This window comes from Nocardiopsis sp. NPDC050513 (genome assembly GCF_044457925.1).
Lineage (GTDB): Bacteria > Actinomycetota > Actinomycetes > Streptosporangiales > Streptosporangiaceae > Nocardiopsis.
The window spans coordinates 56696-114366 of the sequence record NZ_JBITHK010000012.1; the positions used below are offsets into that span (position 1 = coordinate 56696).

Annotated in this window: 47 protein-coding genes (2 of these 47 running past the window's edge); 29 read left to right on the forward strand and 18 right to left on the reverse strand. The window is 72.8% G+C overall.

All coding sequences use genetic code 11. The features are described 5' to 3' along the window. The 4 genes from valS to ACIBFB_RS20680 form a co-directional block, all read left to right on the forward strand. Positions 1 to 287, forward strand: partial view of a valine--tRNA ligase gene (valS, locus tag ACIBFB_RS20665; RefSeq protein WP_397232468.1) — the end only. The gene continues 2290 nt to the left of window position 1, outside the view; only the last 287 of its 2577 coding nucleotides appear in the window; the start codon falls outside the window, past its left edge; the stop codon is at positions 285 to 287. 149 nt (positions 288 to 436) lie between these two features. Further along, the gene (gene dut, locus ACIBFB_RS20670) at positions 437 to 913 is read left to right on the forward strand and encodes a dUTP diphosphatase (RefSeq protein ID WP_397232470.1); all 477 of its coding nucleotides are present in this window, start codon (positions 437 to 439) and stop codon (positions 911 to 913) included. Positions 914 to 971: 58 nt separating this feature from the next. After that, positions 972 to 1820: a DUF3710 domain-containing protein gene (locus ACIBFB_RS20675; protein ID WP_397232472.1), complete on the forward strand. Its 849-nt coding sequence runs from the start codon at positions 972 to 974 to the stop codon at positions 1818 to 1820. Between the two features lie 47 nt (positions 1821 to 1867). Next, complete coding sequence (locus ACIBFB_RS20680) at positions 1868 to 2608, forward strand: PIG-L deacetylase family protein (protein ID WP_397232474.1); 741 nt, start codon at positions 1868 to 1870, stop codon at positions 2606 to 2608. A 58-nt stretch (positions 2609 to 2666) separates the two neighbouring features. Here the strand turns inward: ACIBFB_RS20680 and ACIBFB_RS20685 are convergent, their stop codons facing one another. Continuing rightward, positions 2667 to 3764 (reverse strand): serpin family protein, encoded by a 1098-nt coding sequence (locus tag ACIBFB_RS20685; protein ID WP_397232476.1) that lies wholly within the window; start codon positions 3762 to 3764, stop codon positions 2667 to 2669. A gap of 250 nt (positions 3765 to 4014) precedes the next feature. Between ACIBFB_RS20685 and ACIBFB_RS20690 the strand changes: the two genes are divergently transcribed. Continuing rightward, positions 4015 to 4788 carry a DUF3159 domain-containing protein gene (locus ACIBFB_RS20690; RefSeq protein ID WP_397232478.1) on the forward strand — a complete coding sequence of 258 codons (774 nt, stop codon included), beginning with the start codon at positions 4015 to 4017 and terminating at the stop codon, positions 4786 to 4788. On the opposite strand, the gene ACIBFB_RS20695 is transcribed toward ACIBFB_RS20690, so the two are convergent. Next, entirely contained in the window at positions 4785 to 5477 is a 693-nt protein-coding gene (locus ACIBFB_RS20695) for a potassium channel family protein (RefSeq protein WP_397232480.1), read from the reverse strand. The two genes, ACIBFB_RS20690 and ACIBFB_RS20695, sit on opposite strands and share 4 nt — an antisense overlap. A 1-nt stretch (position 5478) precedes the next feature. Continuing rightward, the gene (locus tag ACIBFB_RS20700; RefSeq protein ID WP_397232482.1) at positions 5479 to 6153 is read right to left on the reverse strand and encodes a potassium channel family protein; all 675 of its coding nucleotides are present in this window, start codon (positions 6151 to 6153) and stop codon (positions 5479 to 5481) included. A gap of 224 nt (positions 6154 to 6377) precedes the next feature. Between ACIBFB_RS20700 and ACIBFB_RS20705 the strand changes: the two genes are divergently transcribed. Then, complete coding sequence (locus ACIBFB_RS20705; protein WP_397232484.1) at positions 6378 to 7661, forward strand: class I SAM-dependent RNA methyltransferase; 1284 nt, start codon at positions 6378 to 6380, stop codon at positions 7659 to 7661. A 42-nt stretch (positions 7662 to 7703) separates the two neighbouring features. On the opposite strand, the gene ACIBFB_RS20710 is transcribed toward ACIBFB_RS20705, so the two are convergent. Continuing rightward, positions 7704 to 8612: a DMT family transporter gene (locus ACIBFB_RS20710; RefSeq protein ID WP_397232486.1), complete on the reverse strand. Its 909-nt coding sequence runs from the start codon at positions 8610 to 8612 to the stop codon at positions 7704 to 7706. A 350-nt stretch (positions 8613 to 8962) separates the two neighbouring features. On the opposite strand from ACIBFB_RS20710, the gene ACIBFB_RS20715 reads away from it, so the two are divergent. Beyond that, entirely contained in the window at positions 8963 to 10387 is a 1425-nt protein-coding gene (locus ACIBFB_RS20715; RefSeq protein WP_397232488.1) for an MFS transporter, read from the forward strand. Here ACIBFB_RS20715 and ACIBFB_RS20720 read toward each other — a convergent pair. The 4 genes from ACIBFB_RS20720 to ACIBFB_RS20735 are packed head-to-tail and all read right to left on the reverse strand — an operon-like array spanning position 10333 to position 14112. Continuing rightward, positions 10333 to 11844: a hypothetical protein gene (locus ACIBFB_RS20720; protein WP_397232489.1), complete on the reverse strand. Its 1512-nt coding sequence runs from the start codon at positions 11842 to 11844 to the stop codon at positions 10333 to 10335. The genes ACIBFB_RS20715 and ACIBFB_RS20720 overlap by 55 nt on opposite strands. After that, entirely contained in the window at positions 11841 to 12725 is an 885-nt protein-coding gene (locus tag ACIBFB_RS20725; RefSeq protein WP_397232491.1) for an ATP-binding cassette domain-containing protein, read from the reverse strand. Before ACIBFB_RS20725 ends, ACIBFB_RS20720 begins: the two co-directional genes overlap by 4 nt. Continuing rightward, on the reverse strand, positions 12722 to 13528 hold the full coding sequence (locus ACIBFB_RS20730) for a zf-HC2 domain-containing protein (protein ID WP_397232493.1): 807 nt from the start codon (positions 13526 to 13528) through the stop codon (positions 12722 to 12724). The genes ACIBFB_RS20725 and ACIBFB_RS20730 overlap by 4 nt, the downstream gene beginning before the upstream one ends. Continuing rightward, entirely contained in the window at positions 13525 to 14112 is a 588-nt protein-coding gene (locus ACIBFB_RS20735; protein ID WP_397232495.1) for an RNA polymerase sigma factor, read from the reverse strand. The genes ACIBFB_RS20730 and ACIBFB_RS20735 overlap by 4 nt, the downstream gene beginning before the upstream one ends. Before the next feature lie 216 nt (positions 14113 to 14328). Here ACIBFB_RS20735 and ACIBFB_RS20740 point away from each other — a divergent pair, with 216 nt between their 5' ends. The 4 genes from ACIBFB_RS20740 to ACIBFB_RS20755 all read left to right on the forward strand — a co-directional run bounded on the left by ACIBFB_RS20740 (position 14329) and on the right by ACIBFB_RS20755 (position 21690). Next, positions 14329 to 15264 carry an LLM class F420-dependent oxidoreductase gene (locus ACIBFB_RS20740; RefSeq protein ID WP_397232497.1) on the forward strand — a complete coding sequence of 312 codons (936 nt, stop codon included), beginning with the start codon at positions 14329 to 14331 and terminating at the stop codon, positions 15262 to 15264. Positions 15265 to 15639: 375 nt separating this feature from the next. Beyond that, positions 15640 to 18354, forward strand: coding sequence for an aconitate hydratase AcnA (gene acnA, locus ACIBFB_RS20745; protein WP_397232499.1), 2715 nt, complete (start codon positions 15640 to 15642; stop codon positions 18352 to 18354). 327 nt (positions 18355 to 18681) lie between these two features. After that, complete coding sequence (locus ACIBFB_RS20750) at positions 18682 to 20907, forward strand: serine/threonine protein kinase (protein ID WP_397232501.1); 2226 nt, start codon at positions 18682 to 18684, stop codon at positions 20905 to 20907. A gap of 105 nt (positions 20908 to 21012) precedes the next feature. Further along, on the forward strand, positions 21013 to 21690 hold the full coding sequence (locus ACIBFB_RS20755) for a potassium channel family protein (RefSeq protein ID WP_397232503.1): 678 nt from the start codon (positions 21013 to 21015) through the stop codon (positions 21688 to 21690). A gap of 16 nt (positions 21691 to 21706) precedes the next feature. Here the strand turns inward: ACIBFB_RS20755 and ACIBFB_RS20760 are convergent, their stop codons facing one another. Beyond that, a complete protein-coding gene (locus ACIBFB_RS20760; RefSeq protein WP_397232505.1) occupies positions 21707 to 22381 on the reverse strand; it encodes a TetR/AcrR family transcriptional regulator in 675 nt (224 codons plus the stop codon). A 140-nt stretch (positions 22382 to 22521) separates the two neighbouring features. Here ACIBFB_RS20760 and ACIBFB_RS20765 point away from each other — a divergent pair, with 140 nt between their 5' ends. Then, positions 22522 to 23394 carry an alpha/beta hydrolase gene (locus ACIBFB_RS20765; protein WP_397232507.1) on the forward strand — a complete coding sequence of 291 codons (873 nt, stop codon included), beginning with the start codon at positions 22522 to 22524 and terminating at the stop codon, positions 23392 to 23394. Between the two features lie 19 nt (positions 23395 to 23413). Here ACIBFB_RS20765 and ACIBFB_RS20770 read toward each other — a convergent pair whose 3' ends face one another. Beyond that, positions 23414 to 24037: a uridine kinase gene (locus ACIBFB_RS20770; protein ID WP_397232509.1), complete on the reverse strand. Its 624-nt coding sequence runs from the start codon at positions 24035 to 24037 to the stop codon at positions 23414 to 23416. A gap of 110 nt (positions 24038 to 24147) precedes the next feature. Between ACIBFB_RS20770 and ACIBFB_RS20775 the strand changes: the two genes are divergently transcribed. The 8 genes from ACIBFB_RS20775 to ACIBFB_RS20810 all read left to right on the forward strand — a co-directional run bounded on the left by ACIBFB_RS20775 (position 24148) and on the right by ACIBFB_RS20810 (position 34959). Next, positions 24148 to 25323, forward strand: coding sequence for an ROK family protein (locus tag ACIBFB_RS20775; protein ID WP_397232511.1), 1176 nt, complete (start codon positions 24148 to 24150; stop codon positions 25321 to 25323). A gap of 318 nt (positions 25324 to 25641) precedes the next feature. Then, on the forward strand, positions 25642 to 26787 hold the full coding sequence (locus ACIBFB_RS20780) for a sugar ABC transporter substrate-binding protein (protein ID WP_397232513.1): 1146 nt from the start codon (positions 25642 to 25644) through the stop codon (positions 26785 to 26787). Between the two features lie 85 nt (positions 26788 to 26872). Continuing rightward, positions 26873 to 27670 carry an ATP-binding cassette domain-containing protein gene (locus ACIBFB_RS20785; RefSeq protein ID WP_397232515.1) on the forward strand — a complete coding sequence of 266 codons (798 nt, stop codon included), beginning with the start codon at positions 26873 to 26875 and terminating at the stop codon, positions 27668 to 27670. Next, complete coding sequence (locus tag ACIBFB_RS20790) at positions 27670 to 28950, forward strand: sugar ABC transporter permease (RefSeq protein WP_397232517.1); 1281 nt, start codon at positions 27670 to 27672, stop codon at positions 28948 to 28950. Before ACIBFB_RS20785 ends, ACIBFB_RS20790 begins: the two co-directional genes overlap by 1 nt. A 232-nt stretch (positions 28951 to 29182) precedes the next feature. Then, a complete protein-coding gene (locus ACIBFB_RS20795; protein ID WP_397232519.1) occupies positions 29183 to 30418 on the forward strand; it encodes a styrene monooxygenase/indole monooxygenase family protein in 1236 nt (411 codons plus the stop codon). A gap of 59 nt (positions 30419 to 30477) precedes the next feature. Then, on the forward strand, positions 30478 to 31248 hold the full coding sequence (locus tag ACIBFB_RS20800) for a sulfite exporter TauE/SafE family protein (protein ID WP_397232521.1): 771 nt from the start codon (positions 30478 to 30480) through the stop codon (positions 31246 to 31248). Between the two features lie 281 nt (positions 31249 to 31529). Continuing rightward, on the forward strand, positions 31530 to 33446 hold the full coding sequence (gene dxs, locus ACIBFB_RS20805) for a 1-deoxy-D-xylulose-5-phosphate synthase (protein ID WP_397232523.1): 1917 nt from the start codon (positions 31530 to 31532) through the stop codon (positions 33444 to 33446). 115 nt (positions 33447 to 33561) lie between these two features. Continuing rightward, complete coding sequence (locus ACIBFB_RS20810; protein ID WP_397232525.1) at positions 33562 to 34959, forward strand: FAD-dependent oxidoreductase; 1398 nt, start codon at positions 33562 to 33564, stop codon at positions 34957 to 34959. A 54-nt stretch (positions 34960 to 35013) separates the two neighbouring features. Here ACIBFB_RS20810 and ACIBFB_RS20815 read toward each other — a convergent pair whose 3' ends face one another. Together ACIBFB_RS20815 and ACIBFB_RS20820 are read right to left on the reverse strand one after the other, a co-directional pair. Next, positions 35014 to 35859, reverse strand: a complete 846-nt coding sequence (locus ACIBFB_RS20815) for a neutral zinc metallopeptidase (RefSeq protein ID WP_397232527.1) — start codon at positions 35857 to 35859, stop codon at positions 35014 to 35016. A 751-nt stretch (positions 35860 to 36610) separates the two neighbouring features. After that, positions 36611 to 37402, reverse strand: coding sequence for a TetR/AcrR family transcriptional regulator (locus ACIBFB_RS20820; protein WP_397232530.1), 792 nt, complete (start codon positions 37400 to 37402; stop codon positions 36611 to 36613). 151 nt (positions 37403 to 37553) lie between these two features. Between ACIBFB_RS20820 and ACIBFB_RS20825 the strand changes: the two genes are divergently transcribed. Continuing rightward, positions 37554 to 39785 carry an MMPL family transporter gene (locus ACIBFB_RS20825; RefSeq protein WP_397232532.1) on the forward strand — a complete coding sequence of 744 codons (2232 nt, stop codon included), beginning with the start codon at positions 37554 to 37556 and terminating at the stop codon, positions 39783 to 39785. A 27-nt stretch (positions 39786 to 39812) separates the two neighbouring features. Here the strand turns inward: ACIBFB_RS20825 and ACIBFB_RS20830 are convergent, their stop codons facing one another. Next, complete coding sequence (locus ACIBFB_RS20830) at positions 39813 to 40712, reverse strand: transposase (RefSeq protein ID WP_397232535.1); 900 nt, start codon at positions 40710 to 40712, stop codon at positions 39813 to 39815. Between the two features lie 62 nt (positions 40713 to 40774). Next, entirely contained in the window at positions 40775 to 41593 is an 819-nt protein-coding gene (locus ACIBFB_RS20835) for a BTAD domain-containing putative transcriptional regulator (RefSeq protein ID WP_397232537.1), read from the reverse strand. 532 nt (positions 41594 to 42125) lie between these two features. On the opposite strand from ACIBFB_RS20835, the gene ACIBFB_RS20840 reads away from it, so the two are divergent. The 7 genes from ACIBFB_RS20840 (at position 42126) to ACIBFB_RS20870 (ending at position 52491) form a co-directional block, all read left to right on the forward strand. Next, on the forward strand, positions 42126 to 43154 hold the full coding sequence (locus ACIBFB_RS20840) for a ScbA/BarX family gamma-butyrolactone biosynthesis protein (RefSeq protein ID WP_397232539.1): 1029 nt from the start codon (positions 42126 to 42128) through the stop codon (positions 43152 to 43154). Beyond that, on the forward strand, positions 43151 to 43822 hold the full coding sequence (locus tag ACIBFB_RS20845) for an HAD family hydrolase (RefSeq protein ID WP_397232541.1): 672 nt from the start codon (positions 43151 to 43153) through the stop codon (positions 43820 to 43822). Before ACIBFB_RS20840 ends, ACIBFB_RS20845 begins: the two co-directional genes overlap by 4 nt. Beyond that, on the forward strand, positions 43819 to 45459 hold the full coding sequence (locus ACIBFB_RS20850; protein WP_397232543.1) for an FAD-dependent monooxygenase: 1641 nt from the start codon (positions 43819 to 43821) through the stop codon (positions 45457 to 45459). The genes ACIBFB_RS20845 and ACIBFB_RS20850 overlap by 4 nt, the downstream gene beginning before the upstream one ends. Positions 45460 to 45599: 140 nt before the next feature. Then, a complete protein-coding gene (locus ACIBFB_RS20855; RefSeq protein WP_397232545.1) occupies positions 45600 to 47915 on the forward strand; it encodes an MMPL family transporter in 2316 nt (771 codons plus the stop codon). Next, complete coding sequence (locus ACIBFB_RS20860) at positions 47902 to 49071, forward strand: hypothetical protein (protein WP_397232547.1); 1170 nt, start codon at positions 47902 to 47904, stop codon at positions 49069 to 49071. The genes ACIBFB_RS20855 and ACIBFB_RS20860 overlap by 14 nt, the downstream gene beginning before the upstream one ends. Further along, positions 49068 to 50249, forward strand: coding sequence for an alpha/beta hydrolase (locus tag ACIBFB_RS20865; RefSeq protein WP_397232549.1), 1182 nt, complete (start codon positions 49068 to 49070; stop codon positions 50247 to 50249). Before ACIBFB_RS20860 ends, ACIBFB_RS20865 begins: the two co-directional genes overlap by 4 nt. 127 nt (positions 50250 to 50376) lie before the next feature. Continuing rightward, positions 50377 to 52491, forward strand: a complete 2115-nt coding sequence (locus ACIBFB_RS20870; RefSeq protein ID WP_397232551.1) for an MMPL family transporter — start codon at positions 50377 to 50379, stop codon at positions 52489 to 52491. Positions 52492 to 52529: 38 nt separating this feature from the next. Here ACIBFB_RS20870 and ACIBFB_RS20875 read toward each other — a convergent pair whose 3' ends face one another. After that, a complete protein-coding gene (locus tag ACIBFB_RS20875; RefSeq protein ID WP_397232553.1) occupies positions 52530 to 52991 on the reverse strand; it encodes a MarR family winged helix-turn-helix transcriptional regulator in 462 nt (153 codons plus the stop codon). 72 nt (positions 52992 to 53063) lie between these two features. Between ACIBFB_RS20875 and ACIBFB_RS20880 the strand changes: the two genes are divergently transcribed. Then, positions 53064 to 54155 (forward strand): NAD-dependent epimerase/dehydratase family protein, encoded by a 1092-nt coding sequence (locus ACIBFB_RS20880; protein ID WP_397232555.1) that lies wholly within the window; start codon positions 53064 to 53066, stop codon positions 54153 to 54155. Between the two features lie 49 nt (positions 54156 to 54204). Here the strand turns inward: ACIBFB_RS20880 and ACIBFB_RS20885 are convergent, their stop codons facing one another. The 3 genes from ACIBFB_RS20885 to ACIBFB_RS20895 all read right to left on the reverse strand — a co-directional run. Next, positions 54205 to 55065, reverse strand: coding sequence for a hypothetical protein (locus ACIBFB_RS20885; protein WP_397232557.1), 861 nt, complete (start codon positions 55063 to 55065; stop codon positions 54205 to 54207). Between the two features lie 150 nt (positions 55066 to 55215). Next, complete coding sequence (locus ACIBFB_RS20890) at positions 55216 to 57309, reverse strand: 3-hydroxyacyl-CoA dehydrogenase NAD-binding domain-containing protein (RefSeq protein WP_397232558.1); 2094 nt, start codon at positions 57307 to 57309, stop codon at positions 55216 to 55218. After that, positions 57306 to 57671: the 3' portion of a thiolase family protein gene (locus tag ACIBFB_RS20895; protein WP_397232560.1), read on the reverse strand. It continues 834 nt past the right edge of the window; the window shows 366 of its 1200 coding nt (coding positions 835-1200); its start codon lies off the right edge, out of view; it ends in the stop codon at positions 57306 to 57308. Before ACIBFB_RS20895 ends, ACIBFB_RS20890 begins: the two co-directional genes overlap by 4 nt.

Genomic DNA, 57671 nt, shown 5'->3' on the forward strand with positions numbered 1-57671 from the left:
GGCCGGAGGCGGCCGAGTACCGCGCCGCCGCCGTCGAGGGCGACCCGGCCGTGCTGGCCGCCACCGCCGAGGTGCTGCGCGCCGTGCGCAAGGCCAAGTCCGAGGCGAAGCTGTCCATGCGCGCCGAGGTCGAACGCGTCCGGGTCTCGGGCAAGCAGGTCGAGGCCGCCCGGGCCGCCGGCGGCGACATCGCCGCCGCCGGCCGCGCCGCCGGGATCGACTTCGAGGCCACCGACGATGCCGAGCTGACCGTCGAGGTGACGCTGCCCGAGTCCACCGAGGACTGAGCACCGGGCCGGAACGGCCGACGGGGGCGGGGCCCGAGCGCCCCGCCCCCGTCCGCGCGCCCCGAGTCCGGCCGCGGCCGGAGCCCGTCCCGCGCTCCGGGGCGTCGGTCACCGGCCGCACCTCCCGAAGGGCGATAGGCTCAGCGGTTGTGAGTACCTCATCCCTGGAAGGCGGACGGATCCCGATCACGGTCCGCCGCCTGGACCCCGGCCTCCCCCTGCCCGCGTACGCGCACCCCGGCGACGCGGGAGCCGACCTGTACACCGCCGTCGACGTCGACCTCGCGCCCGGCCAACGGGCCACGGTCCCCACCGGGCTGGCGATCGCCCTGCCCGACGGGTTCGCCGCGTTCGTCCACCCGCGTTCGGGCCTGGCGGCGCGCTGCGGCGTGACCATCGTCAACGCGCCGGGCACCGTCGACGCGGGGTACCGCGGCGAGATCAGGGTGACACTCATCAACACCGACCGGGACACCCCCGTACGCCTGTCCCGCGGGGACCGGGTCGCGCAGCTGGTCGTCCAGCGCGTGGAGCGGGCCGAGTTCGTCGAGGCGGACTCCCTGCCCGAGTCGGTGCGCGGAGCGGGCGGGTTCGGTTCGACCGGGGGCCACGCCGCGCTGCGGTGAGGTCGCCCCGAAACCCCGGTGCCACCCGGGGAGCAACGGAAGCGGAGAGGTGAAGGGCGTGTTTGGACGCCGCCGTAGGAAGCGGGACGACAAGACCGGCAGAGCCGCGGAGACCGGGTCCGCCGCTCGGCGGAACGGTGCCGCGGGAGAGGTCTCCTTCGACAACGAGATCGAGCCCGAACGGCCGACCGAGCAGGTGGCCAAGGAGGCCGACCGGTACCGGGCCACCGGCCCGTGGGACTCCGCCGAGGACGTCCCCGAGGCCCGGCGCATGGACCTGGGCAGCCTCAAGCTGCCCATGGAACAGGGCACCGACATCCAGGTGAACGTCGCCCAGGACGCCCGGGGCAAGCAGAAGATCATCGGCGTCACCCTCGTGCGCGGCAAGACCGCGCTCCAGGTGCAGCCCTTCGCCGCCCCCAAGTCCTCGGGGCTGTGGGACGAGATGCGCGAGGAACTGCGCGAGCAGGTCGCCAAGCAGGGCGGCCAGGCCGAGGAGCACTCGGGGACCTTCGGCCCCGAGCTCCAGGCGGTCATCCCGGTCAAGGGGAAGAAGACCGAGGACGGCAGGCAGCTGGGCCAGCGGGTGCGGTTCATCGGCGTGGACGGCCCGCGTTGGGTGCTGCGCGGCGTGATCCGCGGCGAGGGAGCCTCCAAGCCGGAGATGATGGCCGAGGCCGAGCAGCTGTTCGCCAACATCGTCGTGGTCCGCGGCGAACAGCCGGTGCCGCCCAGCGAGCTGTTGGAGATCACCGTGCCCAAGCAGCTCCAGGATCGGATGGCCGCCGCGGTCAAGGAGCGCGCCGCGCAGCGGGCGGCCCAGCGCGGCAACGCCGGGAGTTCCCCGAACGGCTCGGCCAGCGCCGGTCAGGCCGGGCGGACGCCCGACGGGGCCGAGGGCTCCTGAACCGTCCGGCGGCGTGCCGGGGCGGCGCACGCCCTAGGGTGTTGGTCATGACGGACACGAACGACAACAGCGCCCCCCGGCCGCTTCCGGAGGACTGGAACCGAGCCCTGGCGGTCGTGGCGCACCCCGACGACCTGGAGTTCGGGGTGTCGTCGGCGATCGCGCGCTGGACCGCCCAGGGCAAGAGCGTGGTCGAGCTCATGGTCACTCGGGGCGAGGCGGGCATCGACTCCCTGCCGCCGGACGAGTGCGGCCCCCTGCGGATGGCGGAACAGCGCGCGTCGGCCGCGATCGTGGGCGCCGAGACCGTGGAGTTCCTCGAGTTCGCGGACGGCGCCCTGGAGTACGGACTCCCCCTGCGGCGCGCGCTCGCCGCGGCGATCCGGCGGCACCGTCCCGACGTGGTCGTGTCCATCAACTTCCGCGAGGCCTTCCCGGGCAGTGCCTCGTTCAACCACGCCGACCACCGGGTGCTCGGCCCCGCCCTGCTCGACGCGGTCCGCGACGCCGCCAACCGGTGGGTGTTCCCCGACCAGCCCGGCGACGGCGTCGAACCGTGGTCCGGGGTGCGGTTCGTGGCCTTCGGGGCCTCGCCCCGCCCCACGCACTTCGTGGAACTGGGCGAGCCCGACCTGGCCGCGGGGGTGGCCTCGCTCGACGCCCACGAGGTCTACCTGGCCAACCTGGGCGGCTTCGACCAGAAGTCCTTCCTGTCCCGCGCCGCCGAGGAGGCGGGCCGCCGCGTGGGTGCGGCGCTGGCCACGGAGTTCGAGGTCTTCGACGCCTGAGGACCGGCTCGGGCCTCGGAGCCGGACCGCGCGCGGCGCGGCGGCGGGGGAGCCGCGCTCAGGAGGCGGCACCGGGGTCCACGGGGTCGGCGACGCGGCCCAGGAACAGGATCGCCTCGCCGCGCCGGAGGACGAAGACGAACGGCCGGTCGACGGTGAACTCCACGGGCGGGGAGGACACGGTCGCCGCCATCACCATGACCGCCGCGGTGGCGGCGGCGCCCTCGGCGCCCTTCTCGTCCACCCTCAGCACGGCCTGGTGCAGGATCGAGTCCACCCGGAGCGGCTCGTCGCTGATCCCGTCGAACCGGGCGCGGTCACCGGCCATCCGGGTGACGCCCAGCTCCTCCAGGGGCGCGAGGAGCGCGGCCTCGGTCTCCACCGAGAAGCGGGGCAGAGCCAGCTCCACCTCACGCGAGCGGCGCGCCCGGTACAGGTCGGCCAGGGCCGCCGCGTCCGGAGGTGCGGACGCGGGGTCGTCGGGCAGCAGCACGTCCAGAGTCAGGCCGTGCCCACCCGCCAACCCGACCATGCGCCACCCCGCCGCCTCCGCGTAGGCCAGGTCCTCCCGACGGTGCATGGTGGGGACCTCGCGGGGGCCGGCGGGAGCGTGGAAGGTCCGCCCGCGCGTCGCCGCCGCGGCGAAGGGCTCGATCCAGACCATCGCGACCCACAGCGCGTTCACCAGGAGCAGCCGCGTGTCGGGGTGCACCGAACCGGCGGACAGCAGTTCGGGGACCAGGCCCCGGGTCACCTCGGACACGCGGCCGTTGACCCGTCGGCGCACCCCCTCGGGGTCGCGCGCGAAGCCGACCCCCTCCACCTCGACACCGGGCCGTGCGCGCACCTGAGCCGCGAAGGCGGGTCGCACGCGCAGGTCGTCGGGCACGTACAGCCCGTTGAGGGCGGCCAGGTCCAGGCCGGCGGCGGCGGACACCGCCGCGTCCAGCGCGGCCAGCTGGACGGGGACGTCCCGGCCGAGCAGCAGCTCCAGCTCGTCGCGGGTCCGGCCGGCCGCGCCGGAGGCGAGCAGGCCGAGGACCGTGCCGACCGAGTGCGGGGACCACACGTGGGAGGCGTCCGGGGCGGCCAGGACCCGGTCCAGTGCGGCGGCGAACGCCAGGTGGTCGGTTCTCGGCGGGTCGGACAACCGCATGGGGGCTCCTCGCGACGGGGTCGACGCCGACAGCGTACGGACTCGCGGCGACGCCCGCCAGATGTGACACCGGGCACACGCCAAGGGCGGGCGAACCGGGACGGGGCGGGACGGAGCGCGGTCACGGGTCCGACCGTGTCCGCCGTTCGTCCCGGGCAGGCGGTGACGCGTGGACTAGGCTGGACGGGTGGCGCCGGACCCGTGCGAGGGCGGCTCCGACCGGACACGACGAGCAGCGACCGGGAGCGGGATGACAGACCAGCAGCGGGCCTCCGGGGAGACCGCCGGGCCGACCGGGAACGGCGACGGGGCGGACACGCCCAGGGTCACCGAGGACACCGTCGAGGCGCTCGTACGGTCGCAACTGGCCAAGGCCCTGGGGGGCAAGCGCGGCATGGTCGAGACCGCCGTGCCCACCCTCGCCTTCACGCTCTCCTATATCGTGCTGTCCGACCTGCGGCAGTCGATCATCGCGGGTGTGGTGGCCGCGCTGCTGCTGGGCGCGGTCCGCCTGGTCCAGCGCTCGTCGGTGCAGTACGTCCTCACCAGCCTGTTCGGCATCGGCATCGCGGCGGTCTTCGCCATGCGCAGCGGCGAGGCGGCCGACGCGTTCCTGCCCGGCATCATCTACAACGCGGTCTACGCCGTGGTCCTGAGCCTGTCGGTCCTCGTGCGCTGGCCCGCGATCGGCCTCATGATCGGCCCGTTCATCGGCACCAAGGAGGACTTCACCTCCTGGCGTGCCGATCCCGCCGTGGTCAGGCTGTCCTCCCGGCTGACGTGGCTGCTGGTCCTGCCGTGCGTGATCCGCGTGATCGTGCAGTATCCGCTGTGGCTGCTCGACCACTACGACGTCGCCGACACCTTCGCCCTTCTCGGTCTGGCCAAGGTCGGGATGGGATGGCCTCTCCAGGTGGCCGCGTTCGCCGCCATGGTGTGGGTGCTGGCCCGGGGCCGGACCCCTCTGGACAACGGCGCCGCCGCCCGGCCGGAGGACCCGGACCAGGGCGGCGACGCGCCCTAGCCGCCCTGGTCCGGTTCGGTGTCGTCGACCGGGCCGAGCAGGGCCTCCAGGGGCCCCAGCGCCTCCGGTTCGGCGAGGAAGACCACGGTGTTGCCCACCGACAGGGTGCGTGCGGGGTCCGGCGGGCGCACACCGCCCGGACCGACCACAGCGACCAGTGCCACGCCCTCGGGCAGGCGCCCGGTCAGGGCGCTCTCCGGCCCGCCCGCGAACGGGCTCGCGGCGTGCAGCACGGATTCGGCGATCTCGGCGCCCGGCAGCGGCGGCAGGGCGCCCTCCCCGTCCAGCTCGTCGTCGGCGACCCCCTCGACCAGGTCCGCGATCAGCCGGGGCGGGGAGACCGCCAGGTCCACGCCCCACGACTCGTTGAACAGCCACTCGTTGTCGGGCTCGTTGATCCGGGCGATCACCCGGTCCACCCCGAACTCGGTCTTGGCCAGCAGAGACACCACGAGGTTGACCTTGTCGTCGCTGCTGGCGGCGATCACCACGTCGGCGTCGCCCAGACGGGCGTCCTCCAGGCTGGCCAGCTCGCACGCGTCGGCGAGCAGCCACTCCACCTGGGGGAGGTCGTCGACGCCGATCGCCCGGGTGTCCCGGTCGATCAGCAGCACGTCGTGGCCGCTGGCGGCCAGTTCGGTGGCGATGGAGCGGCCCACGCTGCCCGCTCCCGCGATGGCGATCCGCATCTCACTCGTGTCCCGTCTCGTCGCCGGTGTCGAGGCGCAGCCCGTCGAGGTCGCGGCCGTGCGCGACCACGTGCAGGACGTCGCCCCCGGCCAGGGGCTCGTCGGAGCGCGCCAGCAGGATGGAGCCGTCGCGGGTCAGGTACACGACCCGGACCGGTGCCCGTTCCTCCAGGTCGGCCACGGTGCGCCCGGCCCAGTTCGGGGGAAGCGTCAGTTCGTTCATGGCCAGGGTGCCGGAGGCGTCGTGCCACTCGGGCCCGGCGGCCAGCCGCTCGTCGCCGGGAACCATGCGGCGCAGGATCGTGTCCGCGGTCCAACGCACCGTCCCCACGGTCGGGATGCCCAGGCGCTGGTAGACCTCGGCGCGGCGCGGGTCGTAGATGCGCGCGACGACGTGGGGGACGCCGTAGGTCTCGCGCGCCACCCGGGCGGCGATGATGTTGGAGTTGTCGCCGTTGCTCACCGCGGCGAAGGCTCCGGCGTGGTCGATGCCCGCCGCGAGCAGGACCTCCCGGTCGTGCCCCACACCCCGGACCGCGTGCTTGGACACCGCGCCGCGCAGCCGTCGGAACGCGTCGGGGTCCTGGTCGATCACCGCGACCGAGTGCCCCAGGTCCACCAGTGTGTGCGCGAGGGTGGAGCCCACCCGCCCACACCCCATGATCACGATGTGCACCTCGCCCGTACTCCCGTCGAGATCGCCGTTCGACCCGGTGGACGCCGCGCGCCCACGCTCTCACCTTGGCACAGATCGCACCGACACGCGCGTCCGCCCCGGGAACCGACGCCCGAGGCCGGGGCCGTCCGGGAGGCCCTGCCGGTCGGCTAGATTGGATGCGGTTGGTGGCTGTGCGCGCAGGGTCACCGGTGTACCCGGCCTCTCTTCCGAAGGACTTCCCCATGACCCGTGTGGGCACCGAGCTCGAACTCTCCGTCGACGACGTCGCGCACGGCGGATGGTGCGTGGGGCGCCACGACGACCAGGTGGTCTTCGTCCGCCACGCCCTGCCCGGCGAGCGCGTGCGGGTGCGGATCACCGAGCGGACGTCGCGCTTCCTGCGCGGCGAGGCGGTCGAGGTGCTCGCGGCCTCCCCGGACCGGGTCGAGGCCCCGTGTCCGTTCGCCGGGCCCGGGAGGTGCGGCGGGTGCGACTGGCAGCACGCCTCGCTCGACGCCCAGCGCCGGATCAAGGCCACGGTCGTCGCCGACCAGCTGCACCGCATCGCCGGGATCGACCGCGAGGTCGTCGTCGAGGAGCTGCCCGGGCACCCCGACGGCCTGGGCTGGCGCACGCGCGTGCGGTTCGCCGTCGACGCGGACGGGCGCCCCGGGCTGCGCCGTCACCGGTCCCACGACATCGAGCCCGTGGACGAGTGCCTGATCGCGCACCCCGGTGTGACCGAACTGGGGGTGACCGACGCCGTCTGGAAGGACGTCCGGGACGTGGAGGCGGTGGCCTCGGCCAGCTGCGCCGACCGCGCCGTCGTCGTGACCCCCGCCCGCTCCAAGTTGGGCCCCCTGCCCGAGCTGAAGGCCTCCAGCGCCGTCCTGCGGCGGTTCAAGGGGGGCAGGGTCCAGTCGGTGCGCGGACGCCGCGGGGTGCGGGAGACCGTGGCCGGACACGAGTACCGGGTCAGCGCGGGAGGCTTCTGGCAGGTCCACCCGGCGGCGGGGGAGGTCCTCACCGAGGCGGTCATGGACGCCCTGGCGCCCAAGCCGGGGGAGACCGCCCTGGACCTGTACTGCGGCGCGGGGCTGTTCACCCGTCCGCTCGCCGAGGCCGTGGGCCCGGAGGGACGGGCGATGGGCGTGGAGAGCGGCGCCGAGGCCGTGCGCGACGCGCGGTACAACCTGCGGGACCTGGAGCAGGTCAGGGTCGAGCAGGGCGACGTGGCCGCCCAGATGCGTGAGTGGGCGGACGTGCGCGCGGACGTGGTCGTCCTTGACCCGCCGCGGGCCGGAGGCGGCGCTGACGTCGTGCGCCTGATCGCGGGCACCCGGCCGCGCGCGGTCGCCTACGTCTCGTGCGACCCGGCCACGCTCGCGCGCGACCTGGCCGCGTTCGACGCCGAGGGGTACGCGCTGGTGGATCTTCGCGCCTTCGACGCCTTCCCGATGACCCACCACGTGGAGATGCTCGCCGTCCTGGAGCCCGTGCACAAGGCGCGCCGACACCGTTCCTGACCGCCCGCGGCCCGGGGGACGCGGTCCCCCGGGCCAGCGGGTCTAGCGTCGCCGTTCGGGGGCGCGCAGCACCGCGAGACCGAGTGCCAGCACGGCCATGCCCGCCCAGGAGAGCGCGGACAGCCGCTCGCCGACCACCAGCACCGCCAGGAGGGCGGCGACCGCGGGCTCGGCCAGCGTCAGTGTGGTGGCGACCGACGCCGGGGTGTGCCTGAGCCCCGTCCCGAACAGCCGGTAGGCGACGAAGACGGTGAGCACCGCCAGGTGCAGGGCGACCAGCGCGCCGCTGGCCGTGGCCAGCCACGCGGTGCCCGCAGCGAACAGGACCGGCAGCGTCACCAGGCCGCCGCCCGCGAACAGCGCGCCCATCACGGCCCCGGACGCGTGGCCCCGCCGGATCAGCGATCCGGCGATGACCGCGTACAGCGCGTAGGACGCCCCGGCGACCAGGGCCAGGAGCACGCCCACGACGTCACCGTCGGCGCCGTCGGCCTTCGAACCGAACACGAGCACCGCGCAGCCGGCCACCGCGGCGAGGGTGGCCGCCGACCACCGCCGGGTGGGGCGCACCCGTTCGGTCCACCAGATGAGCAGCCCGGAGAACACCGGCGCGCTGCCGAGTGTGATGACGGTCGCGACCGCGACCCCGGCCCGGTCGACCGCGGGGTAGAAGGACAGCGGGTACCCGGCGACCGCGAGGGCGCCCAGGGCGAGCGCCCACCGGGTGCGGTTGTCGGCGGCCCGGGCCAGGGCGAGCGACCCGCGCCCGGTCAGGAACAGCAGCAGGCCGCCCAGGGTCAGCCCCGCGGCCCCGACGGCCGCCGCGTGCGCGCCGTCCGGCGCGAGGGAGCTCGCGGTGCCCGTGGTTCCCCACAGGACGGCGGCGCCGAGGACGGGCAGGGCACCGCGGGCCGGACGGCGGCGCGCGGGCAGGGTGGTGTGGTTCGACACAGTCGTGGACTCTCCGTCGTCGATGGTTCGGGGACCGGCGACGGGCGCACGACGGGGAGGCGTCCCGGCTCATGGGCAGGGGACGCCGTGTGGATCAGGACTGGTCCGTGCGCCCGTTCAGGCGCACGGAGGTGGCAGGACGCGGTGCCAGTGGGTGTTCACGGGCCCCATCCTAGACGGGCCCGAACCGGAGGGAATGTCCCGAGTGTCGGCGTGTGTCCGAACTCACCGCGAGCCCGGACCCGGGTGAGCGGTCCGTAGCGAGTGCGTCACCGGCGGGCAGCGCCGGGGCAACCGCGCCCTCCTAGCGTCGGCGGTGTCCGCGCACCCGTGCGAGAGGAACACCCCCCGTGAACGACGACGTACGCGTCCGCAGACCGCGCTGGATCACCCGCTGGGACCCCGAGGACGCGGCCTTCTGGGAGCGCACCGGCCTCTCCGTCGCCAGCCGGAACCTGTGGTCCTCGATCGTCACCGAGCACCTGGGCTTTTGCGTGTGGAGCCTGTGGTCGGTGCTCGTCCTGTTCATGACGCCGCAGACCGGCTTCGCGCTCAGCGCCGAGCAGAAGTTCCTCCTGTTGTCGGTCGTGGCCCTTGCGGGCGCCGTGCTCCGCGTGCCCTACACGCTGGCCACGGGCCTGCTGGGCGGGAGGACCTGGACCGTGGTCGCGGCGTCGTTGCTCGTGGTGCCGACCGTGGCCGCCGCCCTCCTGCTCACCCGGCCCGAGACGCCCTATCCGGTGCTGCTGGCGCTGGCGGCGACCGCGGGCCTGGGGGGAGGGAACTTCGCCTCCTCCATGGCCAACATCAACCACTTCTTCCCCGAACACCACAAGGGTCTCGCCTTGGGGCTGAACGCGGGGGGCGGCAACATCGGCGTGGCCACGGTGCAGTTCCTCGGCCTGGCCGTGCTCGCCGTCCTGGGCGTCCACGCCGGTCGCCTCCTGCCGCTCCTCTTCCTGCCGCCGGTGCTCCTGGGGGTCTGGGTGGCCTGGCGGTTCATGGACAACCTCGCGCCCGCGCGCTCACGGGTCCGGGACCAGGTACGCGCGTTGCGCGAACACCACTTCTGGATCCTGTCGCTGCTCTACCTCGGAACGTTCGGGTCCTTCATCGGGTTCGGCTTCGCGTTCGGGGTCCTGCTGCAGAGCGAGTTCGGCCGCGAGCCCCTGGAGGCCGCCTCGATCGCCTTCCTCGGTCCGGCCGTCGGCTCCCTGGTCCGTCCGCTCGGCGGGTGGCTCGCGGACCGGCTCGGCGGCGCCCGCGTCACGATCCTCTCCTTCCTCGGGATGGCCCTGGCCGCCGTCCTCGTCGTGCCGACCCTGGCCTGGTCGAACGCGGCGCTGTTCACCGTGCTGTTCGCGGCTCTCTTCGCCCTCACCGGCGTCTGCAACGGGTCGACCTACAAGATGGTCCCCGCCGTCTACGCCGCCCGGAGCCAGGACCTCGTGGCCGCGGGCCATCCCCCGGAGTGGGCCCGTGCCGAGACCAACCGGATCTCCGCGACCCTGCTCGGGCTGATCGGCGCGGTCGGCGCCCTGGGCGGAGTGGCCGTCAACCTCGTCCTGCGGGAGTCCTTCGGCCGGATGGACTCGGCGGTCCCGGCCTTCGCGCTCTTCTCCGCCTTCTACCTGGTCTGCGCGGCCGTCACCTGGGGCGTCTACCGGCGGCGTCCCGGGACCCGGCTCGACCGGGGGCCGTCCGCGCCCCGGGGACGGGGTCAGCCGCAGGTGTCGGCGTTCTCCGGGGGGAGGTCGACCTCGGGCTCGAAGTAGTACTCCGGGTCGTGGAGGGCCCAGTCGTCCGCACCGGCCACCCGGTCCCCGTCCTCGGATACGGGGATGTCGAGCAGCGCGGCCAGGTCCGCGGTCCGCCCCTCCGCCGAGGAGAACGCGTCCCAGTGTTCGGCCAGGATCCGCGCCACGCGTCCGTCGGGCAGCTCCCCCAGGGCGCGTGCCACCGCGAGGTCGGTCACCGAGGGGCCGAGCGTGGCCAGCTGGTAGCTGACGCTCTGCGACTGGAGATCGTCGGGGACGTCGTCGGCGACCGTCGCCAGCCAGACCATGAGGGGGAGCCGAGCCTGCCCCGTCGCCCAGCACGGCTCCGTGAAGAACTCCGGGAAGCCGAAGACCGCCCGGGCGGCGCCGCTGGCGAGGTCGGCCCGGAAATACGGGTCGCCGACGGGCCCCACCGGGTACGTCACGACGCCGCGCCCCCCGGGCGCGTCGAAGTCCCGGTCGAACGACTGCCCGTCCTGCCAGACCACCGGCAGGCGGTCCCCGGCCGCTTCGGGCAGCAGCGCCATGGGCGGGCCGAGTGTGTCGTGCCACCCGTCGACCAGGCCCTCGAACCCCGGCAGCGGACAGTAGGTGATCCCCTCCCTGACCTCGCAGCTCGCGGTGCCGTGCAGGGCGCTGTCGGGGAACCCGTGGCCCCACCCGTAGACCGTGTTGGCGTAGACGGGCGTGGCCACGGCGCCCGTGGCGAGGACCGCGCACGCCCCCGCGGCGATCCCGCGCGCCGTGCCCCGCCGGGGCCGGGCGGTCAGCGCGACCGAGACGAACAGCCCGACCAGCAGGACGGCGTAGAGCAGGTACAGCGCGGAGAGCACCGTGATGCTGGGCGACCGGGTGGAGAACGGGTCGAAGCTGAGGGTGGCCAGGTCCTGCACCCGGTAGACCACCTGCGGGCCCGCGGTGGCCAGTGCCGTGTCCAGGTACAGGTAGTAGGCGGGGACGATCACGACGGGGACGATGAGCTGGGCGTACGAGCGCGTCCACATCGCTGCCGCGACCGAGGCGGCGGGCCCGCACAGGGCCAGGGCGAAGGGGACCGCCTGGGCGTACGGGCTGACCTCCCCGGGCAGGGGGCCCTGGGCGACCAGACGGCAGAGCGCGACCATGGCCGCCTGGCACACCGCGGTGACCAGGGCGGCGGCGACCATGAGGGAGAGCAGCCGGCCGGTGCGGCCGAGGGGCGCGACGACGGCGCCGGAGTAGCGGGCCTCGCGCACCGCGGGGAAGGTGGTCGCGGCGAACATCGTGACGGCGACGGCGAGCGCGGCGGCCTCCGTCGCGTTGGTCACGTCCAGCGCGGTGGGCCAGGAGTATCCGACCAGGGCGGCGCGGACCAGCAGCGCCGAGACCGCCGTCCCCAGGTACAGCAGGGGCTGGAGGAGGATCCGCAGGACGTTGAAGCCGGTCAGCCGTGCGAACGCCGCGACGCGCCTCACGCCGCCTCCCGTTCGACACCGGTGAGCAGCAGGTAGGCGTCCTCCAGGGTGGGCTCCACACGGGTACGCGTGCCGTCGTCGACCGGTCCGGTCCCCTCGGGGGTGAGCACGCGGTAGCGGCCGTCCGCCAGCCGCCACGTGGTGACCCCCTCGCGCGGGCGCTCCCACTGCACCCACACCCGGCCCTGGGCCCGCTCCACCAGCTCGCCCGGCGTCCCGTCGAACGCCACGCGGCCCCGGTCGAGGCACACGACACGGCGGCACAGGGCCGCCACGTCCTCGATCTGGTGGGTGGAGAGCACGACGGTACTGCCCGTCGCCAGCTCGGACACCAGGCTGCGGAACCGGATCCGCTGTTCGGGGTCCAGGCCGATCGTCGGCTCGTCCAGGAGCAGGAGTTCGGGGTCGCCGAGCAGCGCGCAGGCCAGCCCCAACCGCTGGCGCATCCCCCCGGACAGGCGGCGCACCCGGCTGTGGCGCCGGTCGTACAGGCCCACCCGCCGCAGGCTGCGGCGCACCTCGTCGTGGCGGGCCCGACGCCCGCCCAGCTCCTTGAGGCACGCCACGTAGTCCACCAGGCCGAACGCCGTGAAGTGCGGGTAGAACTCGGGGTTCTGCGGCAGGTAGCCGAGGCGCCGCCGGATCTCGGTGCGGTCTCCCGCGCGGAGCGGGTCGCGGCCCAGGAGGCGCAGCTCGCCCTGGCCGGCGTCCAGGTCGGTGGCCAGGCACCGCAACAGGGTGGTCTTCCCGGCCCCGTTCCGTCCCAGCAGGCCGGTGACTCCCGGCCCCAGGTCGAGGTCGACGCCGTCGAGCGCGCTCCGGGTGCCGTAGCTGCGGGTCAGGCCGCGCGCGCGGACGACGGGCACGGTCGGGTCGGTCACGAGGTCCTCATTCTGGAACGGAGCAGGAGGGTGCCGACCAGGGCGGCCAGGGCCGAGGCCCACCAGGGCTGCGCGTGCGGCGCGACCATGGCCAAAGGCGTGAGGTGGTCGGCGCCGGACAGCATCGCCAGGCACAGCAGCCACAGGAGCCCCACGGCACCGCTGGCCAGGCTCAGGTGGACCCATCGGCACAGCACGAGAGACCCGGCGACCAGCGTCAGCGCGGGCAGCAGCCAGAAGACCGCCGACCACGGGGTGGTGGGCACGGGCATCAGCAGCGCGGCCAGGGTGCACAGGATCACCGCGGGCACCAGGACCGCGCACGTGCGCAGGAACAGGAGCCGCTGCCCGGCCATCGGCGTGATCGAGGTCAGGGTGTGCGCCGGATCCACGCCGCGGCCGTAGGCGAGCGCCACCCCGGCCAGGGGAACGATCGGCGCGGTGAAGTAGAACACGAGCGATCCGCTCGGCAGCGCGTGCGCGGCGTACAGGGCGCAGACCAGGACGAGCACCGTGGACATGAGCCAGGCCCGGTACAGCTGCGGCGTGGCGGCCAGCAGCTTCACGGTCCCGTCACCCAGTCCGACCGAGCGCAGCAGGCGCTCGACCGGGTGCGCGCGGGGCCGGTCCACGACGTCGCGCAGGTCGGACCAGCTGCGTTCGATCCAGTCCTCGTCCACCGGCAGGAGTCCTCGGCAGGGCGCGCAGTGCGTCAGATGGGCCTCCACGGACATCGCCATGACGTCGTCGGCGGTGTGGGACGCGTACGCGCGTATCTGGGCAGGGGTCAGGTGCCAGGTCATGTCAGTGCCTCCCGCAGGCGCGCCTTGGCGCGCATCACCCGTGTCTTCACGGTTCCTTCGGGGATCTGGAGAATCTGTGCGGCCTCCCGCACGGTGAGCCCGTCCAGGACGGTGGCCTGGATGGCGGCGCGCAGCTCCGGTGACAGGGAGTGCAGGGCGGCGCCCAGGGGACCGTGCTCGATGTTGAGCAGGACCAGGTCCTCCGCGGAGGCGTCGCCGATGGTCTCGTAGGGCTCGGGGTCGACGTCCGCGATCCAGCGGTTCGCGCGCTTGCGCAGCTGGGAGATGAGCTGGCGGATCGCGATGGTCCACAGCCACGCCCCCGCGTCGGTGTCGCCCGGTCGCGGCGTGTACGAACCGGCGTTGCGCCACACCGCCAGGAAGGTCTCCTGGAGGGCGGCGTCGAGCTGGTCGGTGTCCGAGCACCGGTAGCGCAGCCGCGCCCGCAGCCACGGAGCGTGCCGGCGGTGCAGGATCTCCAGTGCGTCGGACTCCCCGGCGGCGACGGCGGCCAGCAGCTCCGGGTCGGAACTGTCGGGGCCATAGGACGGCGCGCGGCGGCGCGAGCGGCGGAACAGCTTCACTGGCGTTCTCCGGGGATGTCTCGGTCTAGGGGCCCGGGAGGAATCGGAGTCTCCCACACACGGCGGACGGGGGCAGAGCGGTCACCCCCTGGGACGGTGTCCCGCACAACCGCGGTGATGGTGAGTTGTGTCACACGTGCCGCCGGGTCCTCCTTTTCGGCCGCACCCGCGCGCCGGATGTCCGTACGCGCTCGGGGGTGGGAGAAAATGGGGCGTATGCGCCTGAGGATCTTCCTTGAGCCCCAACAGGGGGCCACCTACGAGGACCAGCTCGCCGTCGCCCGCGCGGCTGAGGAGCTGGGCTTCGACGCCGTCTACCGCTCCGACCACTACCTGCACATGGGCGACCGCGTCAGCGGCCTGCCCGGACCGACCGACGCCTGGATCACCCTGGCGGGGCTGGCCCGCGAGACGTCCCGGATCCGGCTCGGCACGCTGATGACCGCCGCGACCTTCCGCTACCCCGGTCCGCTCGCCATCGCCGTCGCCCAGGTGGACCGGATGAGCGGCGGCCGCGTCGACTTCGGTTTCGGCGCGGGCTGGTACGAGGACGAGCACGCGGCCTACGGCATCCCCTTCCCGGTCGCGGCCCGCGAGCGCTTCGACCGCTACGAGGAGCAGCTGGACATCATCACCGGTCTGTGGTCCACACCGGTGGGGGAGACCTTCCGCTACGAGGGCAAGCACTACCGGCTGGCGGAGGGTCCCGCGCTGCCCAAGCCCCAGCAGGCCCCGCACCCTCCCGTGGTCATCGGCGGGACCGGTCCCAAGCGCACGCCGCGCCTGGCGGCCAAGTTCGCAGACGAGTACAACGTGCCGTTCGGCTCGGTCGAGGACACCTCCGCGGCCTTCGAGCGCACCCGGGCGGCGGTGCGCGCCTCCGGGCGGACCGCCCCCATGGTCTACTCGGCCGCGCAGGTCCTGTGCGTGGGTCGTGACGAGCCGGAGGTCGCGCGGCGGGCCGACCGGATCGGCCGCGAGGTCTCCGAGCTCCGGCGCAACGGGCTGGCGGGCACCCCGGACGAGCTGGTGGACCGGCTCGGGGCGTTCGCCGCGATCGGCGCCGAGCGCGTGTACCTCCAGGTGCTGGACATGTCCGACCTGGACCACCTGGAACTGGTGGCGGACAAGGTCGTGCCGCAGCTCGGCTGAGCGCGCGGGCGGTTGTCGGGGGGCGGCGTCGGGGCCCGGACCGCCGCCCGATAACTTGATATCGAGATACAAGTTGGATACCTTGACGTCAAGATAACAGCGGGACTCCCCCCGACCCGCTCCCGGTACGGGCGTGTGAACGTGACCGCGACGCCCGGCCCCGAATGGACGCCCGCGGTCAACGGACCGCCTGGTCCGCGGCGAGTGGTGTCGTCGCAGGTCAGCGTGGACGAGATGGATGCCGGGGCAGCGGAGGGCAGCCCCGTGGCTCTCCGAGGCCCCGGAATCCGGTGAGGGCGGCCTCAGTAACGCCCCGCGCCCGCCCGATCGGGCAGGATGCTGGGGACAGAGTGGCGAGATCAGGAGGCAGACACCGTGTCCGCGAACAGCTTCGGCGCCCGTGACACGTTGCGTGTTGGCGACGAGTCGTACGAGATCTTCCGGTTGGACGCCGTCCAGGGCGCCCACCGACTTCCCTACAGCCTGAAGGTGCTGCTGGAGAACCTTCTGCGCACCGAGGACGGTGCCAACGTCACCGCGGACCACATCCGCGCGCTGGGTGGGTGGGACGCCAAGGCCCAGCCCAGCCAGGAGATCCAGTTCACCCCCGCGCGGGTGATCATGCAGGACTTCACCGGAGTCCCCTGCGTCGTCGACCTCGCCACCATGCGCGAGGCCGTGCGCGACCTCGGCGGCGACCCGGACAAGATCAACCCGCTCGCCCCGGCCGAGCTGGTCATCGACCACTCCGTCGTGGTCGACCTCTTCGGCCGCCCGGACGCCTTCGAGCGCAACGTCGAGATCGAGTACGAGCGCAACTACGAGCGCTACAAGTTCCTGCGCTGGGGCCAGACCGCCTTCGACGAGTTCAAGGTCGTCCCGCCCGGCACCGGCATCGTGCACCAGGCCAACATCGAGCACCTGGCGCGCGTCACCATGAGCCGGGGCGGCCAGGCCTACCCCGACACCTGCGTCGGCACCGACTCGCACACCACCATGCAGAACGGCCTGGGCATCCTGGGCTGGGGCGTCGGCGGCATCGAGGCCGAGGCCGCCATGCTCGGCCAGCCGATCTCCATGCTCATCCCGCGCGTGGTCGGCTTCAAGCTCTCCGGTCAGCTCAAGCCCGGCACCACCGCGACCGACCTGGTGCTCACCATCACCGAGATGCTCCGCGAGCACGGTGTGGTCGGCAAGTTCGTCGAGTTCTACGGCGAGGGCGTCGCCTCGGTGCCGCTGGCCAACCGCGCCACCATCGGCAACATGAGCCCGGAGTTCGGCTCCACCGCCGCGATCTTCCCGGTCGACGACGAGACCATCCGCTACATGCGCCTGACCGGCCGATCCGAGCAGCAGGTCGCGCTGACCGAGGCCTACGCCAAGGCCAACGGCTTCTGGCACGACCCGTCCGCCGAGCCCGAGTTCTCCGAGTACCTGGAGCTCGACCTGGCCGAGGTCGTCCCGTCCATCGCCGGACCCAAGCGCCCGCAGGACCGCATCGCCCTGTCGGAGGCCAAGCCGACCTGGCGCCACGACGTCCACAACTACGTCTCCGACGACGAGGCGGGCGAGGAGTCCTTCCCGGCCTCCGACGCCCCGGCCACGACCGCCAACGGGCGCCCGCACCGCCCGGTCAAGGTCACCATGGCCGACGGCACGGAGACCGAGATCGACCACGGCGCCGTCGTCATCGCCGCGATCACCTCCTGCACCAACACCTCCAACCCGTCGGTCATGCTGGGCGCCGCCCTGCTGGCCAAGAAGGCGGTGGAGAAGGGCCTGTCCCGCAAGCCGTGGGTCAAGACCTCCATGGCCCCGGGCTCCAAGGTCGTCACCGACTACTACGAGCGCTCCGGCCTGACCCCGTACCTGGACAAGCTGGGCTTCAACCTGGTCGGCTACGGCTGCACCACCTGCATCGGCAACTCCGGCCCGCTGCCGGAGGAGATCTCCAAGGCGGTCCAGGACAACGACCTCGCGGTCACCGCGGTCCTGTCCGGCAACCGCAACTTCGAGGGCCGGATCAACCCGGACGTGAAGATGAACTACCTGGCCTCGCCGCCGCTGGTGGTCGCCTACGCGCTGGCCGGGTCCCTGGACGTGGACATCACCACCGAGCCGCTGGGCGTCGGCAAGGACGGCAAGCCGGTCTACCTGGCCGACATCTGGCCCTCCGCCGAGGAGATCCAGAAGGTCATGGACTCCGCGATCGCCTCGGACATGTACGAGAGCGCCTACTCCGACGTGTTCGCCGGTGACGAGCGCTGGCGCTCGCTGCCCACGCCGACCGGCAACACCTTCGAGTGGGAGGACGAGTCCACCTACGTCCGCAAGCCCCCGTACTTCGAGGGCATGGCCACCACCCCGGCCCCGGTCGCCGACATCGCCGGCGCCCGCGTCCTGGCCAAGCTGGGCGACTCGGTCACCACCGACCACATCTCCCCGGCCGGTGCGATCAAGCCGGGCACCCCGGCGGCCGAGTACCTCACGTCCCACGGCGTCGAGCGCCGCGACTTCAACTCCTACGGTTCCCGCCGCGGAAACCACGAGGTGATGATCCGGGGCACGTTCGCCAACATCCGCCTGCGCAACCAGATCGCGCCGGGCACCGAGGGCGGCTACACCCGCGACTTCACCCAGCCCGAGGCGCCGGTCTCGTTCATCTACGACGCCGCGCAGAACTACGCGGCGCAGGACGTCCCGCTGGTCGTCCTGGGCGGCAAGGAGTACGGATCCGGCTCCTCGCGTGACTGGGCCGCCAAGGGCACCCGCCTGCTGGGCGTCCGCGCGGTCATCACCGAGTCCTACGAGCGCATCCACCGCTCGAACCTCATCGGCATGGGCGTGCTGCCGCTCCAGTTCCCGGAGGGCCACTCCGCGGACTCCCTCGGCCTGACCGGCGAGGAGACCTTCTCCATCACCGGCGTGACCGAGCTCAACGAGGGCCGCGTCCCGAGCACGGTGAAGGTCAGCACCGACACCGGCGTCGAGTTCGACGCCGTGGTGCGCATCGACACCCCGGGAGAGGCCGACTACTACCGCAACGGCGGCATCCTGCAGTACGTGCTGCGCCAGCTCATCGCGAAGTAGTCGCGGTCCCACGACTCCGCCCGCGCCCACACGGCGCGCCGCGCGGTTCAACGGGGGCCGCCACCGTCCGACCGACGGTGGCGGCCCCCGCCTTCGTGGGCGGGGGAACGCGGCGGGACGGCCCTCACGGTCACTCCGGTCGTAGCGGTCACGTCACACGTATCGGACGCGGTCGGTATGCTCGCCGCATGCCCGATCCCCTCCTCCGTCGCGTGAGGACGTCGGCGACCGGTTTCGGTACGCTCACCGACGGCCCCGCCGAGCGGATCCCGCGCGGCGACCGCCGTCGAAGGACCGTGTGACCCCCAACCAAGAAACGGGCCGAAGGTGAACGACCCCCAGATCCAGGACGGACCGGGCGCGGAACACGACCGCACCGGACGCGTCGTCGGCGACTTCCGACTGGTGCGCTCACTCGGGCGCGGCGGATTCGGAGAGGTGTTCCTGGGCCAGGCCCCGGACGGCACCCGCGCCGCCGTGAAGGTGCTGCACGCCAGCTGGGCGGGGGACGCCGAGATGCGCCGCCGCTTCACGGCCGAGGTCGAGCAGGCGCGGCGGGTGAGCGGCTTCTGCATCGCCGCGATCCTCGACGCCGATCCCGGGGCCGCCGAACCGTGGATCGCCACGGAGTTCATCGACGGGCCCACCCTGCACGACGCGGTGGCCGACGCGGGCCCGCGCACCGGTGTGGAGCTGCACCGCCTGGCGGTCTCCACGGCGACGGCACTGGCGGCCGTCCACGCGGCCGGGGTCGTGCACCGGGACCTGAAGCCGGAGAACATCATGCTCGCCCCGGACGGGCCGCGGGTGATCGACTTCGGCATCGCCAAGGCCGTGGAGTCCACCTCGGTCACCGCCAGCGGGGTCATCGGGACCATCGGGTACATGGCTCCCGAACAGCTGGAGGGGGCCCGGCTCACCTCCGCCGTGGACATCTTCGCGTGGGGCTCGGTGATGGTCTACGCCGCCACGGGACACGAGGCCTTCCCCGGCCCCACCCAGGCCTCCCGCATCGCCCGGATCCTCAGCGCCGAACCCGAGCTCGGCGCCCTCACCGGCGTCCTGCGCGACATCGTCCGCTCCTGCCTGGACAAGGACCCCGCCCGCCGGCCGGACGCCGCGACCCTGCTCAACCAGCTCGTTTCGGCGCCCGGCGACGGCTCCCGGCCCGCCCCGCCGCCCGCCCTCCCCGAGGCGCCGGCCGACGCGGCCACCCGGGTCGGCGTGGACCGGACGCGGATCGACGCCGGCGCCGCTGCCCCGGTCGATCCCACGCGCGTCGAGCGGCCCGTCCCGGTCGACCCGACCCGCGTGGAGCCGCCCGTGCCGGTGGACCCCACCCGCGCCTACACCCGGCTCGCCCCCGGCGCTCCCGCGCCCGCGACCGGCCCGAACACCGGCGCCGCCCGCCCGCCGAGCGCACCGCACCACGACGGCGTGCCCCCGTACCACTTCGTCGGCGTCCGGTTCACCGACACCCGCTCCCTGGCCACGGCCATGCAGCAGAACTGGAACGCCGCCGTCCGCGTCTTCAGCGACCCGCAGGAACGCGCGGCCCTCGGCGCCTGGATCATGGACGACCTCGGCGACGTCTCGGTGGACCGCTCCCTGTTCCGCCGCCAGATCAACGACGCCAACCTGGCCATCGCCTCGTTCATCGCCCAGCTGTGCCCCGAGCTGCCCCCGGTCTTCCGCGGTCGCGGCGTCACCCCGGCGGAACTGGGCGGCCTGTTCCAGGACCCCCGGCCGCTGTTCACCGGTGCGCCGCTGGCCAACGAGATGGCGCTGCTCGCCCGCCCGGACGTCCTGCGCGTCATGGACGCCCACCAGAGCCCCGAGCCCGGCCGCCTCCGCCAGCTCGCCGACCACCTGGAGGAGGCCGAACGCGCCGGGATCGGCCTCCACCGCCAGCTCGTCGACCAGCTGGCCGGATGGCGCTCGGCCCGCGCCGAGGCCAACCCGGCGCTCATCCTCACCTTCCTGCTCCACCCGGAGCGGATGGTGCGGCCCGACACCGGCGGCGACAGGGAGCTGTCCGACTGGGTCGACATCCTGTGGAGCCGCGTCGAGGCCAGCCCGCTGCCCGCCAACGCGGGATGCGCGGCCGTGGTCTACGGTTCGATGGCCACGATGCGCGCGCTCGCCCACCAGCAGCGCGACTGGGAGGGGCGGTTCGCCGAGGCGCAGGGCACGCACCAGACCCTGGTGAGCAGGACCGGTCTCCAGGTGCGGCTGCACACCGCCGTACGGTTCGCCCGGTACGCGATCTTCGGACTTCCGGTCGGGGCGGGCCTGGCCGTCGCCGAGGGCATGACCGGAACCGACTACGCGCCGGACTGGATCGCCAACCTGCTCATCTGGGTCGGCATCGTCGGCGCCGTGGCGGCGGTCGTCTCCGGCGCGGCACTGCGGGTGCTCTGCGGCGGCGCCGCCCGGCGTGCCCGCCGGGTGTGGGAGCTGCAGCAGTCCACCGCGCGGCTGCCGGAGCTGACCTCGGGGGTGCGGCGCATCCGAGGAGACCTGGACCAGGCACGCAGGATCTGCGCCTCCTGACCCTCCCCCTCCGGGGTGTCGCGCTGACGCGTCCGGTCTCCATGGCGCATCATCGTGGTGCGGCGGCGGCACGGCCGCGCGGCGGACACGGCGGGGGAGGGGACCGTGGGCGACCGCAGTCCGAACCTCGGCCTGTTCCTGCTGTTCGTGGCGTTGCTCCAGTTCGGGTACCCGCTGACGCTGCACGGGCCGGGCTGGACCGCGCTGTACATGATGCTCTACGCGGGGATGATCGCCTTCGGCCTGCTCGTCGTCCGCGGCGAGCGCGACCGCGTGCTTCCGGTCCTGGTCATCGGCGTCGTGCTGTCGTTCTTCGGCGTGTGGGCGGCCGTCGACCCGGAGCACGACGTGGCGCTCCTGGGCCTGTTCGCCACGGTCTGCGCCTTCCAGATCGGCGTCGTCTACTCGCTGCTCAAGTTCGTCTACCGGCGCGGCGGGGCGCACAGTCTGGACCTCATCCTGGCCGCCGTCAGCGTCTACCTGCTCATCGGGGGCGTGTTCGCCGCCGTGTTCAGCGCGGTGGAGATCCTCGCCCCCGGCAGCTTCGTCGACACCACCCACCCCGAGGGACCGATGCGCTGGCAGCGGTTCATGTACTTCTCGTACGTCACCCTGGTCACGCTGGGCTACGGTGACATCGTGCCCGCGGGTCCGTGGGTCCGCTCCCTGGCTGTCGTGGAGTCCGTGGTCGGCACGCTGTACCTCACCACCGTCATCGCCCGGCTGGTCGGTGTGTACGTGGGGGTCCCCTCCCGCGGACACGGGGACGGCGCGTCGGGCTGAGGACGGGTCGGCGGCCTCAGCCCGGGCGCGTGAGCGCGTCGTCCGGCCCGTCGGCCCACGGTCGCGGGGCGGCGGGGGTCGCGAGCGCGTCGAGCCGGGCGGCGAGGGCCTTCCTGGCCGTGGCGTAGGGCGTGGTCAGGTCGTCCTCCAGCAGGGACAGCGCGTTGGCCGTGTCCACGAACGCGTGCACCTCGAAGGCGAGGAGCGCGGTGTCGGTGTCCCGTGCCAGCTCACCCAGTTGCCGGGCGTCCTCCGCGGTGCGGACGATGAGCGCGCGCCACGCGTGCTGCGCCTTGACCAGGGAATCGCGCACCCGGCCCGGCCGGGACTCGAACTCGGCGGTCACGGTGTAGAAGAAGCAGCCGCCGGAGAACACGCGCTCGCGCGAGTAGGCGAGCTTGTTCGCGCACAGCCGCCACAGGCGGCCCACACCGGGGGGCGCCTCCATGGCCTCGCGCACCACGTGGTCGTGGTAGATCCTGCTGGCCGCGCGGACGGCGGCGAGCTGGAGCTCCTCCTTGGAGCCGAAGTGCGCGAACACCCCGCTCTTGCTGATCCGGAGCTCCTTGGCCAGCCGGCCCAGGGACAGGCTCTCCAGCCCCTCCTCCGACGCGATGTCCACCGCGCGCCTGAGCACCGCCCGGCGCGTCTGCTCGCCCCGCAGGATCCGGCCGTCGGTGCTGGTGGTCATGGTCGGCGCCTCCACGGACGTCGCGGGAGCGAACGGTCGGTCGATGATCTGGCCAGGATACCTACCACTTGACGGACCGGTGATGGCAAACAAATAATACGACCGTTCGTATTGTTTTCTTCCTCCACCAGGAGCCCACCGTGGACACCGCCCCTCTCCTCGGCGCCGCCCTCAACGCGGTCGCCCTTCCCGCTCCCCGCCTCGCCGGCGCCCTGGCCCGCAGGGCGTGGGCCCGGCCGCCGCGGCCCCGCCCGGTCTCCCCGGGCGCGCTCGACCTGCACCGGAGGGCGCGCACGGCACAGCTCGCCGTGGACGGCTGGGACGTGGCCGCCTACGCCTGGGGCGACGGCGAACGCCCGGTCCTGCTCGTCCACGGCTGGGGTTCGCGCGCCTCCCACCTGGTGCCGATCGCGCGGCGCCTCCTCGACCTCGGGTACAGCCCCGTCGCCTGGGACGCCCCGGGCCACGGCGCCACGGGCGGTCGCGTGGGCACGATCCTCGAAGCCCGCAGGATCATGGAGCTGCTCCAGGCACGCCACGGTCGGTTCCACGCCGTCGTCGCCCACTCGTTGGGGGCGCCGTTCGCCGTCCACGCCCTGTACGGGGGACTGGCGGCCGACCGCGTCGTCCTGCTCTCTGGCATGGCCGACTTCGCGTTCGTGACCGGCGGCTTCGAGTCCGCCCTCCGCCTGCGGCCGCGGACCTCACGGGCGTTGCGGGCATCGATCGAAGGGCACTACTTCGGCGGGGACGCCACCGCGTGGAAGCGCTTCTCCACCACGTACGGGGCGGACGCGCTCACCCACCCGGTGCTCCTGCTGCACGACGAGGACGACCCCGTCGTCCCGGTGGAGCACTCCCGGCGGGCGCGCGAGGCCTTCGGCGACCGGGCGCGGTTGGTCACCACCACCGGCCTGGGCCACAACGGCCTGCTGAAGGATCCCGAGCAGATCGACCGCGTGACCGACTTCGTCCGGGGCGCGGACCTTCCCGCGCGCGCCAGCGGCGACTGAACCCCGCGCCGACCACCCCTCAGCCCGTGGGCGCACCGGTTCCCGAGTTGTCCACGACCAGGTCCGCGTGCTCCCGGGGACGGTGCTCGGCGTGGAACTCCTCCTCCTGCCGCGCCCACAGGGCCCGGTAGGGCGCGTACAGGGCCGCGTCCCCGCGCCGGTCCAACCGGCGGGCCCGTTCCGCGTCCGTCGCGGCCACCCAGACCAGGAGGTCGAGGCGGGGGCGGACCGGGGCGGCCCCGCAGCCGCACCCCTCGACGACGAGCGTGCCCGCGCCGTCCGCCAGGGGCGGGGGCAGCGGCGTCCACTCCTCTCCGAAGCGGCCGAGTTCCCAGTCGTAGCGCCGCCAGGCCACGGGTGCGCCGCGCGCGATCGGCTCCAGGACCCACTCCCGCAGGAACCGGTGGGCGAGCGACAGCCCCTCCCACCCCGGATAGAGGTCCTCCATGGTCAGTACGGCCGAGGGCTCGCCCGCCCGGTCCAGCGCGGCGACCAGCCGCGCGGCCACGGTGCTCTTTCCCGATCCCGACCGGCCCTCGACCGCGACCACGCGCGGCCGCCGTTCCGGTGCGCGGGACAGCACGGCCGAGGCCAGGCGGTTCTCCCACCCGTCGTCGCCGGTCCGGACACTCTCTGCTGGCACATCCAGGAGGGTAGCCGTGGGCCCGAGTTCTCGCTTGCGTTCAATCCTTGTAGCATGCCTCACAGCAGCGCTCGGCGCTGCGGCATGCACCGATCACGAGGGGGAACCGGGTGACCGACACCACCGTGACGCCCGGGTCCCAGTCCGCCCTGCGTCAGGCCAACGAGCGCCGCGTGGTGGACGTGCTGCGCCGGGACGGCACGCGCACTCAGGCCGAACTGGCCCGCGCCACCGGTCTGTCCGCCGCGAGCGTGTCCAACATCGTGCGCGGCCTGCGCGCGGCGGGCACGGTCTCGGTCCGGGACACCGCCTCCAACGGACGCCGGGCACGGGCGGTCACCCTGCTGCGCCCGCCGGGCACGGTGCTGGCCGTCGACTTCACCGCGGACCGCGTCGCGGTCGGCGTGGGCGACAGCGACGGCAACCTCCTGGCACGCGAGGAGATCGGCTACGACGTCGCCGCCGACCCCGCGCGGAGCGTGCGCCGGGCCGCCTGGCTGGCCGAGACCACCCTCCAGCGCGCGCGGATCGACCTGCGCACGGTGTCCTCGGCGGTCGCCTCGGTCCCCGGTCCCCTCCATCCCGGCACCGGCGAGGTGGGCGCCATCTCCTGCGTGCCCCGCTGGTCGGGTTTCCGTCCCGCCGAGGCCCTGGCCGAACGGCTCGGCGTTCCCGTGGCGGCGGAGAACGACGCCAACCTCGCCGCGCTGGCCGAGGGAAGGCGCGGTGCGGGGGAGGGCGCCGAGAACCTGATCCACCTCGTGATCGGGGAGGGCGTGGGCGCCGGGATCGTCCTGTCCGGCGAGCTGTTCCGGGGCGCGGGCGGCACCGCGGGCGAGATCGGGCACATCGCGCTCGACCCGCGCGGTCAGGTGTGCCGGTGCGGCAACCGCGGCTGCCTGGAGACGTTCGTGGGCGCGAGTTACCTGCTGGACATGCTGCCGCAGAACTCCGAGGTGAACCGGGGCCCGGGCGGCCCCCGGGTGACCGGCCTCGTCGCCGCCGCGCTCTCGGGCGACCTGGGCTGCCGACGCGTCATCGCCGAGGCGGGATCAGCGCTGGGGCAGGGCATGGCCATCGTCGCCAACCTGTTCAACCCGGACCGGGTCACCCTGGGCGGCGGTCTGGCCGAGGCCGGCGACCTGCTGCTGGAGCCGATGCGGCGGGCGATGGAGCTCGGTTCCCTGGGCAGCGCCCTGGAGGATCTGACCCTCGTGTCCGGCTCGCTCGGCCGGGACGCGTCCCTGTACGGGGCGCTGTGGACGGCGTCGCGCGTCGCGCGCTGACCCCGTCGCCACCCTTCCCGCCACCCTCCGTTTGCCTTCACGCGTACCGTGGACACTGTCGTGCCTCCCGTGTACCGCGAGGTCAGAGCGGGTGGCGCGGCTTGAACGCGGATCGGTCCGCGTATCCTTCACACGATGTCACACGCGCTGTTCACCGCTCTGACCTGGGCTTTTGATGTCTTTAACTGGTGAACACAGCACTCGTAATGTTTCAGTTATGTGTTCATGAGTTGACGACAAGCTGTCGGTGGGGTTCTACTTCACAGCATCACTCGCGAGTTCCCACCACCGATCCCCCGTCCAGAGAGGCACCCCGCGTTGAGCACACGACGCACCTTCACCCGACGAGCGGCCACCCTGGCCCTCCCCGCGGCCACCGCCGCGTTCGCCCTGCTCGTCTCCGGCTGCGGTTCCCTCACCACCACCGGTGGCGAAACCGAGCGCGAGACGCACAGCCTGGAGGAGGGCTTCCACGTCGGCCTCCTCCTGCCCGAACTCCAGACCGCCCGCTACGAGGCCTTCGACCGTCCCTACTTCGAGGAGGCCCTCGCGGAGCTGTGCCCCAACTGCGAGCTCTCCTACGCCAACGCCGACCAGGACGTGGACGAGCAGCAGACGCAGGCCCAGGCCATGCTGACCGACGGCGTCGACGTGCTCGTGCTCGGCGCGGTCGACTCCCAGGCGGCCGCCGGAACCGTGAACGAGGCCCAGTCCCAGGGTGTGCCCGTCGTCGCCTACGACCGCCTCGCCCAGGGCGGCGTGGACATGTACGTGTCCTTCGACAACGTCCGCGTCGGCCAGGTCCAGGGGCAGGCGCTCCTGGAGGCGATCGAGCAGGAGGGCACCGCGGGCGACGGCCAGATCGTCATGATCAACGGCTCGCCCACCGACCCGAACGCCGCCGACTTCAAGGCGGGCGCCCACGAGATCCTGGACGGCCAGATCGAGATCGGCCAGGAGTTCGACACTCCGGACTGGTCGCCCGACCAGGCCAACAGCCAGATGGAGGGCGCCATCACCTCCCTGGGCGTGGACGAGATCATCGGCGTCTACTCCGCCAACGACGGCATGGCCTCGGGCATCATCTCCGCTCTGCGCAGCGCGGGCGTCGACACCGAGGACCTGCCGCCCGTCACCGGCCAGGACGCCGAGCTGCACGGCATCCAGCGGATCATCGCCGGTGAGCAGTACATGACCGTCTACAAGGCGATCCGCCCCGAGGCCGAGATCGCCGCCGCCATGGCGGTCGCCCTGGCCACCGGCCAGGACCTCGACGCGGGCGAGTACACCCTCACCGACGTCGAGGACGCCGACGGCGAGCCCGTCCCGTCCGTCCTGCTCGAACCGATCGCGGTGACCGAGGAGAACATCGGCGACACGGTCGTCTCCGACGGTTTCTACTCGATCGAGGAGATCTGCACCGACGACTACGCCGACACCGAGTTCTGCCAGGAAGCCCTGTAGGTCCACGGCGCGACGTCCCGACGGCGGGCGGGCCGGGGCCGACCGGCCCGCCCGCCACCGGGGCGAGGAAAGAGACACCAGCACCATGAGCACACCCGTCCTGGAACTGTCCGGGATCTCCAAGACCTTCGGGGCCGTCCGCGCCCTCAGCGAGGTCGACTTCCACGTCGCGGCCGGAGAGGTCGTCGCCCTGCTCGGTGACAACGGAGCGGGCAAGTCCACCCTGGTCAAGGTGATCGCCGGGGCCCACCCCGCCGACCACGGCGGGACCATCGCGTGGGACGGGCGACCGGTCAGCATCGGCTCGCCCTCCGACGCCCAGCGGCTGGGCATCGCGACCATCTACCAGGACCTCGCCCTGTGCGACAACCTGGACATCGTCGCCAACCTGTTCCTCGGCAACGAACAGCTGCACTTCCCGGGCACCCTCGACGAGGTGGCCATGGAGAGCCGGGCCCGGGAGCTCCTGGACTCCCTCTCGGTGCGCATCCCCGACCTGCGCATCCCCGTCTCCGCCCTGTCCGGGGGGCAGCGGCAGATCATCGCCATCGCCCGCTCCCTGCTGGGCCAGCCCCGCGTCGTCATGCTGGACGAACCGACCGCCGCGCTGGGCGTCGCCCAGACCGCCCAGGTGCTCGACCTCATCGAGCGGCTGCGCGACCAGGGCCTGGGCGTGGTGCTGATCAGCCACAACATGGCCGACGTCCGCGCGGTCGCCGACCGTGCCGTGGTGCTGCGGCTGGGCCGCAACGCCGGGGACTTCCCCATCGCGGAGACCAGCTACGAGGAGATCGTGGCCGCCATCACCGGCGCCACCGACAACCCGGTCACCCGCCGCTCCGAACGCACTGGCGCCTCCGCCGTGGCCACGAAGGACCACTGATGACCCAGCAGACACACCTCACCCACGAGGACACCGCCACGGAAGCGGCGCCCACCGAAGCCGCGCGCGACCCCCGCCTGCTCGTCACCGCGGCCTCCCCGCGCGGCTGGATCCAGGCCCTCCGACGCAACGTGCGCGGCGGCGAGCTCGGCCCGGTCCCCGTCATCGTCGGGCTCATCCTCATCGCCGTCGTCTTCCAGTCGCTCAACGACCGGTTCCTCTCGCCGCAGAACCTGTCCAACCTGACCGTGCAGATCGCCGCGATCGGCCTCATGACCACCGGCGTGATCATGGTGCTGCTGCTCGGCGAGATCGACCTGTCCATCGGCTCCGTCGCAGGCCTGTCCGCCGCCGTGCTCGCGGTGCTCGCCGTACGCCACGGGGTCAACGAGTGGCTGGCGATCCTGGCCGCCCTCGGCGTCGGCCTCCTGATCGGGCTCCTGCACGGAGTGATCTTCGCCAAGGTGGGCGTACCCGCCTTCGTCGTCACCCTGGCGGGCCTCCTGGGCTGGCAGGGCACGCACCTGTACCTCATGGGCAGCGACGGCACCATCAACACCAGCTCCAGCGGTCCCATCGCCCTGCTGACCCAGACCTACTTCGTCCCGTTCCTGGGCTGGGTCATCGTCGCCGCGACTCTGGCCCTGTACCTGGTGTCCGTCCTGACCGCCGAGCGCCGCAGGCGCCGGTCCGGCCTGCCGCACCGCGCGCCGGCCGAGGTCCTGGCGCGGACCGCGCTGCTGGCGCTCCCGCTGACCGGCGGCGTGTGGATGCTCAACCAGTACAACGGGGTCCCGCTGGCCTTCCTCATCTTCGTCGGGTTCGTGGTCCTGCTGGACCTGGTCCTGCGCAAGACCCGCTACGGGCGCATGGTCTACGCGGTCGGCGGCAACGCCGAGGCGGCCCGGCGCGCGGGCGTCAACGTGGACCTCATCCGCGTGTCGGTGTTCGGCATCGCGTCCGTGCTGGCGGCGCTCGGCGGGATCATGCTGGTCTCGCGCAACTTCGCGGCCAGCGTGTCCACCGGCGGCGGGGCCGAGCTGATGATGGCCATCGCCGCGGCGGTCATCGGCGGGACCAGCCTCTTCGGCGGTCGCGGCAACGCCTACTCCGCCCTCCTGGGCGGCCTGGTCCTGGGCGCGATCACCTCCGGCCTGCTGCTGCTCCAGATGGACACCTCGGTCCGGTTCATGATCACCGCGGCGGTCCTGCTGATCGCGGTCATCCTGGACGCGGTCTCCCGGCGCGGTCGCAAGACCCACGCCCGGGGCGGCGCCTAGCGGACGGGGCGGGCGCCGGTCCGGTCGCGCGTCCTCGCCCCGTCTCCCTCCGGGCGGCCCCCTCCACTCCCGGCCGCCCCGACCCCGGTCCGGACCTCCCGCCGGACCGGGGTCCTCGCGTGTGCGCGGGTGACCCCGGCGCCGTGCGCGGAACCCGGACCCGGACGGGACCCGGGCGCGGCCGCTGTTACGTTCGTCGCGACCGACCGGCGCGTACCCCAGGGGGAAGAGCATGCGAAGGATCCTCGTCATCGGAGCGGGCCCGTCGGGCCTCCAGCTCGGCATCGGCCTGCTCGCCGAGGACTACGACGTGACGCTGGTCAGCCCGCGCGGCCCGGAGGAGCTGCGCGCGGGCCCGGTGCTGTCCACCCAGTGCCTCTTCGGGCCCGCCCTGCGCCGCGAACGGCGCCACGGGCTGTCCCTCTGGCACGACCGCGCGCCGCGCATCGAGGGGGTCGGGGTCAGGGTCACGGGAACGGCGGACCCCGACGTGTCCTGGGTCGGCCGGTTGGACGAGCCCGCGCAGTCCGTCGACCAGCGGCTCAGCCTCTCCGCGTGGCTGGAGCGGTTCGTCCGCGACGGCGGCCGGTTCCTCCGCCGCCGCGTCACGGTCGGGGAACTGGAGGACCTCGCCCGCGACCACGACCTCACCGTCGTCGCCGCGGGACGGGGCGAGACGGCCCGGATCTTCCCGCGGGACGCCGCACGCGCGGCCTCCGACGTTCCCCGGCGCACTCTGGCGGTCGCCTACGTCACCGGCGCCGACCCCCATCCCGCGGGCGCCGTCCTCAGCCGCACCGCGCTCCCCGGGGTCGGGGAGGTGATGGTCCTGCCCACGTACTCGCTGGCCGGGCCGTGCCACGCGGTGATGGTCGAGGCCGTGCCGGGAGGGCCGATGGACCGTCCCACGGCCCCCGACGCGCCCGCCGAGGAGGTGTTCGACGGACTCTCGGACCTCCTGCGCGAGCACGCGCCCTGGGAACACGAGCGCTTCGCCCGGGCCCGGCCCGCCGACCCCGGAGCCACCCTGCGCGGCGCCTACGCCCCGGTGGTCCGCGAGCCCGTCGCCCGCCTGCCCCGCGGCACCGCGGTGCTGGGCATGGCCGACACCGTGGTCACCAACGACCCCGTCACCGCGCAGGGGGCGAACATGGCCTCCCTGTGCGCCGACGTCTACCGCCGCGCGATCGTCGACCACGGCGCCCGGCCGTTCGACGAGGCCTTCATGCGCCGGGCCTTCGCCTCGTACTGGCGGCAGGCCCGGCACGTGACCGCGTGGAGCAGGGTCATGCTCTCCGGGCCCCGGCACGTGTGGGAGCTCTTCCGGCTGGCCGGTGAGCACCAGCCGACCGCCGACCGGTTCGCCGACTCCTTCAGCGACCCGAGCGGCCTCATCGACTGGTTCCTGCACCCCGAGCGGGCCATGGAGTACACCGACGACGTGCGCAGGCGCGCGCACGCCTGGTGATCCCATGAACCGACCTGCCAATCCCGACCGGATGGGTCGACATATAGCGTCTGCCCCTGATGAACACAGCGCTCCTGGAACCCGTCTCCCTCGGGCCGCTCGGCGCCGCGGACACCTGGGTCTTCGTCCTGCTGGCCGGATCGGCCGTCCTCGCGGGGGCGGCCGTGCAGAGCACGGTCGGACTCGGCCTCGGGCTGGTGGCGGCGCCGGTCGTCTCCCTCCTGGACCCGACGCTCATGCCGGGGTCGATGCTCATCGCCGCGGTCCTGCTCCCGCTGTTCACGCTGGTCCAGGAGTGGCGGCACGTGGACTGGAGGGGGGTGGCCTGGGGGCTGCCCGCCCGGATCCCGGGGACGGCGGCGGGCGTGTGGGTCGTCGCCACCCTCCCGCCCCGGGCGCTGGCCGGGCTGGTCGGCGCCATGGTGCTCACGGCGGTGGCGCTGTCCGTGTGGTCCTTCCGGGTGCGGATCAGCCCGGCCGCCCTCGTCGTCGCCGGGTGCCTGTCCGGGTTCGCGGGCACCGCGACGTCGGTCGGCGGCCCCCCGATGGCGCTGCTCTACCAGTACGAGCCGCCCTCGCGGGTGCGGGCCACGCTGGCCGCCTTCTTCCTGCTCGGGGCGACCGTCTCGCTCGCCGCGCTCGGGCTGGGCGGGCAGTTGGACACCCGGACGGCCGTCGTCGGCGTCGCCGCGATCCCGTTCGTCGGCGCGGGCTTCGCGCTGGGCAACGTGGTGCGCCGCCGGATCGACGCGGCGCGGCTGCGCGTGGCGATGCTGTGTGTGGTCACGGTCTCGGCGATCGGCCTGCTCACGAGGGCCGTCCTCGGTTAGCGTCGGTGGAGGAGGGGCAACGGCACACTCCGGAGCGAGTAATGTACCCGGAAAAACCGTGTGGGGCCGGTGTCCGCGCACGCGCCGCCGACCCGGAGCCCTCCGGGGGCGCAGGCGGCTCCGACCGGGCACGCCGACCCGTTCGCGTCCCGGGTGCGACCCGTGGACACGGGCTCATAGACTCGGGTATGTATACCTGCCGGTAGCCAATTCCGGGCCAGGCCAGCGGCCAAAGACGGCAAACTCACGCGGACACGTTGGACGAGGGGACTGACGAGACAGTGGCACTGTTCGAGTCGATACACAATCCGGAAGCTCTCAAGAAGCTCCCGGCCGACCAGCTTCCAACGCTGGCGCGGGAGATCAGAGACTTCCTGGTCGACTCCTGTGCGCAGACCGGCGGCCACCTCGGCCCCAGCCTCGGCGTCGTCGAACTGACCATCGCCCTGCACCGGGTCTTCGACTCGCCCAAGGACCCCATCCTCTTCGACACCGGTCACCAGGCCTACGCGCACAAGGTGCTCACCGGCCGCCACGACTTCACCGACCTCAAGTCCGAGGGCGGCCTGTCCGGGTACCCGTCCCGGGCCGAGTCCGAGCACGACTTCATCGAGAACTCGCACGCCTCCACCGCCCTGTCCTACGCCGACGGCATGGCCAGGGCCAACGAGGTCAGGGGCCGCGACGACCGCACCGTGGTCGCCGTGATCGGCGACGGCGCCCTCACCGGCGGCATGGCCTGGGAGGCGCTCAACAACATCGCCGAGAGGAAGAACCGGCGCCTGGTCATCGTGGTCAACGACAACGGCCGCTCCTACTCGCCCACCCGGGGCGGGATCGCCGACCACCTGGCCTCGCTGCGCCTGACCCCCGGCTACGAGCAGGCCCTGGACCTGGCGAAGAGCACGCTCAACCGGACGCCCGTCGTCGGCCAGCCGCTGTACGAGGCCCTGCACGGCCTGAAGAAGGGCGTCAAGGACGCGCTCCAGCCGCAGATGATGTTCGAGGACCTGGGGCTGAAGTACCTCGGCCCCATCGACGGGCACGACGAGCCCGCCCTGGAGAAGGCGCTGCGCCGCGCCCGCGACTTCGGCGGACCCGTGATCGTCCACTGCATCACGCAGAAGGGCAAGGGCTACGCCCCCGCCGAGAACCACGACGAGGACCAGTTCCACGCCCCCGGCCCCTTCGACGTCGACACCGGCCAGGCCAAACCCGGCCCCAAAGCCGAGAAGTGGACGTCGGTCTTCGGCGAGACCATGGTGGAGATCGGCGCCGAGCGCGAGGACGTCGTCGCCATCACCGCGGCCATGCTCTACCCCACGGGGCTGAACAAGTTCGCCGCCGCCTACCCCGACCGCTGCTTCGACGTCGGCATCGCCGAGCAGCACGCCGCCACCGCCGCCACCGGCATGGCCATGAACGGCCTCCACCCCGTGGTCGCCGTCTACGCCACCTTCCTCAACCGGTGCTTCGACCAGGTCCTCATGGACGCCGCGCTGCACCGGCAGGGCGTCACCTTCTGCCTGGACCGCGCCGGGGTGACCGGCAACGACGGCGCCAGCCACAACGGCATGTGGGACCTGTCGATCCTCCAGGTCGTGCCGGGTCTGCGCCTGGCCGCCCCGCGCGACGCCCAACGCCTGCGCCGCCTCCTGCGCGAGGCCGTCGCCGTCGAGGACGCCCCCACCGTCGTGCGCTACCCCAAGGGCGCGGTCGCCGAGCACCTCGACGCGATCGGCCAGGTCGGATCCATGGACCTGCTGCGCCGGGCCACCGAGGGCGGCCGCTCCAAGGACCTGCTCCTCGTGGGCGTCGGCAGCATGGCCCAGGTCGCCTGCGAGGTCGCCGACCGGATGGCCGACCAGGGCATCGGCGTCACCGTCGTCGACCCGATGTGGGTCAAGCCCCTGGACACGGCCCTGGTCGCCGAGGCGGCCGAGCACCGCGTGGTGGCGGTCGTCGAGGACAACGGCCGCACCGGCGCCGTCGGTGACGCCGTCGCCCGCCTCCTGCGCGACAACGACGTCGACGTGCCCGTGCGCACCTTCGGCATCGAGCAGGAGTTCCTCGACCACGCCAAGCGCGACCGCATCCTCGAACAGCAGGGCCTGACCCCCCAGGAGCTCTCCCGCAAGCTCACCGAGACCGTCTCCCGTCACACCGAGTCCGCCGCCGCCCCCGTGGCCGCGCCCTGACCGGAGGCCCGAGCCCGCCCGACCCCGCCGGATCCAGGCGAACGAGGGTGTCCCCGATGCGGGGACACCCTCCACGCGCACCCGGTGCGGGCCCCGGAACTGTCAGAATGGACCCATGACCGTTCCCGACCCCGACCAGCAGCGCACCGCCGAGCCGCTCCGGGTGGCGGTGATCGGATCCGGGCCGGCGGGCATCTACGCGGCCGACGCGCTCATCCGGCAGAGCCGCGTTCCTGTCCGGGTGGACGTCATGGACCGGCTGCCCACCCCCTACGGTCTGGTCCGCTACGGCGTGGCCCCCGACCACACCAAGATCAAGGGCGTGGCCCGCGCGCTGCGCAAGGTCCTGGAGCACCCGCACGTGCGCTTCGTCGGCGGGGTCGAGTTCGGGACGACCCTCACCCGTGCCCACCTGGCCCGCACGCACCACGCCGTGGTCTACGCGACCGGCGCCAGCGTCGACCGCCGACTGGGCGTCCCCGGCGAGGACCTGCCCGGGAGCGTCGCCGCCACCGACTTCGTCAACTGGTACTGCGGCCACCCCGACAGCGAACTGGAGCGGTTCGTCCTGGGCACGGAGGAGGTCGCCGTGGTCGGGGCGGGCAACGTGGCACTGGACGTGGCGCGCATCCTGGTCAAGACCGCCGACGAACTCCGGCACACCGACATCCCCCAGCCCGTCCTGGAGGCGCTGGCCGCCAGCAGCGTGCGCGTCGTCCACCTGCTGGCCCGGCGCGGTCCGCTCCAGGCGAAGTTCACCGCGCCCGAGCTGCGCGACCTGCTCGCCCTGCCGGACGTGGACGTGGTCGTGCCCGCCGACCAGGTCGACATCGACCCCGCCGACGTGGGCGGTCCCGCCCCCGAGATGCACCAGGTGGCCCGGGCGGCGCGCACCAACCTGCGGCTGCTGTCCGACCAGGCGCGGCGTGCCCCGCGCGGGTGTCCGCGTCGTGTCCGGCTGCACTTCTGGGTGCGTCCGGAGCGGATCCTGGGGACCGACCGGGTCACCGGTGTCCGGTTGGAGCACACCCGCCTGGACCCCGACGGGCACCTGGCGGGCACCGGGGAGACCACCGGACTCGACGTCGGGATGGTGCTCCGGTCGGTGGGGTACGCGGGGGTGCCGCTGCCCGGCGTCCCCTTCGACCCGGTCGAGCGGACGGTCCCGCAGGAGGCGGGCCGGGTGCTGGACACGGGAGGCCGCCCGGTCCCGGGCGACTACGTGGCCGGGTGGATCAAGCGCGGCGCCACCGGGGTGATCGGCACGAACAAGTCCGACGCCGCGGGAACCGTCCGCTCCCTCCTCGACGACGCGCCGACACTGCGCTCGGCCGCGCCGGACCTGGTCCCGTTGGAGGCGCTCCTGGACGGGCTGGGGATCGAGCACAGCGGGTACGGCGACTGGTTGCGCATCGACAGCGCCGAGGCCGAGCAGGCCGAACGGCTCGACCGCGGGGAAAGGGTCAAGCTGCACGGTTGGGGCGCCTACCGCGAGGTCATCGAGGGCGGATGAGCCCGGCCGGGCCCCGCCTCCGCCGCGGATCGTGCGGGGGCCCGGGCGCGGTGCTCAGGAGACCCGGCGCGCCTCGGCGCCGTAGGTGTTGCAGCCCTCCACGGTCTCGCGCGACCAGCCCTCCTCCAGCCAGAACGACCGGTTGACCGCGCTGCCGTGGGTGTCCAGGTCGCCGCCGGCGTTGAAGTGCTCGTTGACGACGCCCAGGGCCCCGGCGTCGCCGTCCATGATCGCCCGCAGACCGACCCCGGCCATGCACTCGGCCTGGAGCTCGGTCCGGCGCAGCGCCTCCAGCTGCTCGGCCTCGTCCTTGGACCCGAGCTGCCGCTCGTGGGAGAGGTCGAGGATGCCGGTCGCGAACTGGACGTGGTGACCGTACTCGTGCCCCATGAGGGCCACCCAGACCTCCTCCTGGTCCTCGTCGGGGACGAACGCGCCGAGTTCGCGGACGTTGGGCAGGACGACGGTGATGCGGGTGTAGTCGCTCTCGTAGTAGGCGAGCGTGTAGCCGTCCTCGTCGCCCGAGTCGGGGGACTCGCGGGTGACCGTGATGTCCGGTGTCTCGGCGTGGAGCCCGAGGTCGGTCATCACCGGTTCCCACAGCGTGTCCAGGCACTCCCCGGTCGCGTCGGCGAACGCCTCCCAGGACTCGTCGGAGTCCATGTCCAGGTCGGGCGGGTCGCACTCGACCGTCGTGGGCATGGCGACGGAGTACAGGGGGTGGTCGACGAGGTCGACCTCCACCGGGTTCGGGGCCGCGGTCAGGGCGGCCTCGTAGTACAGGGAGACGTCGGCTCCGCCCGCCGAGGGCTCCTCCCGGGGGGTGCTGACCACGGTCACGACGCTCGCGGCCAGCGCCGAGAGCGCGACCGCCGCCGCGACCGCCGTGCCGAACAGCACGTTCCTGCCGCCACGGCGGCGCGGCTGCTGCGGGGGGTACCAGGTGTGCGGGGGAGGCCAGCCGGGGTGGCCGCCCGGGTGGTGGTTCCACGCCTGCCCGAACTGCTGGTGCGCGCCCGGTGGTGGGCCCTGAAGGCGCTGGGTGCCCTGTTGCCACCGGAACGCATGGGTTCCCTGCGGCCCCTGAGCATACGGGGTGGTCTCAGGAGATGCCTGGGGCCCCTGGAACGTCTGGGCCCCCTGGGCCCCCTGGGGCCACTGGAACGCGTGGGTTCCGTGCGTTGCCTCAGGCGACGACTCGGCCTCCTGGTCCTCCGGCGCCGCTGGAGCCACCGGGGGACTCTGGGGCCGTTGGAATCCCCGGGTGTCCTGAGGGTTGTGGCGCGCTCGGCCTCCCGGGAACTCCTGGAACGCCTGAGGAGCCGTCCACGGGTGACCGTTCGGGTACTGGCGGAGAGGCGTCGTCGGCGGGGCGGCGGGGGGAGTGGGGTCGGTCTGGGCGGGGTCCGTGGGGAAGTGGGTCGGGGTGGGGCCGGTGGTGTTCGGGGTGGGCGCCGGGGCGGCGGCCGGTGGGCTGGGGGCGGTGTCGTCCGGTCCGGGTGGTCGAGTCAGGGGTTCCTCGCTCCCGGACCGGTCACCGCCGGGTGGGTTCTCCACGGGGTCCGTCCTCGCTCTCGTGCCGACACACGCTGGAGATAGCCGGACCCGCGGGGGCGAATCCGGCATGTAAGGCGAACCTCCAGTATGGGGCCTAACCGGATGAACCGATGGTAGTGGGTGCGGTACTCTCCGGCGGCTCGTACCTCACCCCCAGGCCCGTCAACACGGTGTGAAGCTCGGACTCGAAGAGTGGTTCCATGTCGTGCATCACGACGCTCATCTGGTCGAAGACCTCCATGCACACCACCCCGTAGAGCCGCACCCAGCACGAGCTGAGCACCATGACCGCCTCCACCGGGATGTGCGGGGCGGAGAAACCGCAGTTCTCGGCGAAGGAGCGCAGCTCGCGTGCGAGTTCTGGGGTGACGTGCGCGCTGTCGGGCAGGGCGAAGCGGCGCTCGGCCAGGAGCCGGTCGAAGAGCGTGTAGAAGGTGGCGGCGAAGCGCCGGGCGGCCTCGATCGCCGGAGCGGTGTCCGCGTTCGGATCCACCTGGGGGCGCGGCCCGAACATGATCGCGAACTCGCTGCGGTGGCCGATCGCCCAGGTCCGGAAGGCGCGCAGCGACGTGCGGATGCGCCGGTCGGTGTCCTCGTCGGGAACGCTGGCGTCGGCCGCGGCCACGGCGGCGCCGAGCTCGTCGAACATGTCGGCCGTGATCGCGATGAGCAGGGCGTCGATCCCCGACACGTAGCGGTACAGGCCGGGCGCGGTCATTCCCATCTCACGGGCGACGGCGCGCAGGGAGACTCCGGACGGGCCGTGTTCGACGAGGTGCCGTCGGGCGATCGTCTTGATCTCTGAGAGTGTGGCCTCGCGCACACGCTCCCGGCGGCTCAGCCCGCCCTGTTCCGCCTGCCCTCGGGCGACCTGCGGTTTCGTCATGGGTTGCACTACACCCCGTCTCAGGGCGCCGGTTCGCCGGCGCCGTGGTCCTCTTCGGCGATATTGACATCGTAACGGGTGCACGCTTTAGTGAACACCGTTAGCAAACGCCGTTCACCGCCATGAAGCTCGTTCACTGAGAGGGCGACGCATGCCGACACACGCTGGCCTGTTCGGCCGACTGGGCCTGGCCGTCCACCGCCGGCGGTGGTGGGTGCTGGTGGCCACCGGGCTCTTCACCGTCTTCGCCGTCGTCTGGGGATCGGGGGTCTTCTCCGACGTCAGCGAGAGCGGGTTCGAGGATCCGGACGCCGAATCCACCCGCGCCACCGAGCTGATCCAGGAGGAGCTGGGCCACGACGACGTCGACATCGTGGCCGTCTTCCGCAGCGACGAGATGCCGGTGACCAACCCGACCTTCGCCGCCGCCGTCCAGCGCGTGACCGACGACCTTCCCGAGGACCTGGTCGCGTCCTACGACGTCTACCTGGACGAGGACCTCAGCGACGTCGAACGCGGCATGCTCGTGTCCGAGGACCAGCACGCCACCTACGTGCCGGTGACCCTGAGCGGGGAGACGCACGCCGACCGCCTGCACCAGTTCGCCGAGGTCGCCGAGGTCCTGGAGGCCGGACCCCTGGAGACGCACCTGGGCGGCCCCGTCGGCGTGGAGGACGAGCTGTCCGCGACCGCCGAGAGCGACATCGTGCGCGCCGAGCTGTTCACCCTGCCGGTGCTGCTGTTCCTGCTCGTCCTCATCTTCGGCGGGGTCGTGGCGGGCCTGGTCCCGTTGAGCGTCGGAGGCCTGGCCATCCTCGGCTCCCTCACCCTGCTGCGCGCCCTGACGTACGTGACCGAGGTGTCGGTGTTCGCGGTCAACGTCGCCACCATCCTCGGTCTGGGGCTGGCGATCGACTACGGCCTGTTCATGGTCAGCCGCTTCCGGGAGGAACTGGACCGCGGGAACCCCGTCGTCCACGCGATCGGCCGCACGGTGGACACCGCGGGGCGGACCGTCGCCTTCTCCGGAGTCACCGTCGGCATCGCCTTCGCGGGGCTCCTGTTCTTCCCCCAGCCCATCCTGAAGTCGATCGGCTGGGGCGGGATCGCCGTCGTCGTGTTCGACCTCCTCGCGGCCCTGGTGTTCCTGCCCGCGCTGCTGTCGTTGGTGGGGCGGCGGATCGACCGGCTCCGCCTGCCCCTGCCGACGCGCACCGTCACCGGCGCCGTCCACGACGGCGCCGGAGCGTGGGCGGGTCTGGCCCGCACGGTCATGCGGGGCCCGGCGGTGTCACTGGTCGCGGTCGGTGGCGTGCTGCTGATCCTCGGCTCCGGCCTGTCCGCCACCCAGCTGGGCGCCACGGACCAGCGGTACCTGCCCGAGGACGCCGCCAGCCGGATCGCCACGCAGACGCTGGAGGAGGACTTCCCCGCCGGGGGGATGGGACGCCTGCACGTCGCCGTCACCGGGGACGTCGCGCCGGACGACCTCGCCGAGTACGCCCAGCGCCTGGAGGGGCTGTCGTCGCTCGTGGCGCTCTCCCAGGTCGAGCGCACCGGTGACGGCGTCGCGCACGTGCTGGTCGCCTACGAGGGGGAGATCGACGACCCGGAGACCGCTCAGCTGGTCCGGGAGATCCGGGCCGAACCCCTGCCCGAGGGCGCGGAGGAGGCCCTCGTGGGAGGCGTGGCGGCGCGGCAGCTGGACAACGTGGCGGCGATCGTCGACGCCGTCCCCACAACCGTGGGCTTCGTCGCCGGCGCGACCGTGCTCCTGCTCTTCCTCGCCTTCGGCTCCGTGGTGCTTCCGGTCAAGGCCGTGCTCATGGGCGCGCTGTCGCTCGGCGCCTCCCTGGGCATGGTGGTCCTCGCCTTCCAGGAGGGGGCGCTCGGGGGGCTGCTGGGCTTCGACGCGGTCGGCACCATCGACCCGACCTACCTGGTGCTCATCACCGTCGTGTCATTCGGCCTGGCGATGGACTACGAGCTGTTCCTGCTCAGCCGGGTGCGCGAGGAGTACCTGCGGACCGGGGACAACACCCACGCGGTCGCGACGGGGCTCCAGCGAACGGCCCGGATCATCACCAGCGCCGCGCTGCTGCTGGTGGTCGTGCTCGTGGCCATGGGCACCTCGGGGCTGCTGTTCCTGAAGATCATCGGTGTGGGCCTGGCCATGGCCGTGGTCGTGGACGCCACGCTGGTGCGGGCGGTGATGGTGCCCGCGACCATGCGGCTGCTCGGCGACCTCAACTGGTGGTTGCCGCGACCGCTGCGCTGGCTGCACGACCGCGTGGGCATCTCCGAGGGCGGAGCGGAGGAGGACGTCCCGCGGGAGGCCGCCCCCGCCGCCCCGCGGGCCGTCCGCGCCCTGGAGCGCCTCTAGATCGTTGATGGGGGTTTGGTGTCCTGGTCAGTGGTCGTAGGCGATCAGTGATCGCTTGACCGGGGCGCCGATCAGCCAGTTGTGCCAGATCGCCGCGTTCAACGCCGCGATCCTCTGACACACCCGGGCCCACAACCCCTCGGTGGTCCGCGCGGCGTGCCGCTCCAGGCCGAGCTGGTTCTTCAGCGTCCAGATGATCGCCTCGATCCGCTGGCGCAACCAGGACGGGAACACCTTCACTTCGGGTTCGGGCTCGTCCTGGCGGACCGGGCGGATGAGCAAGTGTCCCAGGTCGGCCGCCGCGGTCTCGATCCCGGCCCCGGCGAAGCCCTTGTCGCACACGATCGGGGCCGGACCCGGGGCGCAGTCCTGGACGTGGAGCAGGTGCAGGGCCTGTTGGCGTTCGTCCAGCTCCTTGGGGTGGGCCAGGGAGAACGCGCACACCGCCCCGTCAGTGGTGGTGATCAGCATGAGCTTGGCGCCCCAGTAGAAGGCGTGGTGGGACACGTCCCGCCCGTATCCGGCGATCTCGCCCAGCATCGACCGGTCCACCGTGACCCTGGAGGCCCCGCACCGTACTGGGGTGCCGTCCATCAACCTCAGGTTCTCCCACCAGGTCGGGGCCTGGCGGGCCAACCACAGAGCCACGGTGAACAGGGTCGGGGCCAGATCCCTCAGGCGCCGGTTGTACTCGGACTGGCCGGGCAGGCGGGGGAACAGGTGACCGATCCTGGTGCGGGCGGCGCGCATCCAGTGGCGTTCGGAGTCGTGGCGCAGCAGGACCTGGGCTACGGCCACGCACACGAGTTCGGCGTCGGTGAGCAGTGGCCGGGGGCCGCGTTTGCGGGGCTGTTCGCGTGAAGGGATCACGTCATCGTCCAGATGGACGTAGAGTGCTGTCAGAAGGGCGTCGAGGTCATTGGTCACACTCTGATCCTTGACGCCCTTCGCCATGTCCGCAGGAGTTCCGGGAAACCCCCATCAACGATCTAGGGGGTGGTCGGCGCCAGGGCTCCACAGCGGGGTTCGTTCGGTACCGGAGCGTGGTTGCGCAGGGCTCGGACCAGGTCGTTCAGCGCGGGTTGGGGCGTCACGCCGAGCTCTCCGGCCATGCGGCGGCGGAGCTCCTCGTAGACCAGGACGGCCTTGGCGGTGTTCCCCGCGCGGTAGTGGGCGAGCATGAGCATCCTGGCGAGGTTCTCCTCCAGCGGATGCCTGCGCAGGGCGTCGCCGAGCGGCCCGATCGCCTCGCTGTGGCGGCCCACGGCGATGCACAGGGTGGCGAACTCCTCCAACGCCGCGAGGCGCACGCCCTCCATGTAGACGCGCTCGTCGTCGAACGCCAGGCCAGGGAGCTCACCCAGGAACGGTCCCCGCCACAGCCGCAGCGCCTCGGCGAACAGGTCCGCCGCCCCGGCGTACTCGCCGCGGTCGCGCAGCCCCCTGGCGGCCTCCGTGTGGGTGTGGAAGAGGAACAGGTCGAGCTGTTCGGTTCCGGCCACCAGGCGGTATCCGGACCGGCCATTGTCGATGCGGATGCCCCGCTGCGGGGGCAGGTCCGACAGCGCGCGGCGCAGTCCGGAGACGTACTTGTGCACCAGGTTCGCCGCGTAGGTCGGAGCGGCGCCGCCCCACACCGTGGTGACGATCCGCTGGGTGGTCAGGGGTCGGTTCACGTGGAGGGCCAGTGCGGCGAGGACCGTCCGCTGGCGGGGTGCTCCCAGGTCGAGGGCGCCGTCCTCGCCGAAGACGGCCAGTTCGCCGAGCACGGTCATGGTCGTGCTCGCCCCTTGTCGTGCTGTGAGCATTCCGGTTCCTTCCGGTCTGACAAGTCTCACGGTTCGCCAGTTTTTGTGCGCTCCTGTTGAATTCTGGCCGCGGGGAACTCGGTCACGAATACGGCACGGAGGGGTGGCCCGGGCCGATGCGGTTCGCGCTCTCCGTAGTCGCCGGTGTGCGGAGAGGTGTACGGGAATATCTCCCCTGCCGGAGGCCGATCATAGAGAGGCCTCGGATCACGTTCCGTCACATTCCGGCTTCTCTTGGTGTGGTGGCTTTCGTTTTGCCAGTTCCCCGCAGTGCTATCTCATCGCGATGATCCCGTGTGTTGATCATCACACTGCGCTAATGATCATGACCGCTCGTTCGCTTTCGCTCCGTTCCCGCAGTTCCGGTGGCTGTCGGGGCGGGTGGGATTGATCTTTCGAGTTCGGCCTTCAGGGTCTCTTCAGGTTGACTTCACGGCCGCTCTTGATACTGGCCGGTAACAGGAGTTGGGCGGCAAATAGAACCGTCACTTCTGACAAGTCCGATCCCGAGAAAGTGACGGAAAGGGAAGCGATGAACCACATTTCCGTGAGCGAACAGGACGCGTCGGCCGCCGCCGCGGCCGACGGACTGTCCTCCCTGGAGCCGGACGGGCCGCGCGAGATGCGCTACGACGCGACCGTCCCCCGGTGGCTGGTGCACCGCAACGCCGTCGCCGAGGTCTTCGCGACCGACTCCCAGCGACTGGAGGGCGACGTCTTCGAGGTCGCCGCGCAGCTGCCGCGCGGCCACGTGATGCTGGAGGACCAGACCTACGACCTCCCCGTCGTCCTGGAGGCCTGCCGCCAGACGGGTGTGCTGATCTCCCACCGGCACCTCGACGTTCCCATGGACCAGGCCTTCATCATGCAGCGCATGGTGTTGGCGGTCCACGACCCCGTGCTGCTGCGCCAGGGACCCGAGCCCGCCCGCATGCTGGTCCGGGTCGACGCGGACCTGCACCGGAGCCGATCCGGCCGGATCCTGGGCTACGACTTCCAGGGCGAGATGCTCGTCAACGGCGGCTCGCTGGGCACCGTCGGCGGCGCCCTGTTCTTCCTGCGCAGGAAGGACTACGAGGTGATGCGGGCCAACGGCCGGGCGGCTCTGGACATCGACCGGTCGGCGCAGCCGCGCCCGGCGCCGTGCTCCCCCGCCGTCGTGGGCCGCCGCGATCCGCGCAACGTGGTCGTCAGCGACCCCGTGCAGCGGCGGGAGGGCGGCTGGAGCGCCATCGTGGTCGCCGACCGCGACCACCCCCACCTGTTCGACCACCCCCTGGACCACCTGCCCGGCAACCTGCTCATGGAGGCGGCCCGTCAGCTGACCGCGGTCTCCGCCGCCCGGGGCGGCGGGCTGGACCCGGCGACCTTGGTCCCCGTGGCGGTCGCGGCCGACTTCAGCCAGTTCTGCGAGAACGACCTCACCACCGTGGTCGAGGCCGACCCCGCGCCGTTCCGCGGGGACGAGCGGCTCGGCGCCGTGGCCGCCGCGGACGTCCGCGTCCTCCAGCGGGGCAACGTCTGCGCCACGATGCGGGTCGAGGTGGCCCAGTGGGCGTGAACCGGATCGACACCGTCGTCACCGACTACGGCGGCGTGCTCACCAACCCGCTCGCCGAGACCCTGGAGCGCTTCGCCAGGACCGTCGGGCACACGGCCGACGCCCTGGTGCGGGCCGTCGCCGCCGCCACCGAGCGCCACGGCACGGCGCCCATGGCGCTGTTGGAGGTCGGGGCGATCACCGAGGCCGAGATGGTCGCCCGCGTCGCCGCCGAGCTGCCCGGAGGGGGATTGGCCTTGCCCGAGGACCAGACGTTCGGCGAGACCTGGTTCGCCGGACGCGTCGGCAACGAGGGGTTCGTCGAGTTCCTCCGCGGACTGGGCATGGACGGGTACCGCCTGGCCCTGCTCACCAACAACGTCGTGGAGTGGGAGGAGCTCTGGCGGGCCACCCTCCCCGCCGACGACCTGTTCGACGTCGTGGTCAACTCCGCGCACGAGGGCGTCCGCAAACCCGCCCCCGAGATCTACCGGCTGGTCCTGGAACGGCTGGGCACCACGCCCGAGCGCTGCGTGTTCGTCGACGACCTGGAGGCCAACCTGGCCGCGGCAGCCGAGATCGGGATGGCCACCGTCCACTTCCAGCACAACGAACAGGCGGCGGCCGAGGTCACCGCGCTCCTGGACGGCGCAGGGCAGTCCTTCGCCGACACGGGGAGGACCCGGTGAGCGCCCCCGGTCAGCACCCCCCCGTGCTCGTGGTCGGCGCCGGGCCCACCGGGCTCGCCGCCGCCTGCACCCTGCTCCAGAACGGCATCGCCTGCCGCGTGGTGGAGCGCCGCTCCGGCGTCGCCGAGGAGCCCAAGGCCCTCATCCTGTGGAGCGGCTCCCTGGAGGTCCTGCGCCGCCTGGGCGTGCACGAGACGGTGGTGCGGCAGGCCCTGCCCCTGAACTCCGCCTCCTACTTCTCGGGCGGACGGCGGATCGGCCGGGTGCGGTTCGGCGCGCTGACGGGCACCGCCTTCCCCCGGCCGATCTGCCTGCCCCAGCCCGCCACCGAACACGCGCTCCTCGAACGGCTCCTCGCGCTCGGCGGGGAGGTCGAGTGGTCCACCAGGGTGCACTCGGCGGCCCCCGCCGGGGCCGGGGCGCGGGTCGTGCTCGGCCCCGCGGACCGCCCGGAGGCGACGCGCGAGGTGGCCGTCCCCTGGGTGGTGGCGGCCGACGGCAGCCGCAGCGCGGTCCGCGACGCGCTGGGCGTGGCCTTCGAGGGCGACACCTACGACCGGGTCTTCCTGCTCGGCGACGGAGTGCTCCACGGCCCCGCGCCCGAGGACGAGGCCCAGTACCACCTGACCCCGGACGGGGTGCTGGTGGTGGTGCCGCTGCCGGGAGGAGGACACCGGGTCTTCTTCGACATCGCCCCGGACGGGGACGCCGAACCGCCCTCCGACGCGCTCCTGTCCCGACTGCTGGACGAACGGGGGCCGGGCGGTCTGCGGATCGGCGAGGTGCGGTGGCGCAGCCGGTTCCGGGTGCACGCGCGCATCGCCGCGGAGTTCCGCCGGGGACCGTTCCTCATCGCCGGGGACGCCGCCCACCTGCACAGCCCGGCGGGCGGGCAAGGGCTCAACACCGGGATCCAGGACGGTTTCGACCTGGGCTGGAAGCTCGCCGGAGTGCTGCGCGGAGCCCCCGTCTCGCTCCTGGACAGCTACCCGGCCGAGCGCCGGCCCACGGCACGGACCGCCGTGCGCAGCGCCGACCGGCAGACGCGGGCCTGGATGGTGCGCGCACCGGCGGCCCGGCTGGTCCGGGACACCCTGATGCGCGCGCTCTCGTCGTCGGGCCTGTTGGAGCGGAGGCTCGTCCCGCAGCTGGCGCAGATCGCGCCCGACCTCGGGGACAGTCCCGCGGTCACCGCTGCTCCGGGGGGCTGGCGGGCGGGTCGGGCGTTGGGCGGGGCGCAGCCGGGGCGGCGGATCGGCGACGTCGCGCTGGTGCCCGTCGGCGGAACGAAGGCCGGGAGCCTGCACGAGTACGTGGCCTCGGGGCGGCACTGCCTGGTGGTGGGCGGGACCTCGCCCAGGGTCGACGAGGCGGCCGGGGAGCTGCGTGAGCGGGCGCCCGGCGACGTGGACGTCCTCGTCGTGCGCGGTCCCGGCGGGGGAGGGGCGGCTCCCGCGGCCGGGTGCGACACGGTCCGCCTGAGGCGCCCCGCGCAGGGGCCGCCCGGGCGGGACTGGGCGATCCACGTGCGCCCGGACGCCGTGGTCGGCGCGGTCGCCGTGCTCGGTTCCGGTTGGCGCGCCGAGAGCTTCCTGCGCACGGCGCTCCTGCCTCGGACAGAGCGATCCCTCAGGTAAACAATATATGAAGCATATTATCTGGATGTGTGTTCATATGATTCCCATACAGTACCGTGGCGCAGAGGGATCGAGTCGCGGCGGTCGGGTCCTCCCGGCCGCCGCCGGCGCGGCCGGCGAGCGCCGAAGGGGGTGACACCATGCTGGACGCACTGATCGGGCTCACCACGCGCAGACCGTGGTGGGTCCTGGCCGTGGCCCTGGCGGCGGTCGTCGGCGCCGTGGTCGTCGGCTCCGACGTCACCGACCGGCTCAGGGCCGGACAGGGGACCGAGGACCCCCTCTCCGAGTCGGCGCTGGCCAGTGAGGCCATGGAGGAGCACTTCCCCGACAGCAGGCCCAACCTGGTCCTGCTGGTGGAGTCCGAGGACGGCGTCGACGACCGCGAGACGGCGGGACGGGCGCTCGGGCTCGCCGAGGGGCTGGCCTACGAGGACGCCGTGGTCGGGGTGACCTCCTACTGGCAGACCGGGGCCGACGAACTCAAGTCGGACGACGGAACGGCGGCGATCATCGCCGCCCGCGTCGGCGGGGACGAGGCGCAGGCGGGACGGGCGGTCGCCGACCTGGCGGACCGCTACGGCGGCGAACACGGCCCCCTCACCGTCCGGGTCGGCGGCCAGACCGCCGTGCTCAACGACATCGAGACCACCATCGCCGAGGACCTGGCCGTCTCCGAGGCCATCGCCCTGCCCGTCACCCTGCTGATCCTCGTGTGGGTCTACGGCAGCGTCGTCTCGGCCGTCCTGCCGCTGGCCGTCGGCGTGACCGCCGTCATCGGCACCAACGCGGTCCTGTGGGTGATCGCCGGACTGACCGACGTGTCGGTCTTCGCGCAGAGCCTGACCGTCGCCCTCGGGCTGGGGCTGGCCATCGACTACGCCCTGCTCATGGTGCGGCGCTTCCGCGCGGAACTGGCCGCGGGCGCGGATCCGCCGACGGCCACCGCCGTCACCGTCCGCACCGCCGGACGCACGGTGCTCTTCTCCGCGCTGGCCGTCTCCGCCGCCCTCGCGGCCATGCTCCTGTTCCCCCTGTACTTCCTGCGCTCCTTCGCCTACGCCGGGGTCACCGTGGTGCTGCTGGCGGCCCTGGCCACCCTGGCGGTGCTCCCGGCGGCCCTGACCCTGCTCGGCGGGCGCGTCAACGCGCTCGACCCGCGCCGTCTGCTGCCGCGCCGGTCGGCCGCGGGCGTCCGGGTCACCCCCGAGGAGGCCGCCGACCGGCGCTGGCGCCGCCTGACCCGCCTGGTGATGGGACGCGCGCCGGTCTTCGCGATCGCCTCGCTCGCGCTGCTCGTCGTGGCCGGACTGCCGTTCCTGCGGGTGGAGTTCGGCATGGCCGACGACCGCCAACTGCCCGAGGAGGCCGAGTCCCGCCAGGTCTCCGACGTCGTCCGCGACGACTTCGGCTCCACCGCCACCGCCGCGGTCGACGTCCTGGTCCACAGCCCCCCGGAGGAGATCGACACCCGCGCGCTCACCGACTACGTCGAGCGGTTGTCCCTCCTCGACGACGTCGACGAGGTCCGCTCGCCCCTGGGCGAGTATGTCCGGGGCCGGCCCGCCCAGGCCCGCACCCCGGTCGACGCCCTGCGCGAGTCCACCGAGTACGTCTACCTCCAGGTGGTCCCCGTGCCCGAGGTCGAGGACATCTCCCCGGAGAGCCAGCGGCTGGTCCGCGAGATCCGCGCGCTGGACACCTCCCTGGAGGTCTCCGTCGCGGGACGGGCCGCCGCCGCGGTCGACGCCCAGGGTGCGATCGCCGACCGGCTGCCGGCCGCGCTCGCCGCCGTGGTCGCGGGCATGGTCGTCCTCGTCTACCTGCTCACCGGCAGCGCGGTCCTGCCCCTGCTCTCGGTGGTGATCAACGCGCTCAGCCTCACCGCCATGTTCGGCGCGGTGGTCTGGGTCTTCCAGGACGGCAACCTCAGCGGACCGCTGGGCTTCACGCCGACCGGATTCATCGACACCGCCCTGCCCGTCCTGATGTTCTGCATCGCCTTCGGGCTGTCCATGGACTACGGGGTCTTCCTCCTGGCCCGGATGCGGGAGGAGTACGAGCGGACCGGGGACCACCGGACCGCGGTCGAACTGGGGCTGCGCCGCACCGGCGGCGTCGTCACCGCCGCCGCCGTCACCCTGGCCGTGGTCATGGTGGCCATCGGCGCGTCGAGGGTCACCAACACCATGATGCTCGGCTGGGGCGTGGCCCTGGCGGTCGTCGCGGACGCCACGGTCGTGCGCTGCTTCCTCGTCCCCTCGGTCCTGCGGCTCACCGGTACCGCCACGTGGTGGGCCCCGGCGCCGCTGCGGCGGCTGCACCGGGTCCTCACCGGGTCCGGAGCGCGGTCCCGCCCCGCGCCGGACCGGACGGCGGAACCCGAGCCGCCGGACGAGCCCCCGGCCCCGACCGGAACGACGTCGCGAACGGAGGCCGTCCGTGTCCAGGACTAGCAGGGCCCTGACCGCCGCCGGCGCGGCGGCGGTCGCCGCAGCGACCGTCTGGTGGCTGCTTCCCGCCGGCGGCCCGGCACCGGCCGCCGACCCCGACCCCGCACCCGGGGACAGGGCCGCGTCCACGGCCGCCCGCCTCGCCGACGCCGACATCGTCGACGTGCCCGTCACCTTCACCGTCACCAACGGGAACCGTTCCCGACTGCCCTGCACCAGCGACGGGGAGGAGTACACCCTCGGCGGCCACCTCACCGCCCCTCGATCCGTCCTGGAGGAGGACGCGCCGACCGTCACCCTCTACCAGCACGGGCAGGCGGCGGGGGAGTGGTTCTGGCGGCTCGACGCGCCCGGAGCGCACCACACCGAGGAGATGGCCCTGCTCGGCCAGGCCTCCCTCACCCTGGACCGGCTCGGCTACGGCGGCAGCGACCGCCCCGACGGCATGGCCATGTGCCTCGGCAGCCAGGCCGACATGACCGCCCAGGTCATCGCGGGGCTCCGTGACGGCGACTACACCGTCGCCCCCGTCCCGGACCTCCTCGACGGTGTCCCCGCCTTCGACCGCGTGGTCCTGGCCGGGCACCACAACGGCGCCCAGATCGCCCAGATCACCGCGTACTCCTTCACCGGCGACCAGGCCCCCGACGCGCTGGTCCTCATGGGGTGGAGCGGCACCGGACTGACCGACCGCGCCGAGGCCCGCTTCTTCGGCGGACTGTCCTCCTGCATGCAGGGCGGCGTCCCCGCCGCGGCCGGCGCCGGACCTCCCGGCCCCGACGCCGCGGGGGAGACCGGATACGCCTACATCGACGTCGGGCGCACCGCCTTCACCGCCGAGGTCTTCCACGACACCGGTTCCGACGTCGCCGCCCTGGCCGCGCCGCTCCAGGAGCGCACGCCCTGCGGCGACCTGGGCACCCAGGTGGAGGCGCTGGCCACCGACACCCGCAACCTGGACGCGGTCGACGTGCCCGTGTTCTTCGCCTTCGCCGACGCCGACCGGCGTGTGGCCGACGGCCCCGCGCACGTCGCCCGCTTCACCGGAGCGCCCGGGACCCACGTGGTCACCGTGCCCGGCGCCGGACACTTCTTCCCGCTCGAACCGGGGGCGGAGCGCGTGCGCGCCGAACTCGCCGTGTGGCTGGAGGAGCGATGAGCGTCCGACCGACGACCCCCCACCAGCACGAGGGAGCGCGCATGCCGCACACCCGCCGACTCCTGTCCGCCTGCCTGGCCGCCCTCGTGGCCGTGTGGGCGGCGGCGGCCCACGCCGACGGCGCGCGGGCCGCGTCGACGCCGGGGGACCGGGCCCAGGCCCCGACCGCCGCGCCCGCCGGCCCCGCCGTCCTTCCCGAGGGCGTGGTGGACCTGCCCGTCGAGTTCACCGTGGACAACGTCAACCGCACCCGCGGCCAGTGCTCCTCCGACGGTGAGGAGTACACCGTGCGCGGACACCTCACCGCCCCGGCCGCGGTCCTGGAGCGGGACGATCCGGCCGTGATGCTGCTCGTCCACGGCACCAACACCGGCGAGTGGATCTGGCGCCTGGACGTCCAGGGACGCAACTTCGCGCACGAACTGGCCGCGCGCGGTCACGCGTCGGTGACCGTCGACCGGCTCGGCTACGGCTCCAGCGACATCCCCGACGGCTTCGCCACCTGCAGCGGCGCGCACTCCGACATCGCGCACCAGGTGGTGGAGCGACTGCGGGAGGGCGACTACACGGCCGACGGCGGCGACGCGACCGCCTTCGGCACCGTGTTCATGGGCGGTCACTCCAGCGGCGCCCTGGTCGCCGAGACCGCGTCCGCCTCCTTCGGCGGGATCGACGGCCTCTTCCTCACCGGATGGGCGGCGGTGGGCATCACCGGCGACACCAACCGGCGTTTCCTCACCGCCTACGAGACCTGTCTGGAGGGCGGGCTGCCCCACTCGGAGCCCGGCGACCCCGAGGGCTACGTGCGCTTCGACGCCACGCTGGAGGACTTCGTCGACGGCGGACTGGGCCCCTCCGCCGACCCGGCGGTCGTCGCGGCGGTCGAGGAACGGTGGGGACCCAACCCGTGCGGGGTGATGGTCTCCGAACCGATGGCCATCCTCTACGACCTGGACCTGGTCGACGAGATCGACGTCCCGGTCCACCTGGTCTTCGGCTCCCTCGACGTCCTGCGCCAGGGCGTGGAGGGGTACCCGGGCCTGTTCACCTCCAGCCCCGAGGTCACCGAGACCACCCTCGAGGACGCCGGACACTTCGTCACCGTCGACGAGGGGTCCGAGCGCGTGTACGACACGGCTGCCGCGTGGATGGAGCGGCACGCCCCGACCGATTCCTGACCCTGGAAGGCGATCCATGGCCACGTCACCGTCGACACAGTCGCCCCCCGACAGAGAGGAGGAAACTCCGGGACGCCCCTCGTTCTTCGCCGGACTCGGCGCAGGGCTGGCCCGACGACCGGGACGGGTGATCCTGGCCAGCGTCGCGCTGGCGCTGGTCAGCCTGTACCTGGCGACGGGGACGATGGACCGGCTGCTGCTCAGCCGGTTCGAGAGCCCGGGCTCGGAGTCGCTGCGGGTGGAGGCGGTGCTGGAGGAGGAGTTCGGCACCGGCAAACACCACTTCCTGCTCCTCGTCACCGCCCAGCAGGGGACGGTGGACGATCCGGCGGTGGTCGAGGCCGCCACCGCCGTGGAGGAGGACCTGGCCTCCCGCGACGGCGTGGCCGAGACCGCGTCGTACTGGTCGCGCGGCGGCTCCCCGGCGATGCGGTCCGACGACGGCACGCAGGCGCTGGTGACCGCGCGCATGGAGGGCACGGTGACCGAGGCCCGCGCCGCCCTCGGCGAGATCTCCCCCGAGCTCACCCGCGAGGACGGCGTGATCCGCGTGGAGGTCGGGGGCGGCGACGAGATCTTCCGCCAGGCGGCGGAGCAGGCCCAGGCCGACTTCCTCCGGGCCGAGGCGATCATCTTCCCGCTCGTGTTCGTCCTGCTCCTGGTGATCTACCGCCGGGTCTCCGTCGCCGCCCTGACCCTGGGCATGGGGCTGTTCTCCGTGATCGGCACCCTCGCCCTCCTGCGCGGCGTCAGCTACCTCACCGAGGTCTCCACCTTCGCCGCCAACCTGACCCTGGTCATGGGCATCGGGCTCGGGGTGGACTACAGCCTGTTCATCATCAACCGGTTCAGGGAGGAGTTGGCCCGGGGCCGGGAGGTCTCCGACGCGGTCCGGATCGCGGTGGCCAGGGCCGGGCGCACGGTGGCCTTCAGCGGACTGACCGTCGCCGTGGCGCTGTCCTGCCTGATGCTCTTCCCGTTCCCCTTCCTGCAGTCCTTCGCCTACTCCGGCGTCGGAGTGGTCCTGACCTCGGTGTTCGCGGCGCTGGTCATCCTTCCCGCCGCCCTGGCCAAGGTCGGGCACCGGGTGCGGCCGAGGCGCGAACCCCGTGCCGACAGCGGCTGGTGGCACAGCATGTCGCTGCGGATGATGCGCCGCCCGCTCCTGTACGGAATCCCCGCCCTGGCCCTGGTCCTGCTCATGGCGGCGCCCGTCCTCGGGCTGAACTTCGGGCTGCCCGACGCGCGCGTGCTGCCCCAGGGCAACTCCAGCCGCGACGTGCAGGACCAGATCGAGGCGAACTTCGCGCAGGAGGAGATGGACGCCGTCCAGATCCTGGTGGACGTGCCCGGACGGGAGTCCGAGGAGACGGCGATCGCGGAGTACGCGACCGCCCTGTCCGAGGTGGAGGGGGTCTACCAGGTGGACGCCCTCACCGGCGGGTACGCGGAGGGCCGCGAGATCTCCGGCCCCCAGCCCGACGCCCAGGAGCGGTTCGGCTCGGCCGAGGCCACCTGGTTCTCCGCCGTCCCCGACGCCGAGGCGCTCGACGACACGGGCTCGCTGATCGAACGGCTCCGCGACGTCCCGGCGCCGGGCGGGGCCGAGGTCGGCGGCTACCCGGCCGACCTCACCGACTTCCGTGAGGCGCTGCTCGGCCAGGTGCCGCTGGTGTTCGGGCTCATCATGGCGATCACGTTCGCCATCCTGTTCCTCATGACCGGCAGCCTCCTGCTGCCCGCCAAGGCGATCGTGCTCAACGTGCTCAGCCTGGCGGTCATGTTCGGCGTGATCGTGTGGATCTTCCAGGAGGGCAACCTGTCCGGTCTCCTCGGCTTCACCGCCAACGGGACCCTGGAGACCACGTTCCCGATCCTGATGTTCTGCATCGCGTTCGGGCTGTCCATGGACTACGAGGTGTTCATGATGTCCCGGATCAAGGAGGAGTACGACGCCACCGGGGACAACCGGGGGGCGGTCGCGGCCGGTCTCCAGCGCAGCGGACCGCTGGTGACCGCGGCCGCCGTCATCCTGGCCGCCTCGTTCGCGACCTACGCCTCCTCCAGCGTCCTCTACCTGCTGATGCTGGCGGTCGGCATGGCCGTGGTGATCCTGGTGGACGCCACGCTCATCAGGGCCGTCCTGGTTCCGGTGTTCATGCGCCTGGCGGGGCGCGCCAACTGGTGGGCTCCCGCTCCGCTGAAGCGGTTCCAGGAGCGGTACGGGATCAGGGAGGGATGAGAGCGCCGGGTGCGCCGGGGGCGGCGGCGCACCCGGCCCTACTCGTGCTTGGTGACCCGGGGGTTGCCGGTGAGCAGGCGTCCGGACAGTTCGTGCAGTTCCTGGCGCTCCCGCTCGGACAGCGAGGCGAACACCTTCCTCTCGGTCTCGGCCACGACGGCACGGGCCTCCTCGAGCAGGCGGGTGGCCTTGTCCGTCGGCGTGACGATGTAGCGGCGCCGGTCCTGGGGGTTGCGCACGCGCTGTGCCAGCCCCTGGGCCTCCAGGTCGTCGACGAGTCCGACCATGACGTTCGGGTCCACCCCCAGCACGCGGCTCAGCTCCTTCTGGGAGGGGTCGGACAGGGAGACGGCGGCCGCCAGCACGTGGAACTGGCGCGGGGTGATCTCCAGGGATCCGAAGGCCGCCACGGTCGTCGCCTGGACCAGCTCACCCAGCTTGATCAGCCGGAAGCCGGTCATCTGCCACAGGGGGGTCTCCCAATCGGCGGCGTTGTTCATGACTCACCCAGATTCGATATTCATCAAAAACTATGACTGTATATCAATTTTATGATAGTGAGGACGGAAGTCATGGCGGACACACCCACCCTCCCCTCCAGGGAACGAGCCCTGGTCACCGGCGCGACCGGCCTCCTGGGGAGCAACATCGTGCGCCTCCTGCTCGAACGGGGGCAGGAGGTCGTCGCCCTCGTCCGCGACCCCGACCGCGCCCGGCGGCTGCTGCCCGCCGAGGACCCCCGGCTGCGCCTGGCCGCCGGCGACGTCACCGCCCCCGAGTCCTACCGGGGCCTGTTCGCCGGCGTCGACGAGGTCTTCCACACCGCCGCCTACTTCCGCGAGTACTTCCAGGACCCCTCCCTGACCGGCCCGCTGGAGGACGTCAACGTCCGGGCGACCGGCGACATCGTGCGCGAGGCCGCGGACGCGGGGGTCCCCGTCCTCGTCCACACCAGCTCCATCAACGTCCTGGCCCTGCGCGGCCCCGACGACCCGGCCGACGAGCGGACCCCGGCCCCGGACAGGTACCTGCGTATGAGGGTGTCGGAGTGCTACCCGTCGAGCAAGGTCCGGGCTGAGCGGGTCGTGGACGACCTGGTCGCCTCAGGGCGCACCGGCGACACGCGGATCGCCGTGGTCCTGCCGGGGTGGATGTGGGGTCCGGGCGACGCGGGGCCGACCTCCGCCGGACGGCTCTTCCTGGACGTGGCGCGGGGGTCGGTGCGCGCGGTGCCGCGCCTGGCCAACTACGTGGTCGACGCCCGCGACGTGGCGCTCGCCTGCGTCGCCGCGGCCCGGGTGGGCCGCCACGACCGCTACGTCCTGGCCGGGGGCAAGGTGCCGCTGCCCCGCCTGACCCGCGCGGTCGCCGCCGAGACGGGTTCCCGCGCCCCCCGGGCGGTCCCCGCCGGTCTGGCGATGGCCGCCGCCGCGCTGATGGAGCTCCAGGCGAAGGTGAGCGGGACAGAGCCCACCGCGACCCGCACCGCGATCGGCGTCCTGCGCGAGGGCGACCAGCGGCACATCTCGTCCCGCCTGGCCCTGGAGGACCTGGGGGTGGGCACGCGCCCGCTCACGGAGACGATCACGGCCATGGGCGCCTGGTACCGCCAGCACGGGATGCTGTCGGCCGCCGGGGCGGCGGCCACCCTGCCCGCCGGTTGACCGCGGGAACGGGCCCGGCCGCCTTTCGGCGACCGGGCCGTGGGGTCCGCTACTCGTCGAAGAGCTGGTCGATGGAGGTGATGCTCGGGACTCGGTCGGCCCAGGCTTCGAGCTGGGTGAGGTCCTGGCAGCCGGTGATGCGCTCGCGTGCGTCCTCGGTCACCTCGACACCCTGGGCCCTGAGGATCCGCAGGAGCATCTTCGCCTCGCCCTTGGCTTCGAGGCTCTCGGTCCAGGCGCTGGTGTACTCGAACGTGTCCGCCATCATGAGCTTCTCCAGTGCTTTCTGTCCGTTGGTGTCGGAGAGTAGGTGGAGCGAGTATCCAATGTACTTCGTCGCCTGCTCCGGGGCGATCCCGCTGAGGCCTGTGTGCAGGGCGTCCAACACGTCCGACCTACCCGCTCCGTGGGCCGCCGCCGAGAGCACTCCCAGGGTGGGGGACTCGGCGACGGTGGCTGGATCCGTGACGATGGGGATGTCGCTCGGTCCCACCACGAGAGGATGCAGCACGAAGCCCGGGTGACCGAGCGCGATCGGTTCCGCGTACCAGTCGGCCACGGACTGCCGGGGGCAGATCACGAGCAGACTGACCGGGCACTCGTGCCGGGACCGCAGGCACGCCAGGTACTCGGGCCAGGTGAAGCGCTTGCGTTCGGACTCGTCGCGCTGGACCTCCACGATGACGCCCATCAGCTTGTCGAAGGGGTCCTCGGGGCTGGGGCCCCGCAGCATGATCGCGACGTCGGAGCGGCGCTCGACCGGGTCGACGTGCCCGAGGTCGCACGAGGTGATCTCACTGCGTCGGTAGTCGGGTACCTCCACGCCGAGGCCGCGCAGGAACTCGACCGCCATGTCGGGGGAGTCGGAGAACAACTCCGTGTAGATCTGGTGTTCTGGGGAGATTGCCACGCACCAGATATTACACAGGGTTACTGATAAGTACGATTGAGTGACCGGATTATTCGAGAATTCGGTTTCGTGTGGAAATGACACGAAAGAGCGGGCCCGGCCGCCTTGCGGCGACCGGGCCCGCTGGGTCCGTCCAGGGTCCTACGACCGTCAGAGCGCCTTGAGCGCGCCCTCGTGGAACGGCTTGCCGTTGACGGCCTCGGACACGCCGGAGCGGTCGAGGTACGGAGTGATGCCACCGGTGTGGAACGGCCAACCGGCGCCCGTGATCAGGCAGAGGTCGATGTCGGCGGGCTCGGCCACGACGCCCTCGTCGAGCATGATGCGCACCTCGCGGGCCAGCGCGCGCAGCGCCCGGTCCAGGATCGCGCTCTCCTCGGACGGGTCGGTCCCGCCGCTGAGCAGGGCCTTCACCTCCGGGTCGATGCTGAAGTCCGGCGCGAAGATCTGCGTCTTGCCGGCCTTGACCACCTCGGCCAGCTGCTGGGACACGGCGAAGCGCTCCGGGAAGGCCTCGTGCAGCGTCTCGGACACGTGCAGCGCCACCGCCGGACCCACCAGCTGGAGCAGCATCAGCGGCGACATCGGCAGCCCCAGGGGGGCGACCGCGCGGTCGGCGACCTCGGGCTCGGTGCCCTCCTCCACGGCCGCCAGGACCTCGCCCATGAACAGGGTGAGCAGCCGGTTGACCACGAACGCCGGGGCGTCCTTGCACAGCACCGCGGTCTTCTTCAGCTTCTTGGCCGTGGCGAAGGCCGTGGCCAGCGCGGCGTCGTCGGTCTTCTCGCCGCGGATGATCTCCAGCAGCGGCAGGACGGCGACCGGGTTGAAGAAGTGGAAGCCCACGACCCGCTCGGGGTGCCGGAGCTTGGCCGCCATCTCGTTGATCGACAGCGAGGAGGTGTTGGTGGCCAGGATCGCCTCCGGGGAGACCACGGCCTCCACCTCGGCGAACACCTGCTGCTTGATCTCCATCCTCTCGAAGACGGCCTCGATCACGAAGTCGGCGTCGGAGAAGGCGTCCTTGGTGAGCGAACCGGTCACCAGGCCCTTGAGGCGGTTGGCCTTGTCCTGGCTGACCCGGCCCTTCCTCAGCAGCTTGTCGACCTCGCCGTGGACGTAGGCCACACCCTTGTCCAGGCGCTCCTGGTCCAGGTCGGTCATGACGACCGGCACGTCCAGGCGGCGGGCGAACAGCAGCGCCAGCTGCCCGGCCATCAGGCCGGCGCCCACGACGCCGACCTTGGTGACCTTGCGCGCCAGCTGCCTGTCCGGCGCGCCCGCGGGCCGCTTGGCGCGCTTCTGCACCAGGTCGAACGCGTACAGGCCGGACTTGAGCTCGTCGCTCATGATGAGGTCGGCGAGCGCGTCGTCCTCGGCGGCGAAGCCCTCGTCACGCGTGCGGTTCCTGGCCTCGGCGACCAGCTCGACCGCGCGGGCCGGGGCCGGGGCGGCGCCGTGCAGCTTGCCCTCGACGGTGAACCGGGCCATGTTGACCGCGTTGTCCCACGCCTCGCCCTTGTCGACCTCGGGGCGTTCGACCGTGATGTCGCCCTTGACGACCTTGGCCGCCCAGCGCAGCGACTCCTCGACGAAGTCCGCGGGCTCGAAGAGGGCGTCGGCGATGCCCATCTCGAAGACCTGTCCGCCCTTGATCATCGTGTTCTGGGCGAGCGGGTTGTCGACGATCAGCTTCAGGGCCTTCTCGGCGCCGATCAGGTGCGGCAGCAGGTAGGTGCCGCCCCAGCCCGGGACGAGGCCCAGGAAGGCCTCGGGCAGCGCGAACGCCGGGACGCCCGAGGAGACGGTGCGGTAGGTGCAGTGCAGCGCGACCTCGACGCCGCCACCCATGGCGGCGCCGTTGACCAGTGCGAACGTCGGCACGTCCAGCTCGCCGAGCTTGCGGAAAACGTCGTGCCCGAGCTTGCCGATCGCGTGCGCCTGCTCGCGGTTCTGGAGCGCGGGCACGCCGGTCAGGTCGGCGCCCACCGCGAAGATGAACGGCTTGCCCGTGACGGCGACGGCGACGATGTCGGTCCGCGCCCTCGCGGCCTCGATCGCCGTGTCCAGGCTGAGCAGACCGCCGGGGCCGAAGGTGTTCGGCTTGGTGTGGTCGTGCCCGTTGTCCAGGGTGATCAGGACCGCGGTGCCCGCCCCGTAGGGGAGCTGGACGTCACGGGAGATCGCGTTGGTGACGACCTCGGAGCCGAAGAGTTCCCTGGCCTGCTCGATCGCGGTGCTCACTTGCCCCCCTCGTAGTTGGTGTTCTCCCACAGGATGGTCCCGCCCATGCCCAGGCCGACGCACATGGTGGTCAGGCCGTAGCGGACGTCGGGGCGCTCGGCGAACTGGCGCGCGAGCTGCATCATCAGGCGCACGCCGGAGGAGGCCAGCGGGTGGCCGACGGCGATGGCGCCGCCCCAGGGGTTGACACGGGCGTCGTCGTCGCTGAGACCGAAGTGCTCCAGGAAGGCGAGCACCTGGACGGCGAAGGCCTCGTTGATCTCGACGATGCCGATGTCGTCCATCGAGATGCCCTGGCGTGCGAACAGCTTCTCGGTGGCCGGGACCGGGCCGACGCCCATGACCGCCGGGTCCACGCCGGC

Bases quoted from the DNA above. Each gene is read 5' to 3' on its own strand.
- ACIBFB_RS20820 (WP_397232530.1), bottom strand. From the start codon at position 37,402: ATGACGAAACCGCAGGTCGCCCGAGGGCAGGCGGAACAGGGCGGGCTG.
- ACIBFB_RS20825 (WP_397232532.1), top strand. From the start codon at position 37,554: ATGCCGACACACGCTGGCCTGTTCGGCCGACTGGGCCTGGCCGTCCAC.
- ACIBFB_RS20880 (WP_397232555.1), top strand. From the start codon at position 53,064: ATGGCGGACACACCCACCCTCCCCTCCAGGGAACGAGCCCTGGTCACC.
- ACIBFB_RS20800 (WP_397232521.1), top strand. From the start codon at position 30,478: ATGAACACAGCGCTCCTGGAACCCGTCTCCCTCGGGCCGCTCGGCGCC.
- ACIBFB_RS20760 (WP_397232505.1), bottom strand. From the start codon at position 22,381: ATGACCACCAGCACCGACGGCCGGATCCTGCGGGGCGAGCAGACGCGC.
- ACIBFB_RS20695 (WP_397232480.1), bottom strand. From the start codon at position 5,477: ATGCGGATCGCCATCGCGGGAGCGGGCAGCGTGGGCCGCTCCATCGCC.
- ACIBFB_RS20875 (WP_397232553.1), bottom strand. From the start codon at position 52,991: ATGAACAACGCCGCCGATTGGGAGACCCCCCTGTGGCAGATGACCGGC.
- ACIBFB_RS20705 (WP_397232484.1), top strand. From the start codon at position 6,378: ATGACCCGTGTGGGCACCGAGCTCGAACTCTCCGTCGACGACGTCGCG.
- ACIBFB_RS20685 (WP_397232476.1), bottom strand. From the start codon at position 3,764: ATGCGGTTGTCCGACCCGCCGAGAACCGACCACCTGGCGTTCGCCGCC.
- ACIBFB_RS20840 (WP_397232539.1), top strand. From the start codon at position 42,126: ATGAACCACATTTCCGTGAGCGAACAGGACGCGTCGGCCGCCGCCGCG.
- ACIBFB_RS20810 (WP_397232525.1), top strand. From the start codon at position 33,562: ATGACCGTTCCCGACCCCGACCAGCAGCGCACCGCCGAGCCGCTCCGG.
- ACIBFB_RS20865 (WP_397232549.1), top strand. From the start codon at position 49,068: ATGAGCGTCCGACCGACGACCCCCCACCAGCACGAGGGAGCGCGCATG.
- ACIBFB_RS20790 (WP_397232517.1), top strand. From the start codon at position 27,670: ATGACCCAGCAGACACACCTCACCCACGAGGACACCGCCACGGAAGCG.
- ACIBFB_RS20680 (WP_397232474.1), top strand. From the start codon at position 1,868: ATGACGGACACGAACGACAACAGCGCCCCCCGGCCGCTTCCGGAGGAC.
- ACIBFB_RS20740 (WP_397232497.1), top strand. From the start codon at position 14,329: ATGCGCCTGAGGATCTTCCTTGAGCCCCAACAGGGGGCCACCTACGAG.
- ACIBFB_RS20730 (WP_397232493.1), bottom strand. From the start codon at position 13,528: ATGACCTGGCACCTGACCCCTGCCCAGATACGCGCGTACGCGTCCCAC.
- ACIBFB_RS20795 (WP_397232519.1), top strand. From the start codon at position 29,183: ATGCGAAGGATCCTCGTCATCGGAGCGGGCCCGTCGGGCCTCCAGCTC.
- ACIBFB_RS20690 (WP_397232478.1), top strand. From the start codon at position 4,015: ATGACAGACCAGCAGCGGGCCTCCGGGGAGACCGCCGGGCCGACCGGG.
- ACIBFB_RS20855 (WP_397232545.1), top strand. From the start codon at position 45,600: ATGCTGGACGCACTGATCGGGCTCACCACGCGCAGACCGTGGTGGGTC.
- ACIBFB_RS20835 (WP_397232537.1), bottom strand. From the start codon at position 41,593: ATGCTCACAGCACGACAAGGGGCGAGCACGACCATGACCGTGCTCGGC.
- ACIBFB_RS20785 (WP_397232515.1), top strand. From the start codon at position 26,873: ATGAGCACACCCGTCCTGGAACTGTCCGGGATCTCCAAGACCTTCGGG.